Genomic DNA, 57671 nt, shown 5'->3' with positions numbered 1-57671 from the left:
GCTTATCTGCGCGGAGCATTCATGGCCGGCGGTTCGGTCAACAACCCGGAGGGGTCCTCTTACCATCTGGAGATTGCTTCAATGTATGAGGAGCACTGCAAGGCGCTGGTGGATCTTGCAGGTGAATTTCACCTGAATGCTCGCTGCATTGAGCGTAAGAAGGGCTTCATTCTGTACATCAAGGAAGGCGAGAAAATCATCGAATTCCTTAGCTTGATTGGGGCGCACCAAGCTTTGTTCAAATTCGAGGATGTGCGGATTATGCGCGACATGCGTAATTCGGTCAACCGGATCGTGAACTGCGAGACGGCTAATTTGAACAAAACCATTAGTGCCGCCGTGCGGCAGATTGAGAATATCAAGCTGCTGCAGCGGGAAGTTGGGCTGCAGAGCCTGCCGGATAAGCTGCGTGAAGTAGCAGAAATACGGCTGGCGCATCCGGATATCAACCTCAAGGAGGTTGGTGAGATGCTGAAGGGAACGGTCAGCAAATCGGGCGTAAACCACCGATTACGGAAGATTGATGAGCTGGCTGATAAGGTAAGAGGCGGCTAGGTATTTTTTTTCTAGTGCGGAATAAGTAATAATGATATAATATTATAAAATTTAATGTGAAATTTTTGGGCAGATCTCAATTAGGGGGTAAGTGTTTCATGACAAAGCACCCGGTAGTTGTACGGCTGAAGACGGGTCTCCATGCTCGGCCGGCAGCATTGTTCGTGCAAGAAGCCAACAAGTTTTCGTCGGAGATTTTCGTGGAAAAAGACGATAAAAAAGTAAACGCTAAGAGTATTATGGGTATCATGAGTCTGGCGATCAGTTCCGGCACGGAGATTTATATTAGCGCAGATGGCGCTGATGCGGATCAAGCTGTAACCGCTTTGACCAGTTTGGTGAGCAAGGAAGAGCTCGAGAACCAATAATTGTAAGGCCTTACTTTATATCCGCAGGACCAAAAGCCCCCTTGTGGGCTTTTTTTCATACTTAAAACTATAAATTTAAATTTATTAAACTATCTATAATGGGGTGCAAAGTTATGGCGAAGAATGTAAGGTTGGTATCGCCTAATTCTGAGTATCAAGGGGCCTATCTGGAGTTTTACCAGGAATGGGTGGATAGTGGGGAAGATATCGTTCCTTGGGTTGTAGAGAAGGACCCTAACGATTTTGCAGCGATGCTGCTCTTTCTGGAAGAGAACCGATTAGGCCTAGGTCTACCGGAAGGATGGGTGGCGAATTCAACGTTCTGGCTCGTGACCGAGGAGGGACAAGTTGTTGGCGCCGTTAATATTAGGCATACTTTAACTGAACAGGGTCTGCTTGTGAGTGGGCATATCGGCTATGGGATCAGACCTACGGCCAGACGCAAGGGATATGCAACAGAGTTGCTAAAGCAGGCATTGGTGAAAGCCCAGGAACTTGGCATTGATAAAGCATTGGTGCTTTGTGATGCAGTAAATACAGGATCGGCGAAGACGATTGCAAATAACGACGGTGCGGAAGATGAGCCATACACTGAAGAAGATGGGAATGTCGTCCGTCGCTTCTGGATTCAGACCTAAGGATTATTATGCATGAAGTCTGGAACAACCAATAAATATTTTTGTGCTCAGGCATAAAACGATGCAACATTTGCCAACCCGTCCCGTCTAAAGGGTACCAACTAATCAAGAAGGCTGAAAGGGGATAGCAAACATGAATAAATTAGCTAAATCATTTGGAACAGTAATGCTGGCAGGGAGTTTGTTGATTGGAGGTAGTGCGTTGAGCGCTGTATTCCAGGGGACTGCCACGGCTTATGCGGATGAAGTACAGAAGAATGTCGTGAATGTAGTCGGCAAAGGGGAATTGTCTATCAAGCCGGATATCGTCTATCTGTCCATCGCTGTAGACACCTCAGCAGCAACAGCGCAGGAAGCACAGAAAACAAACGCAGCCAAGATCCAAAAAATCACTACACTGCTGAAGGGCACTTGGAAGATTGCGGATAAGGACATTCAAAGCACCCAGTTCTATGTACAGCCAAATTACACTTACAGTGAGAAAGAAGGACAGCAGGTAAAGGGCTACAACGCTAATCATACATTGGTGGTTGCCTATCGTGATCTGGCAAAAGTAGGAGAGTTGTTGGATGCTGCTTCCGCTGCAGGCGCTAACAATATCGGCAATGCACGTTTTGCAGTAGAGGACAGCGCTGCTTTTGAAGCACAGGTTATTGAAAAAGCAATGGCTAACGCCGATGTTAAAGCTGGTGCGATTGCCAAGGCCTCTAAGCGCAGCCTGGGTCAGGTGATCAGTGTTAGCCAAAACGACCTTGGTAGCCAGCCAGTGTTCTTCGATCAAACTTTAAAAGCGATGGCCGCTTCGGCAGATGCCTCTGGCAACACATCCGTGCAGCCGGGAGAAGTTAAAGTGACTACTCAGCTTAATGTAACCTATGAATTGAAATAAATCAGCAGTCCCGTAATGAATAACGACAGTCTGTAATCAATGAAGGGGCCATCTCCTACCGCGTGAGCGAAGGAGGTGGCCTCTTTTTGCTGCGGATATTCCGGATACTCAATAGAAAAGGTGCGAAATCTCTCATTTTGTTTAATGAAATGTAATAACACTCACTATAATGCTGCTAATTTACTAAGGAATTGTAAAGAGAATTGTAACGACTGGATCTGGCGGGTTCTCTATAATTAGAGGAGTGGAAATGACTCGGAGGACGATGCTTCTCTCTTGGTAATGTTCCAAAGGATACATCATGATCTTGGAGGGAGAAATGACAATGAGTAAAATAGCGATGAAAAATGGTCGAAAATGGGGCGTGGGCCTGCTGGCGGCGGGGCTGCTGCTGAGCGGAGGCGTGCTGCCAGTACATACTAGCTTTGCTGCACCTGCGGTGAAGAATCCGAGTAAAGCGGACACGGTGGCTGTTCTGAAATGGAATGGTGTCCTTACACAGCAGACAGGGATCGTTCGATCTGGCGAGGTCTTTGTACCAGTAACTTTTCTGCGTGATGTCGTGAAGCTTCCGGTGAGCTACAGTCAGACGGACAGTGCCTATACGATTGGAAAAGGCAGTGCACAGACGAAGCTTCTGGTCTCCTCGTATGGGGTCTCCATCACGGTGAATAACTTTTTTATTAGGGAGTATGAAGGTCTAAACGTCAATAACCGGCTTTATGTTCCACTGGGTCTCCTGACTGACTATATGGGTTATAAAGGCGATTGGAACGCTCCTTCCGGCCGCCTAAACCTTATGGTCAGCCCGCAGAATGCGTTAAAAATCACCTCAGCGAACTATGCCAAGGGTAGTGAGGATGAAGGGGCAGTCATCAACCTCGATTACCCGCAAATAAGTGGGCTGGCTAATGCTGATGCGCAACAGAAAATTAATGCTGCACTCAAGCAGTCGACCATGAGATTTGCGGCTGGGGCCGAAGCGGACATTGCAGACAGGGACGAAGAGAGTCGTCCTTATGAATATGATGCAGGATATGTTGTGACCTACAATCAGAACGGCGTACTGAGCTTGCTGTTGAACCAGTACGGCTATACTGGAGGTGCGCATGGCATGTCTTATCGTCAGGCCTTTACCTTCTCCTTGAAGGATGGGAAACAGCTGCTCCTGCGTGATCTGTTCGGCGCTAATCCCAATTACAAGAAAGACCTGAATACCAAGCTGAGCCAGCGATTCAAAGCAGATGAAGGTTATTTTGGCGGGTTCACAGGCCTGAATACTGAGCAAAGTTACTATTTGAAAGACGGCAAGGTCGTTATCTTTTTCCAACTTTATGAATACACTCCATACGCTGCCGGATTCCCTGAATTCACCTTCACTTTTAAGGAATTGTTGCCAAATGGGAGTAGCCCGTTTTCCGCTTTAAAATAACCTCGGGACATCTTCCAGTTACCTAATCTATGTGAGACTCATATGCTGAATAGAGGTCTAGCACAGAGCGGGGAGGGAGAGTTATGGGTTTTCAGTATACGGCGATAGGCGATTCTCTGACGACGGGTTTTGGCGCGTTGCCGGGCAATGGATTCGTGCCAGTATACCGCAGAACGGCGGAATCCCGGCTAGGCGCCTTCGTGGCTTCGTCCAATCTGGGTGTCAATGGAATGACTACGGCCGACCTGGAGCAGCAGCTTCGCAGAAGCAACGGATTTCGTCAGTCGGTGCGGGAAGCGGACATTATTACAATGTCCATCGGCGGGAATGATTTGATCCATGCCGCGAAATCTGGAGGAGGTCCCTCGGGGATTTCACCCCGGGTTTTGCAAAAATCACTGCAGGAATGCCGGGAGAACTTTGCCGGAATTATGTCTTCGCTTAGACAATTGAAGGCGGGTACACGGGAGCCTTATATTATAAGAATAGTGGGATTGTATAATCCCTACCCTCAGATAGCGGAGGCGACAGCGTGGGTACGCCAGTTCAACCAGTATGCTTCTGGCTATAGCAGTCGGGTGGTTGGATTTGCTTCGATCTATGGTGATTTTGCTGGTAACGAGCGGAGCCTACTATCCATTGACCATCTCCATCCCAATGGACGGGGATACCGGGTGATTGCGAACAAGCTGGATGGGCTGCGGTACGGGATGCTGTACTGAGTAACTGGTGCAGGTGTTGTTAAAGGTTGTTTACTTAAAACGATGAGTTCCAAGCGTGTAAAGTTCGATACGTTAAAAAAAGCCCCTGAATCTGCATCGCGGATCCAGGGGCTTTTGCATGCTCGGAGAATTAAACTCCAGGTACCAGTGTCTTCTCAATCACCTTATCGACAATACCGTATTCGGCAGCATCAGCAGCGCTCATGAAGTAGTCACGATCTGTATCTTTCTCGATACGCTCCAGCGGCTGGCCAGTACGCTCAGACAGAATACGGTTCAGCTTGTCACGCAGCTTCAGGATGCGGCGGGCGCGGATTTCGATATCCGTTGCCTGTCCCTGAGCTCCGCCCAGCGGCTGGTGAATCATGATCTCGCTGTTCGGAAGCGCAAAACGCTTGCCCTTGGCGCCAGCGTTGAGCAGGAACGCTCCCATGGAAGCAGCCATGCCCACACAAATGGTGGAAACGTCAGGCTTAATGTATTGCATTGTATCAAATATAGCCATACCAGCAGTGATTGATCCGCCAGGACTGTTCACATAGAGGTGAATATCCTTCTCCGGGTCCTCAGCTGCTAGGAACAGCATTTGGGCGATGATGGAATTGGCCACCACGTCATTAACCTCCGTTCCGAGGAAAATGATGCGGTCCTTCAGCAAGCGGGAATAGATGTCATAAGCGCGTTCACCGCGGTTGCTCTGTTCTACTACCATTGGGATATAACTCACGTGGAAAACCTCCTTGGTATTGGCTCTTCGAATGTGTTCATTTGTTACTCTTACCGTAATAACCACATGATAAACAAATTCAAACAAAAAGTCAAAGAAAGTCAAACTTAGTTGCAAAAAAAAGAGCCACATCATGGCACTTTGGTTAAAAACAATATAGAACTCACAATTGAAGCTATTAAAAATAGTGGCGCGCCCGCCAAGAATCGAACTTGGATCTCAGGCTTCGGAGGCCTACGTCATATCCATTGGACCACGGGCGCAACAGAAATTATTATAATACAAGAAGATTACAATTGCAATGTATTAATATCAAAGCGTTGAAATCTTTCTTTTAGCGGGTCTTATGAAAATCGTACAAGCCCGTCCACCCTGCGGATTATCCAGCAAAAGAGGGGGGTAAAGCCCTTACATCCCGTGATATATGTATAAGATGAAAAGAGGTTGTGAATTCTACTCTCGGAAGACTTGCGCTTCGCTCGAAATTTGGTTAGAATATGGGTGGGACTTAAAAAGTTAACCCGGGACGTTTTAAGACCATGAACGAGGGAATAGAGAAAGACGAAGTTGCAGGAGTGAAAGCATGCGTAATTTATTGGAAATCCAAAAGCAGCTTCTGCCTGATCTCATGGAAACCCTTAAGAGACGGTACACGATTCTTCATCAGATCATGTTGTCCGATATTATCGGGCGCAGAACGCTGGCCGCTTCCCTGGATATGACGGAGCGGGTGCTGCGAGCCGAGACGGATCTTCTGAAATCGCAAGGGCTCATCGAGATCGAGAGCGTAGGCATGCGCATTAGCGATGCCGGTCGCAGACTGCTTGACCTGCTGGAGCCGATCGCCAAGAGCCTGTTTGGCCTAGATGATCTGGAAGAGAAAATCCGCACAACCTATGGTCTTAGTAAAGTTATTATAGTACCGGGTGACTGCGAATCGTCACCTTTCACCAAACGTGAGCTTGGACGCGCTGGCGCCAAGGCGCTACTCGGTGTATTGCGTTCAGACGATACTATTGCCGTCACAGGCGGCTCAACGCTAGCCGAGATGGCCGATCAGTTGTCCCCCCCGCTATCCCATTCCTATAAGGACGCCTGGTTTGTACCGGCGCGTGGAGGGCTGGGAGAGAGTATGGAGATTCAGGCTAACACGATCGCATCTACGATGGCCAAACGGGTAGGCGCGAATTACCGGCTGCTGCATGTACCGGACCTGCTCAGCGAGGATGCTTTTCAGTCCCTTGCGCTGGACTCCAATATTGGAGAGATCGTTGGCATCATCCGCCGCTCACGGATCATCGTGCACGGTATCGGTGACGCCCTGGAGATGACCCGCCGCCGTAATCTGGATGAAGCCACAGTGGCCGAAATTCAGGGAGAAGGAGCGGTAGCCGAGTCTTTCGGTTATTACTTCAATGAAGAGGGCAAGGTGGTTCACACCATGCTCACCATGGGACTGCGTCTGGAGGATATCATGCGGACGGAAGTCGTCGTCGGAATTGCCGGCGGCAAACGTAAGGCCAAAGCCATCCATGCGATGCTTCGTTTCGGGCAAGAGGATATTCTGATTACCGATGAGGCCGCTGCGGTGGAGATTGGTAGAGAAATCGACAGTGAAATACAGCTTCCTTTATAGTTTTACAGAAAATGGGGAGCAACGTTAATTATTTTGCATTATACTTAATATTGTTGTCTTGACAAGCTTTACGGCTTGTCTTGAATAAATAAAAAGAAATCTAGGAGGAACTATTCAATGAGTGTAAAAGTAGGTATTAACGGTTTTGGACGTATTGGCCGCCTTGCTTTCCGCCGTATTCAAAATGTAGAAGGTATCGAAGTGGTAGCAATCAATGACTTGACTGACGCTAAGATGCTTGCTCATTTGCTTAAATATGATACAACTCAAGGCACTTTCAAAGGCGATGTTGAAGTGCATGATGGATTCTTCAAAGTAAACGGTAAAGAAGTTAAGGTTCTTGCGAACCGCAACCCAGAAGAATTGCCTTGGGGCGACCTTGGCGTTGACATCGTACTGGAGTGCACAGGCTTCTTCACAACTAAAGAAGCAGCTGAGAAGCACCTTAAAGGCGGAGCTAAGAAAGTAGTTATCTCTGCTCCAGCTACTGGCGACATGAAAACTGTCGTTTACAACGTTAACCATGACATCCTTGATGGTACTGAAACTGTTATCTCCGGTGCTTCTTGCACAACGAACTGCCTAGCTCCAATGGCTAAAGTTCTGAACGACAAGTTCGGTATCGTTGAAGGTTTGATGACTACTATCCACGCTTACACTGGCGACCAAAACACTTTGGATGCTCCACACTCCAAAGGTGACTTCAGACGCGCTCGTGCAGCAGCTGAGAACATCATCCCTAACACTACCGGTGCTGCTAAAGCAATCGGTCTGGTTATTCCAGAACTGAAAGGCAAACTTGACGGTGCGGCTCAACGCGTTCCAGTAGCTACAGGTTCCCTGACTGAGCTGGTAACTGTACTTGAGAAGAACGTAACTGTTGAAGAGCTGAACGCAGCAATGAAAGAAGCTTCCGATCCAGAAACTTACGGCTACACTGAAGATGAAATCGTATCTTCCGACATTAAGGGCATCACTTTCGGTTCCCTGTTCGATGCTACACAAACTAAAGTATTGACTGTTGGCGACAAACAACTGGTTAAAACTGTTGCTTGGTATGACAACGAAATGTCCTACACTGCTCAATTGGTTCGTACTTTGGAGCACTTCGCAAAAATCGCTAAGTAATATCACTTTTATATAAGCATTATCTATAGAGCGGAAACAGATGTTCCTTGTTTCCGCTCTTTCTAAATGCATTCCTTGTAATTCCTGTTCGGATAAACTATGGGTGTGGAGGAAACTGTCATGAACAAAAAAAGTGTACGTGATGTAGAAGTAAAGGGTAAACGCGTATTCGTGCGCGTCGATTTCAATGTTCCTGTAGAAGATGGTAAGATTACAGATGATACTCGTATCCGTGAAACGCTACCTACGATTAAATACTTGATCGAGAACGGTGCAAAGGTCATTCTGGCCAGCCATATGGGCCGTCCTAAAGGTCAATTCGTAGATTCCATGCGTTTGACAGTTGCTGCTGAGCGTCTGTCCGAGCTGCTCGGCAAACCAGTGGCAAAAGCAGATGAAGCGATTGGTGAAGCTGTTAAAGCTAAAATCGCTGAGCTTGGCGAAGGCGATGTTCTCGTTCTTGAGAACGTTCGTTTCTACCCTGGTGAAGAGAAGAACGATCCTGAACTGGCGAAGCAGTTCGCAGAACTGGCTGACCTGTTCGTGAATGACGCTTTCGGCGCGGCTCACCGTGCACATGCATCCACAGAAGGTATCGCTCACTTCCTGCCAGCGGTATCGGGTCTACTTATGGAGAAAGAATTGTCCGTACTTGGTAAAGCATTGTCCAATCCGGAACGTCCTTTCACTGCCATCATCGGCGGTTCCAAGGTAAAAGACAAAATCGACGTAATCGACAACCTGCTGACTCTGGCTGACAATGTCCTGATCGGTGGCGGCTTGTCCTACACCTTCACTAAAGCATTGGGCTATGAAATCGGTATTTCCCTGGTGGACAACGAGAAACTGGATGTTGCTCTTGGATTCATCGAGAAAGCAAAAGCACTTGGCAAGAACTTCTTGCTGCCAGTTGACGTTGTAGTAGCCGACAAATTCGGTGCTGATGCCAACACTAAGATTGTTCCTTTCAATGAAATTCCAGAAGGCTGGGAAGGTCTTGATATCGGACCGAAAACTCGTGAAATCTATGCAGATGTAATCAAAAACTCCAAGCTGGTTGTATGGAATGGTCCTATGGGCGTATTCGAAATCGACAAGTTTGCTGAAGGTACACTCGCAGTAGCTAATGCTTGCGCAACTACAGAAGGTTACACTGTAATCGGCGGTGGTGATTCCGCAGCGGCAGCAGAGAAATTCCATCTGGCTGACAAAATGGATCACATCTCCACTGGCGGTGGCGCATCCCTGGAGTTCATGGAAGGCAAGGCTCTTCCTGGCGTAGAAGCACTTAACGATAAGTAAGACGTAGAAGGAGGCAACCAAGCCATGAGAACACCTATTATCGCCGGCAACTGGAAAATGTTCAAAACTGTTCCGGAAGCGGAAAGCTTTATCGCAGACATCAAAGGCAAAGCAGAAGTAGAAGGCGTAGAGACTGTAATCTGCGCTCCATTCACTAACCTGCCTGCTTTGGTAGCAGCAGTAAAAGGTACTAACATCAAGATTGGCGCACAAAACCTGCACTTCGAAGATAACGGAGCTTACACAGGCGAGATCAGCGGCGTAATGCTTAGCGATCTTGGTGTGGATTATGTTATCATCGGCCACTCCGAGCGTCGTGCTTACTTTGGCGAGACAGACGAAATCGTGAACAAGAAGCTGCACGCAGCATTCCGTCACGGCATTACTCCAATCGTATGTGTAGGCGAAAAGCTCGAAGAGCGTGAAGCTGACCAAACCAAAGACGTTTGTAAAGTTCAAACTGAAGCTGCATTCCAAGGCCTTAGCGCTGAGCAAGCAGCTAAAGTGGTTATCGCTTATGAGCCAATCTGGGCGATTGGTACCGGTAAATCTTCAACTTCCCAGGACGCTAATGAAGTTATTGCCTACATCCGCAGCCTTGTAAAAGGTCTGTACGATGAAGCAACAGCTGATGCAGTTCGCATTCAATACGGCGGCAGTGTGAAGCCTGAGAATGTAACGGAGTACTTGGGTCAAAGCGACATCGACGGCGCACTCGTCGGCGGTGCCAGTCTGCAACCTGATTCCTTCGTGGCCCTGGTTGAGGGGGCGAAGTAATAATGTCAGCACCAAGACCTGTAGCGTTAATTATCATGGACGGTTTCGGTCTGCGCGGCACGGATGAAGGCAACGCTGTTGCCCAAGCCAACAAGCCGAACTACGACCGTTACCTGAAACAATATCCGAACACCACGCTAACCGCTTGCGGTGAAGCTGTGGGTCTGCCGGAAGGACAAATGGGTAACTCTGAAGTGGGTCACCTTAATATTGGTGCCGGCCGGATTGTATACCAGGATCTTACCCGTATTGACAAGTCGATTCGTGACGGAGAATTCTTCGATAACGAGACGCTTGTTGCGGCTGTAAGAAACGCCAAATCAACCGGTAAAAAGCTTCATCTGTACGCGCTTGTATCCGACGGAGGGGTACATAGCCATATTCAACACTTGTTCGCGATGCTTGATCTGGCGAAGAAGGAAGATATGCACGACGTGTACATCCATGCCTTCATGGATGGCCGCGACGTAGCGCCTGACAGTGGTAAGAAGTTCATTACGGACCTTCTGGCCAAGATCGAAGAAGTTGGTGTAGGCCATATCGCTACCGTATCCGGACGTTACTTCGCGATGGACCGCGACAAACGTTGGGAACGGGTAGAGAAGACTTACCGTGCCATGGTGTATGGTGAAGGTCCGAAATACACCGACGCACTGCAAGCGATCACCGCTTCCTACGAGAATTCCGTCTTTGACGAATTCGTAGAGCCAAGTGTAATCGTGGACAGCGAAGGCAAGCCTCTGACAACGGTAGAAAGTGGCGATTCCGTCGTATTCCTTAACTTCCGTCCAGACCGTGCTATTCAACTGTCGCAAGTATTCACCAATGCGGATTTCCGCGGCTTCGATCGGGGCCCGTTGTTCCCGCAAAACCTGCATTTCGTATGCCTAACGACATTCAGCGAAACGGTGCAAGGATACGTAGCCTACGCACCGAAGAACCTGGATAATACGCTAGGTGAAGTGCTGGTACAGAATAACAAGAAGCAATTGCGTATTGCAGAGACTGAAAAGTATCCGCACGTAACCTTCTTCTTCAGCGGCGGCCGCGATGAAGAGCTTCCTGGGGAGACCCGTATTCTGATTAACTCGCCGAAGGTAGCAACCTATGACTTGAAGCCGGAGATGAGCGCATACGAAGTGGCTGCAGCCTGCGTAGCGGAGATCGAAGCGGACAGACAAGATGCTATTATTCTGAACTTCGCCAATCCTGATATGGTTGGACACTCCGGTATGCTGGAGCCGACCATCAAGGCTGTTGAAGTAACAGATGAGTGCGTAGGTAAGGTAGTAGATGCGGTTGTTGCCAAGGGCGGCGTAGCGATTATTATCGCTGACCACGGTAATGCGGATATGGTGTTTGACGAGGAAGGTCGTCCGTTCACGGCACACACTACTAATCCTGTACCGTTCATCCTCACCGATGAAAATGTTGTATTGCGCGATTCCGGCATCTTGGCGGATGTAGCACCAACTATTCTGGATTTGATGGGCCTTCCGCAACCTGCGGAAATGACCGGACAATCCATGATTGCCAGCCGTAAGTAAGCTTCATTCGGCGCTGGAACGTTTAATAAAGCAAGATTAAGACTATACCAACGATAAAAGGAGATTAACTAACATGACTATTATTTCTGACGTATATGCTCGCGAAGTCCTTGACTCCCGTGGTAACCCTACTGTTGAGGTTGACGTTTACCTTGAATCCGGCGCTAAAGGCCGCGCTATCGTTCCTTCCGGTGCTTCCACTGGTGCACACGAAGCTGTAGAACTTCGTGATGGCGACAAATCCCGTTTCCTCGGCAAAGGTGTTCTGAAAGCTGTTGAGAACGTAAATGAAATCATCGCTCCAGAAGTTATCGGTATGGACGCTCTTGACCAACTGGGTATCGACAAATTGATGATCGCCCTTGATGGTACTCCTAACAAAGGTAAACTCGGCGCTAACGCTATCTTGGCAGTATCCATGGCTGTAGCTCGCGCAGCTGCTGATGCTTTGGATGTACCTTTGTATGTATACCTTGGCGGATTCAACGCTAAAGCTCTTCCAGTACCAATGATGAACATCATCAACGGTGGTGAGCATGCTGACAACAACATCGACGTTCAAGAGTTCATGGTTCTTCCTGTAGGCGCTCCAAGCTTCAAAGAAGCTCTTCGCGTTGGTGCAGAAATCTTCCACAACCTGAAATCCGTACTTAGCTCCAAAGGTCTGAACACAGCTGTTGGTGACGAAGGTGGTTTCGCGCCGAACCTTGGTTCGAACGAAGAAGCAATCACTACAATCATCGAAGCGATCGAAAAAGCAGGTTACAAACCAGGTGTTGACGTATTCCTGGGTATGGACGTTGCTTCCACTGAGTTCTACAAAGACGGTAAATACACACTTGCTGGCGAAGGTAAATCTTACACTTCCGCTGAGTATGTTGACCTTCTTGCTTCTTGGGTTGATAAATACCCAATCATCACCATCGAAGACGGTATGTCCGAAGACGACTGGGATGGTTGGAAATTGCTTACTGAAAAATTGGGCGACAAAGTTCAATTGGTTGGTGACGACTTGTTCGTTACAAACACTGAGCGTCTTGCAACAGGTATCGAAAAAGGTATCGGTAACTCCATCTTGGTTAAGGTTAACCAAATTGGTACATTGACTGAAACTTTCGATGCTATCGAAATGGCTAAACGCGCTGGTTACACAGCAGTTATCTCTCACCGTTCCGGTGAATCCGAAGATAGCACCATCGCTGATATCGCAGTTGCGACTAACGCTGGCCAAATCAAAACAGGTGCTCCTTCCCGTACAGACCGTGTTGCTAAATACAACCAATTGCTTCGCATCGAAGATGAGTTGGGTGAATTGGCTCAATACAACGGCCTGAAATCCTTCTACAACCTTAAAAGATAATTCACTTCTCTTGTAGAGGTGTACAGTAGACCTGCCGCTTTCGGCAGGTCTTTTTTTCGTTAGAGAGTGGTCATAGGACGTTAGTGCGAAGTCATTTTCCATAGACGTGGCTGTGTAGGGAAAATGTCTCTGACGCTTCACACGTTAACTTGCTGCAAATCGCCGGATTTCCAAGGAACTTATGGTCTTACTGGTTGTATTACCCCGGTTGTTATGATAAAATAAAAATGCTGTTTAAGATTCGTGAGTCCTAAATGCCTATAGATTATGGATGCTTAGACGTAGGAGGTGGAAGTGAATGGATATCTTTTTGAAAGTATTGCTCCTTGTTTTTTCGATCGGTCTGATTGCGGTCGTTCTTCTGCAAAAGGGGAAAAGCGCAGGTCTTTCCGGTGCCATCTCCGGCGGTGCTGAGCATCTTTTCGGTAAAACAAAGGCACGTGGTATGGAACTCGTACTGCAACGTGTAACAGTTGGTCTGGCAGCTGGATTCTTCATCATGGCAATCCTTGTTGCTGTGTTTGTTGACTAGACTTCTTATAATGTAAATGCAAAGCCTTGGCTCTCTTCTGAATGGAACAGAGCGAAGGCTTTTTTGTTGTATATTTGAATTTTTTGTCCCGACTTAACGTCCAGATTACAGTTCTAGGGATGCCGAGGATTGATTTCGTGTATACTAGGGTATGAAGTAGGTAAAGGTAAATTTTACTTGCGGCATATTTATCCTAAGGGACAAGCCATACATATATGCCAGCGGCTACGGAGCCGCGGAGGGCCGAGGTGAAGGAACAGATGATAACACAGGAAATACTACTTGATTTTATGCGTGAAACAGCCTACAAACCGATGACTTACGACGAACTGGTGAGCCATTTCGCTCTGGAAGATAGCAACGAGTTCAAAGCGTTCGAGGAGCTGCTGATTGCCCTGGAACAGGACGGCCGGATGGTGCTGACCCGCCATGGCCGCTACGGCGTGCCGGAGCGGATGGATCTGTTGCGCGGACGACTGCAAGCACATGCCAAGGGCTTTGCTTTTCTCATCCCCGATGATCGGGAACATCCTGACGTATATATTCATGCGAACGATCTTAAGGGAGCCATGAACGGCGACATCGTACTGGTGCGCGTTAGCTCCAAGAGTCCGTCCGGTGGACGGATGGAAGGTGAGGTTGTACGGATTGTCAGAAGAGGTGTGCTACAGACTGTAGGTGTATTTCAAAGTCTGGATGCCTATGGTTTCGTGCTGCCTGATGATAAACGGATTAACCGGGATATTTTTATTCCCAGGGAGTCCTTCAATGGGGCGGTGGACGGCGAGAAAGTCGTTGTACGCATTGTGAATTATCCAGAGGGCCGTTCGGCAGCAGAAGGGGAAATTATCGAAATTCTCGGGCATAAGGATGATCCGGGCATCGATATTTTGTCCGTTATCCGGAAGCATCAATTGCCAGAGGCTTTCCCGGAGGAGGTTATGGCGGAAGCAAACGCTGCTCCAGATGCCATTACCGAAGAAGAGATCATTCAGCAAGGACGGCGCGATCTGCGGGGTCTGAACATCGTTACCATTGACGGTGAGGATGCGAAGGACCTTGATGACGCAGTCAACGTAGAGCGGCTCCCGAACGGAAACTATAAGCTGGGCGTACACATTGCGGACGTCGGCTACTATGTACGTGAGAGCTCAGAGCTAGATAAAGAAGCGTATGACCGCGGATGCAGCGTGTATTTGGTGGATCGGGTCATTCCAATGCTCCCGCACCGACTGTCGAACGGGATTTGCAGCTTGAATCCGCAGGTGGATCGTCTGACGATGTCCTGTGAGATGGAGTTCAACGAGCATATGAAGGTTGTGAAGCATGATGTCTTCACGAGCGTTATTCGTACTAAAGAGCGGATGACTTATAAAAATGTTCGCAGAATTCTGGAAGAGGAAGATCCTGAGCTGCTGGAGCGTTACAGTCCGCTGATTGAAGACTTCCGCCTCATGAAAGAGCTAGCCATGAAGCTGCGTGATGCACGGATGCGGCGCGGGGCAGTGGACTTCGACTTTGAAGAGAGCAAGATCATTGTTGATGAGAACGGCAAGGCTGTAGATATTGTAAAACGGGAACGTTCTGTCGCCGAGCAAATTATCGAAGAATTCATGCTGGCAGCCAATGAGACGGTGGCTGAGCATTTCCACTGGCTGAAGGTTCCTTTCCTGTACCGGATTCACGAAGATCCGGACCCGGAGAAGCTGCAGAACTTTATGGCTTTTGCAGCCAACTTCGGTCATCATGTCAAAGGTCGGGGCAACTCTGTTCACCCGCGTGCGCTGCAGAACCTCCTGGAGGAGATTCGCGGTACGAAAGAACAGACGGTCATTAGCACGATGATGCTTCGTTCGATGAAGCAGGCCAAATATGATGCAGAAAGTACAGGTCACTTCGGCCTTGCCGCGGAATACTACTCCCACTTCACCTCGCCAATTCGCCGTTATCCCGATCTGGTCATTCACCGGGTGATGCGTGAGGTGATTGAAGGCGGCGGTGTGCTGACTCCGAAGAGACAGGAATACCTAGCTACCCGGATGCCAGACATTGCTCAGCAGTCTTCTGAGCGTGAACGCGTTGCTGTAGAGGCCGAGCGGGATACGGAGCAGCTTAAGAAAGCTGAGTACATGCAGGATAAGGTGGGCGAGGAATTCGACGCCATGATCAGCAGTGTGACCAGCTTCGGGATGTTCATCGAGCTGGAAAATACCGTCGAAGGTCTCATTCGCCTCAGTGCGCTGACGGATGATTATTACCACTTCGACGAAGCCCATATGGCGCTCATCGGTGAGCGCACCTCCAAGGTGTTCCGTATCGGCGATGAGGTGAAGATTCGGGTCGCCCGTGTGAACATGGACGACCACACGATCGACTTCGAGCTCGTCGATATGAAGCCGCGCGCGGCAGGCGAGCGCCGCAGCGGTGGTTTTAGCGGTGGCCGCGGCGGCAAGGGCGGCCGCCCAGGCGGGTTCAACAAGCCGGGCAGCGGTAAGGCCGGCGGTGGTAAGGGCCGTGGCGGCAAAGGCAAGCCCGGCTCAGGTGCCGATGCTGGCAGAGCTGGCAAAGGCAAGGGCGCGGGTGTTACGGCCGATGCTGGCAAGGCCGGAAAAGGGAAGACAGGCGCGGCGGGTGCACGCGCCTGGGAAATGCCGCGCGGTGCTGAAAGCGGCGCGGCTGGCGGTGGCCGCGGCAAGCGCAAACGCGGCGGCCGAGGGGCCGGCGAGGATGCGAGCCGGGCAGCAGCGGTGCTCGCTCCCGGCGTGAGCGCGGGTGCAGAGCGCAGCGACGGCGCCGAGCGCACCGCTGGCGGCGCGAAGGAGCAGGGCCGAAGTGGAGGCATCAACTTCAGCTTCGGCTCCGGCAAGGGCGGCTACAGCGCGCCAGGCAGCGGCCATGATCGCAACGGCCGCAGCGATTTCCGCGGCGTGGACAGCAGCACGAAGTTCCGCAGCCGGGAGGATCGCGGCGCAAGTGCAGGTTCCGAAGGCAAAGGACGCCGCAAGAAAAAAAACAAGGGCGGCGTGTTCATCGGACAAGCCGTGACCCCGGGCAACGTGGAAACCTCGGAGCTGGCAGCCTCTAAACGTAGCGGTAAAGATGGCGCGAGCAAGAGCCGGAAGAAGAAAAAGAAATAGATCGCAGCGCAATAAGCTGCTGAATAGGTATTTATTAAGACGCTGTTCTCTGTTTGCAGGGAACGGCGTTCTTTTTTCAGTAGCAGAAACGCAGTTGGTTATCTGAAGGGTCTTGGCGCAGTAATGAAGCTCGATATCATGCTCCTAAGTCACAAAGATAGGTAAATTCCAAAATGCAAAGACTCGTAAAAAATAGATTAGAGACTCCCTGCCAACTTCCTTGCGTTCCGTGGATTCCATTTGTTACAATATAATTCTGATATTCTGATAATCGTGCTTTTGAACAAGAAAGCGATAGCGGTTATTTTAAACTTATGAAATATGATTCAAGGAGTGATTCTCATGGGTAAAAAGGCAGACGGGAAAGTGCTCGCCCAGAACAAAAAAGCATCCCATGATTATTTTATCGAGGACACCTTTGAGGCTGGAATGGTGCTGACGGGAACAGAGATCAAATCGCTTCGTAACGGCCGCGCCAATATTGGGGATGCTTTCGCTACGATTCGTAACGGTGAGATTCACATTCACAATATGCATATCAGCCCTTTTGAACAGGGCAACCGTTCCAATCCTGATGATCCTACCCGTACACGTAAGCTATTGATGCATAAAGCACAGATTCACAAGCTGCTTGGTCTGTCGAAGCAAGATGGCTACTCCATCGTGCCGCTGAAGATCTATGTGCGCAATGGCTATGCGAAGCTGTTAATTGGCCTTGGTAAAGGTAAGAAGCAATTTGACAAGCGTGATTCTGCAGCTAAAAGAGATGCACAACGCGATATTCAACGTGCACTGCGTGAGAAGCAGAAGATTGCCAGATAGTCTCGTTGGTACGTTGTTTGCAGCAGTTCCAGTTTAAACCTTCAATTCCTTTAACCTACGTGTTAAAGTGTTGATAAATGTGATATACTGTGTAAGTAAAGTAATTGATTCGCTTCTAAACAGTCTTCTGATAAAGAAGCTGTGGATTGGATCTCTCTTGCTGAATGATCCGCTTAATCCGAAGCGCCCTTTTTAATGAGGGGCCGTTCTTGGATTCGACGGGGGTAGTTCGAGCATGAGCAGCGAGTAGTGGGGACGCGTCCGCTTCATCAACGCTAAAGCCTATTAAACGGCAAACAACAAAACAACTACGCTTTCGCAGCTTAATAACCTGTGTGCGTGCTTCTACCCTGCATCGCCCATGTGACAGGGATAGGGGCTAACTAGTAGTGGGATACGCCGCTTGGTCTCCGCCTGGGGTCAACGGAAGAAGATAATCAGGCTGACCCAACGTATAGCCGGTTACGGGGCGATACTCGGGTGACATCAAAACTGTGACTACACTCGTAGAAACTTATGTGCCGTTATCTTCGGACAGGGGTTCGACTCCCCTCGGCTCCATATGGAGTATTAGAAAAAGCGACCCACTAAGGTCGCTTTTTTATTTTCGCGTATTCTACAGAAAACTCTCTGGAAGTCAATCTTATTGGTTGGCATAGTATCTGCGTTCTTCACATATCTATCATTCCGAATCTGAATCTCAGCATATCTGTTTTGTTCATCTAGATCATACAATGCTCTCGCCTTTGATCACACTCGTTTATTAATCTTTAAGTTTATTGATTAAAGCTAGCATTCGGTTATTCTTTGTTTCTTCCTTTTTAGCAAGCTCAATATAATTTATCTGCTCTCGCTTAATATAATCAGGCTGCTTTAGGAATGTATTCAAAATGTGGTACTCTTCGAGGTTTTTAGTAATGTAATCAGGCACAACAAGTTTACGGTTTCCCTCACATTTCTTAAGTCTTACATGGAGTCTATCACCTAACTCTTTTTGTACTGCTCTTCGAATAAATTCATTATACACAAAATAATGCCCATTCTTAGATGGTAACAGCGTATGGTCAAACTCGTGCCCGTCAACGAAGATTTGAATAGGTACTTTACCATTAGTATTAAATAGTTCGCTTACGGAAAATGGGAAATAAACGACCTTCCATTTCATTTTACCTTCCAGTAGCTTTATCTCACTATCAAATTCATAATCCATATTAGACAACACTCCTCATTGTAAAAGGCTACTTTCAATTTTTCCCGTTATCATAGCCGCTTCACTGCTTCTGGGTGTTTTGAATTCAACATGTTGAATTTGCATTAGGATTATATCAGTTTTAGTTATTTCTTCGTATAGTACGCATGGTTCCAATACTCAGCCGTCATTGATTTCATCAAAACTTTCGAACCACTCAATATCTTCTACGTACCTTTTCTAGGTCTTTACTTGGCACCCATCCAAAAATATTTAGGCCTTACTTCGATGAGATACTTCAACATTCTACTTTCAAATCAAGCTGTCTTCTTAAGATGGTACCAACTTGTCACTCATGCTCATCAACTCATTTCACTAAATTTAGAATCTTAACTTTATTCTTGTTCTCAACTACCCAAACCTTCCTTTTTTCAGCAAATATTATGGAAAAATTATGAAATAACTGTCCATGTGACAAGGATAGGAGCTAACAAATAGTGGGATATGCTGTCTGGTTTCCGCCTAGGGTCAACGAAAGAAGATTAGGCTGGTTTAACGTGTAGCCGGTTACGGGGCGATTCTCGGGTGACGTCAAAACTGTGACTACACTCGTAGAAACTTATGTGCTGTTACCTTCGGTCAGGGGTTCGACTATCCTCCGCTCCACCATGAAAACCATCTGCATGAGGATGGTAATTTTGCTGCTTTTAATATGCAGTCCCTTTTACAAAGTTCCTTTGTTATAATGAATTATGTAAATCCCTTGAAGGAGAAGTATGACCAAAAGCATTTGGCTTTTTTATTACCTGTAAATAGGCTGGTGAATCTGAATGAGAGAAAAATTTTGGTTAGTGGTACAGTATCCTTTGAAAAGTGCAAAAGGAAGTCAACGTGACCACTGGTTAAGAGATAAAGTAATGGAATACTTGGAGATATCGCTAGCAGATGCTAATTTAGGCTATGTTGATGGTTTTGATATGGGCAAATGCATTTCCGACCCGAAAAAGTATGCCCTTAATATATTTTGTATCATTACGGAAGAAGAACAGAGTATAGCCTTGGTAAAAAGAGTTTTAAGAGACAGCAGGCTTGATTATACTCATATAAAAATTGCTACAATGCCCTACGGAAAAGAAGAAAGATATACTTTGAAATATGCCTATAAAAAGGGTGTTACCGATTTTTCACTATAGCATGGTTTTGTGTTATTTGTGATTGAAGTGCAGCTACACTCATAGAGACTTATGTGCCGTTACATTTGTATAGAGACGCGACTCCACTCGGCCATTCTAAAAAACCAAACACCACAGCCTTATGAACTGCACCCCATTTGTTAGACACCATCTAACATTGGAGGTGCAGTTTTTCTGTGACTAAGTTTAGTATAGATGAAAAATTACAAGCAATAATGCGTTATAAAAATGGATCGGAAAGCTTGAAAATCATTGCCCAATCCATAGAAGTCCACCATTCTGTTTTTTCAAACTGGATTAGGCAGTATGAGCATCATGGTGAAGAAGCTTTTATAAAGGGCTATACATCATATAGCGCACAAGATAAACTAGACGTACTTCATTATATGAACGAATATGGGACGTCTGTTAGAGAAACGGCTGCGGTATTTAATATTGCGAGTCATAGTACCATTTTAAGCTGGCAAAGAAGCTTAGAAATACATGGAATAGACGCTCTACAATCAAAGAAAAAGGGGCGTCCCTCCATGAAAAAGAGTTCAAATGAACAAAAGAATCAACCGTTAGTAGAAGGGTCTGTAGAGGCCTTACAGGCAGAGGTAGAACGCTTGCGTATGGAGAATGCGTATTTAAAAAAGTTGAATGCCTTAGTTCAAAACAAGGAAAAATCACCAAACAAGACAAAGCGCAAGTAGTCTATGAACTAAGGAACGACTTCTCGGTGAAAGCACTCCTGCAGCTAGCGGTTATCCCTCGTAGCACGTATTATTACGCGGTAAAAACGTTCGGTAGGCCAGACAAAGATGTCGAGTTAACAGAATTGATTCAAGCGATTTATAAGGAGCACCAAGGGCGCTACGGTTATCGCCGAATTCGAGATGAGTTAGTCAATCGTGGGCACCGTGTGAATCATAAGAAGGTGCAACGTTTGATGAAAGCATTAGGATTAAAGAGTCTTGTACGCATGAAGAAATACCGTTCGTATAAAGGCACAGTTGGCAAGATTGCACCGAATATATTAGAACGTGACTTTCACGCTGAAAAGCCGAACGAGAAGTGGGTTACGGATATAACAGAGTTTAAATTATTTGGAGAAAACTATATTTATCTCCCATGCTCGATCTATATAATGGCGAAATTATTACATATACGATTGGATCAAGACCGGTCTATTCCCTGGTCTCCACGATGTTAGATCAAGCATTCGAGCGATTAACTGATGAACATAAACTCCTGATTCATTCTGACCAAGGCTGGCATTATCAGATGAAACCCTATCGTCATGCCCTAAAAGAACATGGTATCAAGCAAAGTATGTCACGCAAAGGTAACTGTTACGATAACGCCGTCATTGAAAGCTTCTTTGGCACCATGAAATCTGAATTTCTGTATTTAAAGGAATTTGAAAGCATCGCACATTTTAAACAAGAGCTATCAAAATACATGGATTATTACAATCACAAGCGAATTAAGGCAAAACTAAAAGGCATGAGTCCGGTACAGTACCGAACTCATGCCCAACGAATCGCCTAATCATATAACCTGTCTAACTTTATGGGGTCACTTCACTTATGGCTGTGGTGTTTTAACTAGTGTTGATTATTGAACAGAGGCTCCGTCCTGAGTAAATAGTTACCCCTTACCTCCGCAGCCCAATTCGCAAAGACCTCTCTCCATTGAATGCTGTTAAAGAAATCGTCTATGGACTGGCTGCCGGAATCCCAATCAACGAATATGTTGAGAGGTGTGATTCCTCCAGCCCATATTCCATTGTTTACGTCGGTCCCTTCTCTCTAACTAATAAAATTGGAATTCCGAATTGAAAAGCCATGGCAAGCTCGATTTGAGAAAAAGTAGATCCTTCCCAGAACGGGGTGGTCTTTGGCGGTTGTCCCACATTGGATTGGAGAATTTCGACGTAAAATTTGTGGAAGTTGATCGCGAGCAAACCATAGCTTGAAAAAACTAAACGTCGTATATTCGTCAGGATGTTCTCCGGATATTGTTCGCTTACGGGCAATGTGCGGGGAAAGAGCAATGCCTCTTCAATTTCAGTAATAAGCCGGTCTAAAAACTGTCCTTGCAGGTCATTTACCGTATTTGTTGTACTCAAAAATATAGGAATTCGAAAAGCTCGATCTACGCATGCATCGATAGCTGATGATGTGCACTTTTTATGATCTGTGGGCGTAGGATTCGAGGAGGAGGTCCTTACAATATCACGGACAGGGGGGAGTTCCCTTACAATGCTAACGTGAGAAAGCTTTTTCATAGGAATTTGTTGAGCTTTATCCTTAGTTTTTGTATTACTCAATTCTCACATCTCCAATGCAAAAGAATCTGGTTTATATTCAAGCCCAGTCTATGCACATTAGCCCATTTGTGTTACTGGATCGTCACGAGGTGCACAATCCGTAGATGTTGTATCCATTAATCAGCAAGTTTGCATCGCAGGTGCGAGTGATGAGGAGGACACAGCAAGTACACATCACGGTGCAATTTGCACATACGGAGGGGTTCTATATGTGAAGCATGTCGTGACTAAATTGTAGTCCGGACTGAATGCGAAACAGCTGAAAATTCTTTGACAGTGAGTTCTTGGTATGGGAATATAAGTTTGTTACATTCCAATATCTTGAAGGGATTGTTGAGAGTGCTAATAGGACTTGAGGACTTCTCTATTAACCAAGTATTTATAGATAGCTTGACGAATGATTCACTCTCAGGGCTGCAAGTCATACCGAAAAGCGATTTGCACAACCACGCTGGACGTGGAGGGTCGATTCGATATATTAGTGAGTGGGCCAACGTCAATATTCAACCGCCGATTGAGCCATTTCAATCGTTACATGGAATGCAGAGCTGGTTTGTTGAAAATGTGAAACGCCATTGCCCTGGTATCCAAGGTTATTTGAAACGCCTCGAAGCTTCCTTTGTACAGGCAGCCGAGGATCATATCGAAAAATTGGCGTTAAGCTTTGGGATTGACGAGATTGATTCCTTGGGAGGGATGGAGCCATTTGTACAGATCATGGATGATTTTCATCGCCGGTTTGCTCCTAAAACGAGGTTTCTCCCGGAGCTGGCTTTGGATCGTGGCTGTAAGATAGATGAAGTGTATGAACGACTAGATGCTATATTCGCTTGCCGTTGGTTTCGGTCGATAGATATTTGCGGTGATGAATTTGCTCAGACCATTACCTGCTTCAAGTCCATCTACAGGGCGGCAAATGTTGCGGGATTGGTTCTTAAAGCGCATGTGGGAGAGTTCGGGACCGCTGATGATGTTTTGGAGGCGGCCGAGGAGTTGGAGCTTCAGGAGGTCCATCATGGGATTGCGGCAGCCCGCTCGCCTCAGATCATGAGGTGGCTATCCGATCATCATATTCAATTGAATGTCTGTCCAACAAGCAATATTATGCTAGGTGTTGTGGAGAATTACGGCAGCCACCCCATTCGTAAGCTTTGTGATTATGGAGTTCCGGTGACCCTTAATACCGATGATTTGTTGATTTTTAATCAAAGCGTATCACAGGAGTATATGAACCTGTACAAATCGGGATTAATGACACCGGGGGAGCTAAACGAAATTCGTCTGACAGGCCTGAGAGAGTAACTGCTGGTTAAGAGAAGATGACTACACTCGCAGAAACTCACGTGCCGTTTTTTTCGGACAGTCGTTGGATTCCCCTCGGCTTCATATGAAGTATCAGATAAGCGATCTTAACTGGGTCGCTTTTTTATTACGCTTTTCCAACTTGGTTCCGCTGATTTTTATGAGAAGTCATACCATCATTGTTCTGTGTTTATCAAAGGGAGTTCTAATTATTGCGTGCATTGTAACTGCTCCTACCTGTAATTGTTTGATTTAATTTGTTTTTCGATTAAGTGTCTCTATTCTGTATAATACAGGAGGAAAATTGGGGAATATGGAGAATATTGAAATAATATAGTATGGTTCCAACGTATTGAAGTAGCAGATGGAGGGGTACTGTGAAAGGAAAACGTATCAATGTAGGATATGCAGAGGAGCATTGGAATGTAGCGGGTACTAGAATTATTAAATATTCTATTGAAATGTTCGACGAAGGGTTAAAAGAACACAAGATTATATCCGCTCCTGATCTGGCCATTCTTCAGAATAAAGTAGATCTGCAGATTGAAAAGTGGAATGAAAAGTGGGAGAAAATCGATTTAAGACAACGGATATTAGAAGAAAAGGAAGCAAGTATTGACGAGGCGGCTAAAAGGACAGAGGAAGCAGTTGAAGCAATTAGAGCTATTGATAGTCTTCTGATACACACATTGACTATTGATGATGCTATTAATTGGAATTCTCTAAAAAGATACGATAAATATGCTGAAGAATATCCATCTCAACCATCTCCAAAGATGAAGAAGGAATACTTGCAAGAACCCATAAAAGAGACACCTATTTTTACTCTATTAGAGAAAATACTTAAATCAAAAAAAGAACAAAAAATAAAAGATTATGACAACAAGCACGTTATGGCACTAGCTCATTGGGAGAGACAAAAGTCAGAGACGGATAACTATAATAATTTATTGGATCAAGAGTACGAATTGGAAACTCAACAATGGCAGGAGAAGGCCAAAGAATGGGAAGGTAGGAAAGAAGTATTTGAGAGGGAACAAGAAGTTTTCAACAATAAAATAGAAGAGATGAAGAGTTCCTACTTTGAGCAAAACGAAGCCTCAATTATTGAATATTGTGAAATGGTGCTTGAAAACTCCCAATATCCAGAGACTTTTCCGAAGAGCTATGAGTTGGAGTACAATCCTGAGAATAAAATTCTTATTGTTGAATATCAATTGCCTTCGGTCGATTGTTTCCCTTTGTTGAAAGAAGTTAAATATATTGCAACGAGGAAAGAACTTAAAGAAGCTTATCATTCAGAAAACCAGATTCAGAAGATGTTTGATGAGTCAATGTATAAAATAAGTTTACGAACTTTGCATGAACTGTTCGAAGCGGATAAGGCGGAAGCGATTGACGCAATTTCATTCAACGGGTGGGTCACAGCCATTAATAAAGCTACTGGAAAAGAAGAAAACAATTGTATACTAACAATCCAAGTAAAAAAAGAAGAGTTTAGAGTTATTGATTTGGCAAACGTTGATCCGAAAATGTGTTTTAGGAGCTTAAAAGGTGTTGCTGGTAGTAAACTTAGTGCACTTAGCCCCGTCAACCCAATACTCCAAATCAGTAAAACGGATAAGCGATTTGTTGAGAGTTACAATGTAGCAAATCATTTGGATGAAACAACGAATTTGGCTGCAATGGATTGGGAAGATTTTGAACATCTAATCAGGGAATTGTTTGAAAAGGAGTTCCAAACTAATGGCGGTGAGGTTAAAGTTACGCAAGCAAGCAGAGATGGTGGAGTTGATGCGGTTGCGTTTGATCCTGACCCGATTAGAGGCGGGAAAATCGTAATTCAAGCAAAAAGATATACAAATACAGTGGGACTTTCTGCGGTTCGTGATTTATATGGAACTGTAGTTAATGAAGGTGCGACAAAAGGAATTCTTGTTTCTACTGCTGATTACGGCCCAGATGCATATGAATTTGCCAAAGGAAAGCCACTTACATTATTAAATGGTTCAAATTTATTACACCTCCTAGAGAAGCATGGGCATCGAGCAAGGATCGATCTTCGGGAAGCCAAACGGATATTGGCAGATAAGTAAAAAGGGCATAGAACCTTTTATCATTAGGAAGCTTATAATTAAATGGGCATGTTACTCTTTCGAAATTCTGTGACGGGAAGTTCCTAGGTGACATAAAAATTGCCACTACACTCGCAGAAACTTATGTGCCGTTATTTTCGGGCAGGGGTTGAACTCTCTCAGCTCCATATAAAGTGCCAGTAAAAGACACCTCAAAGGGTGTCTTTTTCGTTCTTTAATTTTATAAATGCCTCTACAGAATCAGCCATAAACACAAAAAGCTCCGTTCCTACTGGAACGGAGCTTTCCTCGAGTTCTTTTAGAAACACGTAAACGATTGGATCAAATTCAAATCAAATCCGGTGTACACCCAGAACCTTCCGTTCCACTGAAATCCTGCAACCGAGGTGCGTCCTACGAAAACGGGGAAAAACCAGAATTGGTTTCTATTCACAAGCCAAATGTACGTATTCCGAAATAAACAACCAGCAATCGCTCCGGGGTCGACAGCAAAGGGGGTAATTGCAGGTTGCTGAGGGATGAATCCCGGGGGAGGGGAGCTGGGTCCCGCGGACCCCGGCTGCCCCGGCTGTCCTGGGAATCCTGGTTGCCCTGCGAATCCTGGCTGTCCAGGCTGCCCTGGAAATCCTGGGGTACTTGGCGGTGTTAAAAATGACATGATCTCGTCACTCCTTAATGGATGGGCTAACACATTGTATGTAGGAGCGGAGATAAGTGAATGGGCGCACGCCATATTTCTTTATGCATTCTGCAGAGGATAGAACGTTTAGCATAAATTTATAGCATTTGAAGGTGTGTGATATAGCGTCATTGCTGTCAAAAGCTCATCCTACCAGGACTAGTCCTAGCCTAAAGTCTAGGCACAAACACCCCCTAAGACGGTTATGTTAGGTTAATGAGACGGCTATAATTAATTTATTGCGAAGAACGTGACTAATGAAGCAAAGGAGTGTTTGAATATGAACGCAACAGAAGCGACTGCAAAGGAGCCAACAGGTAAGGTGAATTGGGTGCTTTTTAACCCGAAAACTTATGCAACAATCCTCTATTTTTTAATATCTCTTCCGTTAGGGATTATCTATCTTACAGTAGCGATAACGGGAGTTGTACTATCCATCGGTTTAACTCCATTATTTATCGGGATCCCGTTGTTTTTTGGAGTAGCTAAGTTGTTAGATGGGATTGTAAAATTTGAACAAAGTATGATTAGACAAATTTTAGGCTTGCCGATTCAGCCTGTTTCGTATAATAACAACCAACAGTCTGACGCTGGACAGAACTGGTTGAAGCGAATGGTAAAAGGGTTTGACGGCGGGTTATTCATTCGAAATTTGCTGCTCGTATTCCTAAGATTTGTTACAGGCATTGTATTCTTTGTGATTATGGTAACGGTGATTTCATTAGGACTAGGCTTTATTGCTCTTCCAGCCGTGCATATTATTTTGATGAATGAAATGCAACTGGATATTTTAGAGCATGGCTTGTTTAATTACTTCCACATAGATTGGACCTACAATCAGCAATATCTGTTGTACGTAGGTGTTGGTCTTGTACTTTTTTGGATTGCGCTTCGCATCGTGAATGGCCTCATGCAAATTCAGCGCAGAATCATGTATGTGGATGAGGCATACCAGCAGCCATCAGTCCAAGTAGAAGCGCCAATGTATGATTCCGTTCAGTCGCAATATTATGATTACCAAGGACCAGTCCACTCAAGGGTTGATGCAGCCAGCCTATAGAGAGCTTTAGAATATGGAGTTTTTATAGATATTAGGAAAACCCCTATGTTTCCAACTGTCAGTACAATAGACCTAACCTTACGATCCCCGCAATGGGGGTCTTTTTTTTGGAAGGAGGGGATGCGCTGTTTTGGAACTGTAGGAGCGAAGCGCCTGCTACTGCAAAATGCTTTTAGAATACGTGTATTACAGCTTGTTGGTTAGATTCTTGTCCGGCTGGATATTATGTTCAATGGAAAGCTTCTTATGTGGCGTTTTTTATTTTTTGACAAACTAACCGGCAGTTTATTTACTAAATTAAGCGATCTTTTTAATTGTTATGTTACTTAATATATGTTAGCCTTAAATTAAGTAACATTATCGGAGGGGTTTTTAGTGCAATTTGTTAATCCGATTCGGGACGTGAAAACCATACAAGCGATGAAAGAGGAGCTCCGAAAACACTCTGTAAGGGATCTGTTGCTCTTCGTATTGGGAATTAACACCGGGATTAGTCTTCTTGATTTGCTTAATCTTACTGTACAGGACGTTTGGGATGGCCAGAATGCTAAACAGTTTCTTTACATTAAGGATGAGAAGACAGGAGAAGAAAAGGCTTATTACTTAAACAGCAAGGTCGGGGAGATACTAAGCGAGTATTTATCTAACGTCGATTGCAAATCAGAGGATTATTTGTTCAAATCCAAAAAGGATTGTCGTCCGATTACCCGTCAACAGGCGTATCGAATTATTAACCACTCAGCAAAGGAGGTAGGAATATCTGAGAAGATTGGGACCCATACACTGAGAAAGACGTTTGGTTACCATGCATATTATAGAGGAGTTGCCATCTCCATCTTAAAGTCGATTTTGCATCACCATTCTACGGCAGAGACGCTAAAGTATCTGGGAATCGACAGGGCTGAGAAGCGGCCCATTAAAGTGGATGTTAATTTATAAATGCTCTGTGTTTTGAAAAAATAAAAAATCTCCGTATGGAACATACGGAGAGGGTAGTTGTTTATTCGCTTTTATTTAACATCGTCCAGACCCAATGCTGTATTGATATCTACGTTAGTTAGTTCAGTTACAATCCCGTCAGTTACGAGAACATGCAAAGTTGAAGCATCCTTCATAAAACGGAAAATTCCGTTATCGAAATCTGTATCAATTTCTTTGAAGAAAAGGCCTTCATATTCAGTTTCTTTATCGTGACTGAAGGTTAGCTGGTATTGCTCCCCATCTTTAATCAAATAAGCACGAATGCCCTTTTGATAATTGCCTTCTTCATCCCGAATATAACGGGCAACGGAAACGATATGCAGATCGACAAAGGGAATCTCGCGTACCAAAGAATTAATGATTGATCCCTTCGTGATTTGTTCCCATCGGCTGCTTGCTGTCTGGCCAAGAATGATCTGTGTAATGTTGTTATCTCTAGCTACTTCTGCAATGACTTTATAGACAGGGCGGCTTTCGTTATCCTTCATGATAAATTGGGCCGTTGTATGAGCGTGGGCATATTCTTTCCATTGTTCGATATAGAGTAATTTCTCGGCATCCAGTTCGTCGAATGGCTTCGGGTCAATCGTCAAAATGTACAGCGGAGCTTTCATGATATTAGCGATTGCACAGCCACGTTTGATTAGTCTTTCGCTATTGGGACCATAATAAACGCAAACAAGAATACTCTCATTAAATACGTTAATCATTTTAAGTATTTCACCTCAATGCTAGTAGTAGGACTCGTTTAAACTATGTAAGACTATAGTTGAAGTTAACAAAAGAGTCAATATGTAGATACGGAAGCAGAAGTCATGAATAAGGAGGAGTACGCTTGACTATGTTCTATACCTATATTTTTCTCCCGTTGATCAGTGCAATACTTGTTCCCTTCCTTTATAAGTATTTCAATCGCCTAGTACATACGGGATGGTTCGTTTTACTTGTACCTTTATCTATTTTTATCTATTTAGTACAGTATATACCTGGCGTTGCGGCTGGTGACACCTATAAGTACACATTATCCTGGATTCCGTCCCTTGATGTGAATATGATCTCCTATGTGGATGGGCTCAGTCTGTTATTTGGTCTGCTCATCAGCGGTGTGGGTAGCTTGGTCATTATTTATTCTATATTTTATATGTCTAAGGTTCGAGAGGCTCTCCATAACTTCTATATTTATTTGCTCATGTTCATGGGCGCAATGCTGGGGGTCGTATTCTCAGATAACCTCCTAGTCCTGTACGGATTCTGGGAGTTAACCAGCGTGTCTTCCTTCTTATTAATCTCCTATTGGTACGAGCGCAAGAGCTCCCGCCAAGGTGCCTTAAAGGCGTTATTGATTACTGTTCTTGGCGGATTCGGCATGTTAGCCGGGTTCATTATGCTGATCATGATGGCGGATACTTACAGCATTCGAGAAATGATTGCGAACCTGGAAGTCATACAAAGCCATGTCTTGTTTATTCCTGCAATGCTATGTATTTTGCTCGGGGCATTTACGAAATCCGCGCAATTTCCGTTCGGGATTTGGTTACCAGATGCGATGGAGGCTCCAACTCCGGTGAGCAGTTATCTCCACTCGGCTACGATGGTCAAGGCTGGCATTTATTTAGTGGCTCGTATGACTCCGATCTTCGGAGGGAGCTCCGTGTGGTTCTGGCTTGTGGCTGGAATTGGTCTCATTACCCTGCTTTATGGTTCTTTGACAGCGCTGAGGCAGACCGATCTAAAGGCGATGTTAGCATATTCTACAATCAGTCAATTGGGATTGATTATGTGTCTGCTTGGAGTCGGCTCTTTAGCTGTCTATTTCGGACCTGGTGAGAGTGGCACGATCTTTACGGTAGCTACATTTGCCGCCCTATTCCATCTGTTTAATCATTCGACCTTTAAAGGAAGTCTGTTTATGGTTGTCGGTATTATTGACCATGAGACAGGCCGGCGGGATATTCGCTATTTCGGCGGTTTGATGCAAGTTATGCCGATTACGTTCACGATCGCTTTGATTGGCGGTTTATCTATGGCGGGATTACCGCCGTTTAACGGTTTTTTGAGTAAGGAAATGTTCTTTGCAGCGGTGAATGAGGTATCCCAGGCCGGTATTTTCGGTTTAGGCAGCATTGGTCTCATATTCCCGATCATCGCCTGGATAGCCAGTATCTTTACCTTTGTTTACTGTATGATTTTTGTATTCAAGACCTTTGGAGGACAATATCGTCCTGAGAAATTGACACGAAAAGTGCATGAAGCGCCTTGGGGAATGCTGTTTTCACCCGCCGTTTTGGCATTACTCGTTATACTCATTTTCTTCTTCCCCAATGTATTGGGTAAGTATATTCTCACCCCGGCGTTAACCTCGATTTTGCCGATGATGCCTTTGTCTCCATACGACCTGAAAATCAGTGCTTGGCATGGGATTAATACGGAGCTCGTGATGACGTTCGGTGTCATTGTTGTCGGTCTCCTTCTCTTCAAAGCATCGAAGCGTTGGATACAGGTCATGCGAAATTACCCGCAGGGCTTAACATTGAATCATTGGTACAATAAGGGCTTGGCAGGTACAGAGAGGCTCTCGGCATCTCTAACGAATCGGTATATGACAGGCTCACTGAGACAGTATCTGATCTACATTTTTTCTTTCTTTGTCATTGTATTGATAAGTTCGCTTCTGCTGCTCCATGGTCTTCAGTTCGATTTCTCAAGTGATGCAGCTATCAGTATTTTTGATGTCGGACTTGTGCTGGGGATGATCATCTCCGCATGTACGGTGTTATTTGCCGGCAATCGAATCGTGGCTATTGTTGCACTTGGAGCGTTAGGCTATATGGTTTCGATGTTCTTTGTAATCTTTAGGGCGCCTGACTTGGCATTGACGCAAATGGTAGTGGAGACGGTGACAACGGTTCTGTTCCTACTGTGCTTCTATCATCTACCGAAGCTTACGAAAAGCATTCAGCGGATTCCGTTCAAACTGACGAATCTGGTCATCTCGATTGCGATGGGCTTAACGGTGACCGTGCTCGCATTGTCCGCGAATGGGCACAAGTTATTTGAACCAATTACATCCTTTTTTGAAAATGCCTTTGAGCTCGCGGGTGCCAAAAATATTGTCAACGCTATATTAGTGGACTTCCGCGGATTTGATACGATGCTGGAAATATCCGTGTTAACCATTGCCGGGCTAGGGGTCTATATCTTCGTTCACCAGCGTTCCAAAAGGAGGGAACAACATGAAACCGAATGATGTGATATTGAAAAGTGTCACCCGAGTTGCTGCCGTAATCATATTGACCTTTTCGATCTATTTGTTTATGAACGGTCACCATCATCCAGGAGGAGGATTCATTGGGGGACTGAGTATGGCATCATCGATTGTCCTGCTGTATCTCTCTTTTGGAGTCGAGAAGGTAAGGGAAAACATTCGGGTGGATTTCAAAAAGCTTTCTGCGGTGGGAGTATTGATTGCCGTTGCGACCGGAACAGTGAGCGTAGTTTTTGGTAAGCCTTTTTTAACCCAGACCTTCGGTCATTTTGATTTACCGATCTTTGGGGATACGGAGCTCGCATCTGCTTTGATTTTTGATACCGGAGTCGCTTTGGCTGTCATAGGCACCGCAGTCAATATTATTCTTAGCATAAGTGAGGATCGTTAATATGGAGACACTAATGGTCATACTGGTCGGTATTTTAATATCCATTGGAACCTATTTGATTCTATCTAAGCAATTGCTGCGGATTGTGCTTGGGTCATCCATTGTGGGCCATGCGGTTAATTTGTTGCTCATCACTTCTGGTGGGCTGAAGACGGGGAGTGCCCCTCTGCTGGGAGAGAAAGTCGCGAACTTTACGGATGCTATTCCTCAAGCATTAATTTTAACTGCGATTGTCATTAATTTTGCCGTGACAGCGCTAGTACTAGTGTTATGTTACCGGGCCTATCAAAGCTTCGGGACGGATGACATGGAGCAATTAAGGGGGAATGAGCATGAATAATTTGTTGATCACGCCGGTGATCATTCCTCTGTTAATGGGGATGGTCCTCATTATATTCCAGAAAAATATAAAGCTGCAGCGGATTCTTAGTCTGGCTGCCTTGTTAGCTACCAGTGTCATTGCTGTTCTATTGATGAATGGGATCAGAGAGGGCGGTATTCAAACCTTACAGTTGGGTGGCTGGGAAGCGCCTTACGGCATTAGTTTCGTGGGCGACATGTTCAGTGCTTTGCTGCTGTTGGCTACCTCGATTGTTGCGGTATGCTGCTTGATTTATTCTTTTTCATCGATTGGCCGAAAACAAGAAAAATTGTATTTTTATCCTCTATTTTTATTTTTGATTACAGGTGTCAATGGTTCGTTCTTAACAGGGGATTTATTTAACTTATATGTCTTCTTTGAATTGTTTCTGGTTGCTTCCTATGTACTGATCACAATGGGGGGAGGCAAGCGGCAGCTTGGCGAGTCACTCAAATATATTTTTACGAACATTATTGCATCTGCGTTCTTCTTGATCGGGGTTGCCTACTTATATTCTATTACGGGCACTTTGAACCTCGCCCATTTATCGATGCGGATTGCAGAGGTTGGTCAGGACGGATTAATTACTACCGTCGCCTTATTATTCCTGATTGTTTTCGCCATGAAAGCTGGACTATTACTCTTCTTCTGGCTACCTGGATCTTATAGCGTGCCGCCAACGGCAATCGCTGCTATTTTCGCTGCGTTACTCACTAAGGTAGGGATATACGCCATCTTCAGAATGTTCACGCTCATCTTTTATCATGAACCGCAGATAACCCATCTGTTTATCGGGATCTTAGCGGCTATTACGATGATATTAGGCGGAATCGGCGCTATAGGTTTTTGGGATTTGCGGAAAATATTAACCTACAATGTAGTCATCAGCGTCGGATTTATTATGGCTGGACTCGTCTCCTTTACATCTACCGGTATAACCGGTTCTATTTATTATTTGATTCACGACATGCTGATTAAAGGGCTTGTATTTATGATTGGGGGAACGATTGTTCATCTCACGGGGACAAGTGATTTGAAGAAAATTAGCGGATTGATTCGCCTGCACCCCCAGTTAGGCTGGATGTTCTTCATCGCGGCGTTGTCTATGGTTGGTATTCCTCCGCTTAGCGGATTTCTTGGCAAAGTGTTCACGACGCAAGGCGTCTTTGAAGCCGGCTATTACTGGCTGGGAGGAATCGGACTGCTGGCGAGCTTGTTCATTCTGTATTCGATGATCAAATTGTTTATGAATGCTTTCTGGGGTGAAACGATTCTAAGTATAGACGAAGAGAAAGGAACAACGAAAGGCTTGTTGCTTCCAATCGCTCTATTGACGCTGGCTAGTGTTGCTATGGGAATCGGCGCTGAGGCGATTACGGGTTATGTAGCCCAAGCTGCCGAGGAATTGCTCAATCCAAGTTTATATATTCAGGCTGTGTTTGATTAAAGGGGGGAAACAGTCATGCCCGTTCAGGTGCTACTCAACATATTCATTGCCTACTTGTGGATGTTTCTGCAAGAGGATATGAGCATATTAAACTTTATCAGCGGTTACTTCGTTGGTCTGTTTATTTTAATGTGCATCCGCCGTTTCTTTAAAAAGCCGTTTTATCTATTCACGTTAGCCGCAATTGGTAAGCTGTTCATTCTCTTTATCCATGAGCTGAATACTTCTGCGATGATGGTTATGAAGCATGTACTCCGTCCCAAAATCGATGTGAAACCAGGGATTTTCAAGGTGGAAACCGATTTGGAGGGGGATTTGGAAATTACGCTCCTATCCTTATTAATTTGCTTAACACCAGGCTCAGTCATCATGGAGGTAACCCCTGATTCCAAGGTGCTATACATCCACGGTCTGAACATGCCTGAATCCAGGGATTCTGTATTGAAATCAAAATCTGTGTTTGAAAAAGCGATAAAGGATGTGACGAGAAAATGATATTTGAGACGGTGTTGATCACTGCATTATGTCTATTAATGCTGGCTATACTGGCCAATTTGTATCGGATTGTAAAAGGGCCCTCCAGTGCAGACCGCGTGCAAGCTTTGGATTCCATTGGTATTAATCTGATTGCCAGTACCGCCGTGTTCTCTGTGCTGCTGCACACACATGCCTTTTTTGATCTTATCTTACTGATCGGGATCCTTTCGTTTATTGGAACAGTTGCCTTCGCCAGATTTATTGAAAGAGGTGTTGTCATTGAGCGTAAGCGGTGAAATCATCGGGGCCGTCCTCATTCTCATTGGAGCCATTTTCAGCTTAATCAGCGCGATCGGGAATGTGCGTTTGCCCGATGTGTACACAAGGTCTCATGCTGCCTCTAAAAGTTCTACACTTGGCGTACTGTGTGCGCTTGTTGGAACATTGCTGTACTTCTTAATTTCTGACGGTTTCTTCAGCATCCGCCTCATCTTGGGTATCTTCTTTGTATTTTTGACAGCTCCAGTGGCCGCCCATGTGATCTGCCGGGCCGCTTACCGTAGCCAGGTGCCGTTAGCCGAGCAGAGCGTCCAAGATGAATTGAAGGACTATTATAAGGAGAATGACATCGAAATCGCCCGGGTAGAAGATAAGGTTGAATTGGTTTATGATCAGGGGAAATAAAAAAGCGGTCCATCCTCCGTTGAGGGTGGGCTGCTTTTTACATTACGATCTCTGTAGCAGGAATAAGTGGATGAGATTCCGATAGACCGTTTGGAAGTACCTTAAGTTTAATATATAGTTAAATGAGACAATATAGTTAAAGTCCGCCATGTGGTCTGTCAGTCACGGATGATTCTTTTACAAGCAGGTGCAAAATAATGAGCGAGGCTTCAAAGGTTCCGATACACAAGCAGATTACTGATATCTTTCGGATGCTTGCGTTTTCCTACCGGGAAATATTAATTTTCGAACTCCTGTATAAGTTGCTGACGTTATTTATCTTTATTCCGGCTATCTCATCCATATTTCGTGGATTTCTCCGCTTAGGCGGGTTTGCCGGAGCCACCAATTACGAACTGTTGCAATTTGCGATGAGTAGGTATGGCTTGTTATGCATGCTGGTTCTGATTCCTATCGCCACAATGCTGATTTTTATAGAGTTATCGGTTCTAATTATCCTCTCGTATTATGGTCAAAAAAGGCAGCGAATCGGACTTATTCCGGCGTTTTTACAGTCGCTTTCCTATCTCCCGTCCCTGTTCAAAATAGGATTTCTAGGATTGGTGATCTATCTGTTGCTGTTTCTTCCGCTCGGTGCGGGGGTAGGTACTTCGCTAATTCCTTCTTTGGAAATTCCGAATTTTATCTCGGGCGAGCTTATAAAAACAGGCGGAGGAACTTTGCTGCTTATTGGTGTACTGGGGGTCATGTTATTCTTCAATATTCGCTGGACCTTTTTGCTCCATATTGTGGTGATCGAGGGGGCGGCAAGCTTTCGGAAGGCGGCGAAGAAAAGTGCTGCACTCCTTAAAAAGAGATATATCCGCATATCAGTGGTTATGCTGTCAGTATTCTTACTGTATCTGCTCGTTGTCATTCTGCTGATTGTATTTTTTGTGGGAGCTGTTGGTCTTCTATACTTCCTGTGGGAGCAGCAGACGATATTTGCCAGCGTTGTGCGGATCGTCGCTTTAAAGAGCGTTGTACTATCCTTTTATATGGCGACACTTTTTTTAATGCCGCTGTATATTACCACGACTACGCGTTTATACATGGTAAAAGCGGACCCGAATCATGCTATGCTGCAGCTTCCTGAGCCGAAGAGTAAGGAAGACCGTTCTGTTCAGAATCAAGGACTGTTGCAGAAACATAAGAGAAAGCTGATCGTCCTTGGTTCAGTTACTGTTTTTGCAGCGGGACTTGCACTCCTGCCAGCCATTGATGGAATGCAGATGGAGGATCAAAAAGCTGAGATTATGGCCCATAGAGGATACGTTTCGAAAGGGCCGGAGAATACGATTGAAGCAATACAGGGTGCGATTGAGGCACATGCGGATTATGCAGAAATCGACGTCTTGGAAACGAAGGACGGGGATCTTGCCGTCATACACGATACTAATTTGAAGCGTCTAACAGGTACCCATGCACAGGTATATGATCTGACAATGGATGAATTACGAGAGCTACAAGTGAAACAAGGGAGTTTCACAGGACGAATCAGTAGCCTGGCAGAAGTGATGAATGTGGCCAGAGGCAAAATAAAGCTAAACATTGAAATCAAAACACACGGCAAGGAAAAAAATCTGGTGGAGACATTTATCCGGATTATGCGCGAAAATCATTTTGAGAATGAAAGTGTTGTACAGTCGCTGAATTATGAAATCGTGCAGCAAGTCAAAGCCGCGGCCCCGGATCTTCAGGTGGGGTATATTATGTTCGCAGGTGTCCCGGATATGGGGCGGATTGCCGCTGATTTTGTCGTGATGGAAGAATATATGGTCAAAGAATCGGTCATCGCTTCAGCCAAACGGTATCACAAGCCTATCTATGTCTGGACAGTTAATGACAAAGACAGCATGAGACGATTCTTCAGTATGGGTGTCGATGGGATCATAACAGATTACCCTGAGGATGCGATTTCCATTGAAAAAGAAATTAGAACGGGGCCGCTGTCGGCGTTGACCCAGTGGCTTAATAATTTGAATTTTTGATACCTAATTGAGAGCCCCGCAAACTCTGCATGTGCAGCAGGTTGCGGGGCTTTGGCGTTCATCAGTCGCGGTCTTTGAACAAATGTTAATAATAATATGATTTAGAAAAAGGTGTTAACCCATATCAAGCGGAATTATTCTCTGATGTGACTAACTGGATTGAAGATAAATGCTTTATTGAGGAGAGTGACCATGCTTATCTTAATGGAAGGATTACCTGGGGCTGGGAAGTCAACGAACTCGGGTTTATTATTTCGTCAGTTTGAGCGACATGGCTTTAAAACAAGATGGGTACATGAGCTTGATCGGCCGCATCCTGTGTTATTTTTTCAAGAATCTCACTTGAAGACGAAAGAATATCTCAATTGGAAGACCCGCCATAACCTTTCAACTTCGCTCCTAGAAAAATTTGTTACAATCCGTGAGGAGTCTGTTGGCTTCGATTTGCTCGAGTTGTCGTGGAATTATAAAGAAGCATTATCCGAAATGGCCTTCAATGAAATTCAAGAAAGAGATGTGTGGAAATTCTCACTGGATGAATATATAGAGGCTGCGCTGGAAAAGTGGAGGTTCTTTGCGAAGGAAGTGGCAGGTGATCCCGAGCAGGTAGTCATTTTAGACAGTTGTATTTTCCAATACCAAATCTTTAGTTTTCAATTGGCTAACGCTCCGCAACAACAGTTAGATTATTTTATCGAAGCTTTATGGGAGTGTCTGACACCGCTCAGTCCTAAATTGGTTTATCTCTATCGCAATTCTATAACTGATGCAATTAGTCATCTTAGACAGGTACGGGGAGAGTCGTTTTTTCTAAACATCTGGGAAAGGGATCGCTTAAGGCCTTACTACAAAGCTCGTCCGGACAAGGTGGAAACGTATTTCGAGTTTTTAGCCGATTATCATGCAATTGCCCAACAACTGTATAACAAGGCGAAGTGCCCGAAGCTTTCCATTGAGGTTACAAGTGGAGAATGGAATGAGTTCGAAGAGCGCATGCTTGCTTTCTTTGGACTGACACGGCTCCCTGATATAGATGCTGGCATTTATGAAGGAGATTATTTGAACAACGATCTGGGGTTATTGCTTAAGATCAAGCAAGATAACGATGAATATTTCTTAATCGATCCTAATGGGAGTAAACATAAATTGATTGCGCGCACCTCTACCGAGTTTTATATAAATGATCTGCCTGTCATTTTAAATATCTCCAGAGAAGGCGAGATTGTAATTGACGGTTCTAGCTTAACAAGCCGTTGGACGGAAAAAGGGTTGGTATTTCTTAGAGAATAAAATAGATAGCTGAATGATATAATAGTATCTATTAATACTATGGATTCAATTCGAGTTATTCTATTTGTGGGAGGTTGAACATGAAAAATTTTAAATCGTATATTTCTCCTCCGCTCGAGTTTGAGGTGCTAGAACATGATCGGGTAATTGCGAAAGTTAAACTGGACTACATGAATCAGAACGTTGATGTTTGGCAAGATGAAGAGGTGTTGCCCGTCTTTTTACCTTTTCCCGGTAAGCAAAAAGTGCTAGTTGGCGATGTACTAGACTATTTCGAGTCTCGGTGTCTACCGCGTACCCGGCATCATATTGAAAAAGTACTGCATGCTCTAGATCTTCAAGATTATGTACCAACCGATATAGTAAAACAAACACATGGTGTACTATATGATGATTACGTGTGGATTCGATTCTCTGGTGAGGAGTTGACGTGCGCTGATGTCCATCCCCGTTTTGCAAGTGAGCAAGGACTTTCGGCAGACATTTGTAAGCAGCAGTAAGGGTGATCAGCTGAAATGGAAAATGGGAAACGTATGGGGAAAAGCTAATAAATTTGGCTACGAAGGTTTGGCAGAATGGGTAGCATACGAAATGATCAAACTTTCAAATATTTCTCCCCAGCTGGTAGTTCCTTATAGTCAGTGTATATTGAGAGAAAACGACAGTATTGATTATCAAGGATGCTACTCTGAAGATTTCCTCCTACCAGGGGAGAGTCTCGAAGATCCTGAGATTGCAAATACGCAAATATGAGTATTTATTTGTTTGAAGATGTTTAATTGGAGGTATTAGATTCTAACGTTAATTATCTTTGGCTTTAAGGAATAGGGTGCTGTCCGTTGTTTTAAATCTAGCAAATAAAAAAAGGAGCTCGGGATGAAAGCTCCTTTTTAGCCTTATCGTTAGTTTCCCCTACCCTCCAATATTTTCTCGGCTAACTCATCTCCACAGTACTCCAGATCCATGATGGAATGAAATAAATCGGCTTGCAGCTGTCGTTGCTCCTTCGTCCAAGCTTGTTTGGGGGAGCTGAAGGCTGCCAGTTCTTTTGGGTCGATTAGGCTGTTCTGGAAATTATGCAGCTGAGTATACATCTCGTTGTAGACATTCGTCATTAGATCTAAATATTTGTTCATTGAAGACGTTGTTCCCATAGTTAAAAGGCAATGATTCAAATATACTGCCGCACTTCTTCTAGCATCGGTCAGAGCCATCATACAAAAGTGATTAACACCTAGCCTTCTGGCAAAATCCTGATCGTTCGCATGTTGATACCATTGTTCATCGAGCAAGCCTTCCTGCCATTCCTTCAGGGCTTGGTATCCTAGCTTATATCCTCTATTATCTGGAGCCTTCATGGAGTCCAGTTTGGCCTGGAGTGAAGAGTAAAGATTCTCTAGAGCGGATGGCTTAGCCAATTGGCTGCTAAAACGAATGATGACGAATGGCCAGTGGTCCACATTAAGATATCCCTTTGTGGTTTTCATGTACTCCTGAAATTCCGGATCATCTTTTAGATCTTCAAAAGTCTCTTGGTCAAAATAGCTACGGCAAAGTAATGTTCTCCCGCCATCCAGGTAGCCGGTGATAATTCCCCACTCGTGAGCTACACGGAGGTTAATGGCTATCGGCAATTCATGTTTTTTGATGCTGGCCATAATCATCTGCTTCTCCAGTTTACGTTCCTCGGATGTGATGCGATCGGCCCAGCTAGCCTGAAGTCCATAAGCTTTGAATGCCAGGCTGGCATAGTCGTAACCCACCAGTCCATCAGCAGAGCTGTAATCCCAAACGGGGTTAAAAGCGATCCTCCAGCATGCTCCCGAAACACCCATCACCGTTTCATAGGTTGTTTCTTGTCCCATAGTCTTCAATGAAAGATAAAGCGCACCTGCCCAGGAGCAATCCATTCCTTGACCAAAACCAAGCTGGTCCACATTCTCTACAATATAATAATCATTCTGGGAGTCACTTCTAAATAGGCGAGAACGGTCCGGTGCATAATGAATTCTATTGCCTTCGGGACAGCTAATTGCATGAATACCTGTGGCGTTAACATATACAAGTAATAGGAAATCGTCTCCGTTATTGTCGATCAGGCTGGGGAACAGTTCGTGATTTGCGATAAAATGCTCCCATTTAAAATACTCATAGTGTTCCATCTTGGCTAAGACATTTTGATTTGCCTGTTCATTACCATAGGTAGCAAGCACAATATTCAGTCCCTTTGGCTGCAATGGATAACCTTCAGTATTAAGATCAAGCACTAATTGGTTATTCTGCTGAACATAAGTAGCATAGGTCCCGGAAGGTGTCTGATATTTGATCAGCAGCAGCTTGGTCCGGTTACTATTAATACGACTGGGAAAAGTCTGCTCATTTACGGTCAATGTGAGATGATTGCCGACAACGAACTGGTTAACGAAATGAGTAACATCATGACTTTCATGGCCATCGGTGTATGCTGCATAGAGAACAACCAATTGCTGAGGCATCAAAATACTGTCAATCGAGTGGCCCAGTGCAGTGGAGAGCAGAGGCAAGGTGGACGTTTCGGGCAAAGATTTTCCCGTCTCCCATTTAGAAACTGCCTGGGCACTAACGTTTAATTGCTCAGCCAGTTGTTCTTGCGATAATTGTTTTTCTTTACGGAGCATTGAGATTCTGTTCCCGACCTTTTCGTTGCTCAACATATTTACATCTCCCAAAAAAGTGTATTACGACGTCGTTACCTTTTATTATAAGAATTTGAAATGGGAAATCCATTTATTTCAAGATGAGTGGATGTGTTATTGTTCAACTGTGGGTTGAGTTTGAAAGGTACCAGGAGATTGCACGGTGCATTATACTAGTTCAAGATTGAGAAGATCGTCCGGGTTAGGGTGTGTGCTTACGTTGCCGATTCATTGTACACAACGGATTTTTAAGTTAGTATAAACATGGAGCTCTTGTAGACAATATGTCTATATTGTAAATTGCTAAATCTTTAGCTTTTATATAAATTGGAGGCATCATATGAGTACATTCAATGTGATTACAACAGACCGATTATTAATCAGAACACTGGAAATGAAAGATAAAGAGGATTTTTTCAGATATCGTGCTATGCCTGAGGTATATAAATATCAATCATGGAAACCAGCGAATATTAATGAGGTTGAGAAGTTTATCTCGGACAATCTGACTGTCGTACCGAATACCAGCGATTCATGGCTTCAAGTGGCTATTTCTCTGAAGGACGGGCAGCTTATCGGTGATGTCGGCATTCATTTTTTGTATGATGGTTTTCAGGCCGAACTAGGATATACGCTTTCTCCTGAATTCCAAGGCAAAGGCTATGCCTCCGAGGCGGTTCGGGCCGTAATTGATTATTTGTTCACCGGGCTAGGTAAGCATAGAATTACAGGATCAGTGGACCCTGACAATTTGAAGTCGATAAAGCTGCTGGAGAATTTGGGATTTAGAAAAGAAGCACATTTTATCAAAAGCTACCGGATGAATGATGCTTGGTATGATGATTGCGTCTATGCTATTTTGGCAGATGAGTGGAAATGAATTTTATAGATAGTATCAGTGAAGGCCACCCTTGAAGGTGGTCTTTCTGCGTGTTGTCAGTTTTTCGTGGGGCAAGTCCCTCCTATATGATAAAAGTTTTGAGATTTTTTAGGGATTGTACTATGATAAGAATAAATTCCAATATTTGTTATATTGGCGTTGTGGATAGTGCCTCGTACTCTTATTCAGTTTAGAGAATAATAACCCTAAGGAGTGGTAAAAATGGCGCGTGTTTTATTTATTAACGGTGGATCTGAGGGACATATCAATCCAACACTTGGCGTAGTACAAGAGCTTATCACGCGTGGGGAAGAGGTAGTTTACTTTTCTATAGAAGCTTATAGGGAGCGGATTGAGCAGACGGGGGCTACCGTACGAACCTTTGACGGTCAAAAGTTTATTAATGCTTTTATCTCAGGTGGAAAAGATTATGTGCTCGAAAGAATCAACGGTCTCTTACTTACGGCAGATATAGTGATACCAACCGTTCTTGAACAGATCGCAGGAGAGCATTTTGATTACATCATCCATGACTCCATGTTTGGTTGTGGACGTTTACTTGCGCAAATTCTTAAGCTTCCTGCCATCAGCTCTTGTACTACTTTTGCGCAAACCAAAGAAGTATTCGATAGAACATTGGAGCAGTCTTTTACAGGGGTACCTGCAGAAATAGCCACACCTATATATGATAAATTTCAAGAACTGACGGACATGGTGAAGGAAAAATATAATGTGGAGATCACTTCTCCTTATGATGTATTTTGTAATCCTGCACCACTTACAATCGTGTATACAACGAGGGAGTTTCAACCTTATGAAGAAGCAATCGACCAAACCTATAAATTTGTAGGCCCATCTATTTCTTCACGATTAACGCAAGAAAACTTCGACCTTACGGCAATTAAGGGGAAAAGCCCAATATACATTTCGTTGGGGACTATCTTCAACCAAGCCATTGATTTCTATAAGCTTTGTTTTGCGGCACTGGGGGACACGGAGCATACGATAGTCATGTCTATTGGGAGTAGGGTTCAAATCGCTGATTTAGGTGAGATTCCTGATCACTTCATCGTAAAAAATTATGTGCCACAAACGGAACTACTGAAGTACACTAAATTATTTATTACACATGGTGGAATGAACAGCACGAATGAAGGCCTCTACTACGGGGTTCCGCTAATCGTAATCCCACAGAGCGCGGATCAGCCGGTCATTGCCGGACGAGTGGCTAATATAGGAGCAGGAGTTAAATTACAAATGGAAAGCCTGACTGCCAAGCAACTACGTGAAGCCGTAGATCATGTGTTAAGTGACCCATCCTTCAAGGAAGCTGTTGCTGCTATTAGAGAACCCTTTCTAAAAGCAGGCGGGTCTCACCAAGCTGTCGATGAGATTTTCAAATTTGTTAGTCAGAATCGTATCTAGGTCAGGAAGGGGATAACATTTGCAAAAGAGTGATAGTCTGTTACACGTCAGTATTGGGGGAGCCGTTTTATTTGGAGGCCTATTTCTGGCTAGATACTTAATAAATAAAGAGTTTGGCGTAATAGAATTGTTTGCAGCATGCTTTTTCCTCGTTGGAATTATATTTTTAATCTTTTGGAAAAGAAAAAAATAATGAATCGAACTAAGAGCTCTCTTTTCCAAAAAAATGGTCGGTTAATGGTTGAGAAGAATCTATAATTCCATCGTTTTATATATCTAAAATAAGCAGGAGCGAGAGCCTTTGGCCTATAACAAGGTCTTAGCTCCCGCTCCTGTGAATTGTTACTTCAACTCATACTTAGCAACAGTGGTACATATCAAGTTAACAGATCTTTGCGTTCACTAATCCAGTAGCTTAAATCAAGTTAAGCACTGATCGGATTGCGAACAATTTTAACCTCGTGGAAGGAAATGGCGTTAGACAGAATATATTCCGGCGTCTCGCGGTGGGAATGCGATTCACGGAAGGCGTCGCTGCGAGTCCAGCCCTGGAAAGCTTCTTTGGATACCCAGCGCGTGCTGATGGTTACTTCATCGTATTCCGCCGGTTTCTCATTCAGAAGTACCTCAAGGCCGAGAAAGCCTTCCATCTCTTCAACTTTGCCGACCTTATCGAACCGGTTAATCAGCAGCGAAGCCTGACCTTTCTTAATTTGCGAAGTATTGTTCACGATAATCATGTTACGTTCCTCCAATTTATAATAGGTTTTTGGAATAATTACAGGGTAATTCTCCACATAACTCACTGAAGCCTCAAGATCATATACTTTCTGTAAAAAGACATCGTCCAGTAATCCCCGCGGACTTCCCGTGGCTACAACAGATCCGCGCCGCATCGCCACCATATGATGACTGAAAGCAACGGCCTGCGGCAGATCATGCAGTACCATCACTATTGTGATTCCGGTCTCGCGGTTGATGGCTGCAAGCATGTTCAGAACATCGAACTGATGGGTAATATCCAGAAAAGTAGTCGGTTCATCAAGAAGTAGAATGTCCGTATTTTGAGCCAGGGTCATGGCGATTCTGGCTTTTTGCTGTTCACCCCCGGATAAAGTATGAAACATACGGTCTGCATACCTGGCAGTTCCCGTTAGCTGCAACGCATGGTCGATCCATTGGTGGTCCTCGGCGCTTGCCGAGTAGTTCCAGGGACTTTGGTAGGGAGAACGACCGTAGGCTACCAGTTCGCGAACGGTTAAATTTTCTGGCACTTGCTTGGACTGAGGGAGCATCGCAAGGGTGCGGGCTAATTTTCGACGCGGAAGCTTATGAAGCTCCTCGCCAAGAATCCGTACCTCTCCCGACTCCGGAGCGACAAGGCCTGCCAAGATACGCAGTAGTGTGGATTTACCGGAGCCATTGGGACCAACAATTGCAGTGAGCTGTCCTAACGGAATACTAAGCTCAATATCTTTCAATTTGAAGCCGCCGTGCGCATAATGCAACCGACGGCATTCAATGGCAGGGGCGACTGTGCTGTTGCCACTGGTGGTACTCATGGAGCTAGCCTCCTTCTGCGCAGTAGGTAGAGGAAGAAGGGCGCGCCCACTCCGGCTAATAGAATTCCGACCGGTAACTCGACCGGATCGAACCAGGTGCGGGCAGCCGTATCTGTGAAGACGACAAGCGCGCCGCCGCCCAGCATGGAGATCGGCAGCAGGAAACGATAATCCCCGCCGATTAACAGGCGAACCGCGTGCGGAACGACCAGTCCGACAAAGCCAACCAGCCCGGCCACGCTGACGGCAGTTCCGGCGAGCAGTGCGGCCAGTAGAATAATCAGGAGGCGGGATACTTCTGCTCGCAGTCCGAGCAGCCGCGCGGAATCGTCGCCGAGCAGCAGAAGATTTGCTGGTTTGATGGCCAGGAGCGACAAGACCAGTCCGACTAGGGCATACGGCGCAGCGAAGCCGAGATGATGCCAGCTACGTCCGTTCAGTCCACCGGACAACCAGGGCAGCACCGCCTGAACGCGGTCGCTAAAGATGACCATGAAGGCATTCATAGCAGCGCCGAGCAATGCATTGATCGCTACGCCCGCCAGCACAATTTTCATGGGCGAAGCACCTTTGTCCCAGGCCAGCAAGTAAATCATGATTGCGGCGAGAAACGAGCCGAGAAAAGCTCCGACAGGCAGTAGATAGCTGTACTGCGGTAGAACCACCATCGCAATGACGGCGGCCAAACCTCCGCCGGCAGAGACGCCGATAATGCCGGGATCGGCCAAGGGATTGGACATCACGCCTTGCAGCAGCGCGCCGGAAACGGCTAGGCAAGCGCCAACCAAGAGGCCGATCAGTACCCGGGGCAGCCTTAGGTCCATAATAATAAGCGACGATGTTTCCGGGCGGTCGCCCAGCAGAATGGCCCAGACTTCACCGGGAGAGATGGAGACGGAACCATAGGTCAGCCCATACAGGCAGGCCAGCAACAACAGGATAGGAGCAAGAATAAAAGCGAGAATTCTCCGGGTATTGCGTTGCTGCTTGTTCATTGCGCCTCCAATTCGGCAAACAGTGATACTAGCAGTTGCAAGGCTTCGCTCACTCGCGTTCCGGGATTCGTGCCGAATAGATCGGCGGGAAGTACGCGCACCCGGTTATGTACGACCGCATCAATGGAACTCCAAGCTGCATTCTGGCGCATTTCCTGTTCGAAGCCTTTTTGCACTTCCTCGCCGTTGCCATGCGTCATGATAAGGATAATCTGTGGATTAGCCTCCATGACCCTTTCCGTATTCAACGTGGCGTATTGCGGATAACTCTGTAGCGCGGGATAATCCGCGGCAATATTGGCTCCGCCCGCCAGCTCCAGTATATTTCCGCCAAGTGAATTCGGCAGTGCCGCCATATAGGTGCCAGGAGCGCCATATACCAGTAGTACTCGCGGTTTCTCACCTGTACGAGTGGCTGCTGCAGCCTTTATCCCGGCCTCAATATCCGCGCTTAATTGCTGCGCTTCTGGGACCTTGTTCAGCATTTGGCCGAAAAGGGTGATCTGTTTTGTAATATCCGCCACCGAGTTGGCCTGGGTTAGCACCATCTTGGCCCCGATGCTCTCGATAGCCGGAATATCCTTGGCATTCATCTGCGTATTGCCAAGCACCGCATCTGCCTTGAGATAGGCGAGCTTCTCCAAATCTACTTCATGCGCCGTGCCGATCTGCATAATGTCCTCGGTTCCCTTAGGCGTGGTGCCGCCACTTGAAGTCGGTTTACCAACCAAGGCTCCCCCTAGGGCGATAATAATATCTGCTTCTCCATTACCAAGCGCCACAATATGCTGTGGTACAGTGGGGAAGCTGACTTGCCTTTCTGCAAAATCAGTCAGGGTCAGCGCGGGTAAAGCTGCATTGGCCCCAGCGACTTCACTCCGCCCTGCCGACCCGCAGGCTGTGAGTAGGAGGGCACACAAGGTTAGAAGGAGAAGAGGTGTATGCCATTGTTTGACCATGGATAGCCTCCTGTGAGATTGTAGTTTCCCCATAATGATTTTTCGGAGGTGCACCGAAAGAGGGTGAAAGTCTGGAAGATAATAGTTCTTCCCGTCAAATGATAATGAATCTCATTATCGTTGTCAAACAATATTCACATTTACAAGGCGAAATATTGATATCAAGCCTTGGAATTTAGGAAAGAAACCTTATTGGAAAGCGCTAAATGCGGAGTTAAGCCGCTAAAATTGCATTCAATTTTTTTTGAAAACAGAGTAATTTCAAAAAAGAAGATCATAGAAAAGGGTTGACAAAGCTTGAAAAATCACATTATTATCATGTCAGCGTCTAACTTCTACATGTTTTACTGGAACATTACAAGAAATATTGGCAAATACAAGAAAAAGGGGAGCAGGGGTTGCTTTTTTTTTGCTGATAAATTGATAATGATTATCAATGATAAATGCATGATTTTGGAAGGGGTGCAGTCGATATCGTGTTGATTCGAAGAAAATTTGGACTGGTATTCATGCTCTTACTGATGTTTGCCTACACTGTGCAGCCGTTGCTTCATGCTTCCGCGGCTCCGGCCGACGGAACCTATAGCGTCGATTATGTCATCAAAAAGGCTGAAGATGAATCCGTTTCCATGGCGAATGATTATTTTGAGAAGCCGGCGCAGCTGACAGTTTCAGGGGGAACGGTTAAAGTCCGCTTGCAGCTGAATCATAGCGAGTGGATTACCGAGTTCCAAGTTCCAGGCGGTAATGCCAAAGTCGTGAGCAGCAATAAGGCGGCAGATACTCGGGTAGTGGAATTTGAAATCAAGGATGTCGAAAAACCGGTGATTGCGAAGATTCATGTCACTGTGCCGTCTATTGATTACGATCATGACTATACGATCCGGTTTGTGTTTGAGGCCGGGAAGCTAAAGGCGATATCACCAGTAGCGACGAAGAAGCCAGCAGCCACACCAGTACCGGCGAAGAAGCCAGCAGCCACACCAGTACCGGCGAAGAAGCCAGCAGCCACGCCAGTACCGACGAAGAAGCCAGCGGCCACGCCAGTACCGGCGAAGAAGCCAGCAGCCACGCCAGTACCGACGAAGAAGCCAGCGGCCACGCCAGTACCGGCGAAGAAGCCAGCGGCCACGCCAGCACCTGCGAAGAAGCCAGCAGCAACACCAGCGCCGGTGAAGAAGCCAGCAGCTACGCCAGTACCGGCGAAGAAGTCGGCAGCTACGCCAGCGCCGACAAAGAAGCCGACGGCAGCAGCAAATCCCACGCCAGCACCCGTTATAGTAGCGGAACAGCAGGCGGGACCGAAGCTTATCCCAGCGTTGAGTAGTGGAGCGGCTGTGCTGGTTACGGCGGTAGGTTATGCAGTTTTTAAAGCCAGAAAAAAATAAGTTTAAAGGGGAATGATTCTGTTGAATAAAGCAAGATTCAGTTTTGTACTAAGGATTATGGCATTCATTTTACTTATAGGGTCAGTGATCCAGCCGCTTGGCGGAGCGTACGCTGAAAGCGCACGTTACAAGGACGGCCAGTATGAGCTTCCGTATTCCATCTTGAAGGATGGCACTACCAGCCCTTCTGTAATGGAGGGATTTGTCCTTAAGCCCGCTGCATTGGAAGTTAAAGATGGCAAGAACTACGTCTCTATTACAGTTACTCAGGACAAGGAAATTACCGGGCTGAAGCTAACAGCCGTAGACGGAACATTATCCGAAGGAACAGTAACGAATAAAAATGCATCTAACAACCAAAGAACAGTTAAATTCGAGTTAGGTGATTTGAACTCCACGATTAAGGGATGGGTTAAGATTGAGTGGCCTGAAATCAACTATTTCAACGTGTACGACGTTGATTTCAAGTTTGATCCAAGCCAGATTCCGGCCGCGGAGCCCCAGCCGGAAACACCTTCCGACCCGGTATTGAACGATGGACAGTATACTATTGCCTATTCAGTGCTTCAGGCAACCGGGGACACCGAGTCCTCGATGAATAAGTATTTCAGCACTCCAGCAGTACTGACGGTGGACAAAGGACAGAAGAGCATCTCGTTTAGCGTAATTAAAGACAGCTCTACCATTCATGAAATCCAAGTCGCCGGCGATGGAACAAATCTTGTGCCGGTAACGACAGTAAGTGAGGATACGGCTGCTAATACGCGTGTGATTTCTTTTCCTGTGGAGCGGTTATCCGCTATTCTTCCCGGAACAGTCCGTGTTGTCGTAGCTTCCGCAAATTATGACAAATCGCATGCGGTGCGTTATAAATTTAATCTGGACTCCATCACAGCTGTAAGTGGCGGCGGAGAAGAGACGCCAACATCTACTCCAACGCCAACCCCGACGCCTACACCTACACCAACAACAGGTACTGACGTTGGCGGAGGTGAGGGCGGGGGAACAGCACCAGTCACTTCACCAAGTCCATCGCCAACTACAACTCCGGGATCTTCCATCGCAGATGGTTATTACAGCATCGACTACAGTATTCTCAAGGATGGCAGCAACGAGGTATCCATGATGGATACGTATGTACAGCACCCAGGTACGTTGGTTGTATCCGGTGGGCAGAAATATTTGGCGATTACACTAACGCAGAACAAGGAAATCACTGGATTCACCGTAGGACAGCAGTCGGTCTCTGTAATCGCTTCGGATAACGCAGCCAACACTCGTACCGTGCAGTTCCCCATTAGCAACACCGGGGTCAGACTTAAAGCATGGGTCAAGATTGACTGGCCTGAATTCAACTACTTCCACACCTATAATGTGGATATCAAAGTAGGCAATACGGTAGGAGGTCAGACAAGCAACCCGGCTGGCCGAATTGATTCGGGTACATCAGCGCCAGCAGCTACACCAACACCATCGGCAACAGCAATCCCATCGGCTACACCAGCCGTGTCCGCTACTCCGACATCAGCGCCAGCAGTTAATACTGGATCGACTGCAACAGGGAGCGATAGCTCCGTCAATCTGACAGATGTGAGCGGCCACTGGGCACAAGCTGCTATTGAGCAGGCAATCAAGTCCGGACTTGTCAAAGGATACGATGACAACAGCTTCCGTCCGAACAATCCGATAAACCGTGCTGAGTTTGCTGTTTTGCTGAGCCGGGCGCTGAAGCTTGAAGGCGAAGCTACGAACAGCCGTGGTTTCAGCGATGCAAGCAGCATTCCCGCTTGGGCAGCAGACGGTGTAGCACAGGTAGCTGCTCGCAAAATCATCAGTGGCTATGAAGATGGTAGCTTCCGCGCCGACCGCAAAATCACCCGCGCCGAGCTCGCGGTGATCATTGTTCGTGCGCAAGGACTGACGGTTGATCCCAATGCAATACCAACGTTCAGTGATGCAGCCGATATTGCTGCTTGGGCACGCCCTTACATTGCAGCTGCGGAGCAAGCTGGGCTAATCAGTGGTAAAGGTGGAAATCGTTATGCACCGGGTGATTATGCAACTCGTGCAGAGGCAGTAACCCTACTCGTGAAATTGCTGGAGCAATAAGGATCTACTACACATAAGCACAGACTACCGGAGGATGCCGAATTTATGGCGTCCTTCGCAGTTTTGCAGGAAGAAAGGAGCGGACGTTCCTGTTATGAAAAGAATGATAGGATGGATGGCCGTCTTATGCTGGGTTGTCTTGATCGTGGGTTGTGCTGCAAATACGGACAGCGCAAAGAAAAAGAGTCCGGCGTCCACCCCGGCAGCCACGCAGCAGCAAGCAGCGGAAGTCACACCTGAGCCCACACCCAAGGAGGAGCCGCGTATTATAGCAACTACTGTGTCGGCAACTGAGATTATGGACTTGCTCGATCTGAATCTGGTGGGTATACCGACCAGTGCGAAGAAGCTGCCGGAACGTTATGCGAATGTGGAGAAGGTCGGCAACCCCATGGGTCCAGATATGGAAAAAGTAAAATCACTCAAGCCGACCGAGGTTCTGTCGGTCACCACACTGAAATATGATCTGGAGCCGCTGTTCCAGAGCGCCGGGATCGAAGCGAACTTCCTCAACCTGACCAGCCTTGCGAAGCTGGAGGAGTCGGTGGTTCAGCTTGGGGAGAAGTATGATCGCAAGGCGCAGGCCGATAGCGTAATTACCCGTTATGAAGATAAAATCGCCGAAATCAAAGCGGCTATAGCTGGGAAACCCTCGCCAAAAGTGCTTATCTTGCTTGGGGTACCGGGCAGCTATTTGGTGGCGACCGAACATTCTTACATCGGTGATCTGGTGCGTATCGCCGGAGGAGTCAATATCGTCCAAGGGGAGTCGGTCGAGTATTTGGCCTCCAATACGGAATATTTGCAGCAGGGCAATCCCGATGTGATTCTGCGCGCGGCGCACGGGATGCCGGAAGAAGTGATTAAGATGTTCAACGAGGATTTTATTAAAAATGATATCTGGAAGCACTTCAATGCGGTTAAGAACAAACGTGTATACGATCTCCCCGAGGAGCTATTCGGCACCACGGCGAACCTTGCAGCCGATGCGGCGCTTAGCGATTTGCTGCCGATGCTTTACCCGGAGCTTAAGCAGTAGAGTCGGTGTGTATTTTAACAACAGACAGAGGATGAAGAGAACATGAAGAAATTACTGTGGAGCTTTGCCGCTGTCTTGGTGTTGCTGCTGGCAGCAGTGCTTTGGTCGGTGCTTAGCGGCAGCTTGCAGGTCAGTTTGCTTGAACTGTTGCAGGGCTTGTTTACAGGTACCAATGAAAATGTAGCGATCATTCGCGATTTACGCTTGCCACGCGTCATTGTGGCATTGTTCTGCGGAGCCGCGCTGGCTGTTTCCGGCGTGCTGCTTCAATCCGTGATGCGTAGTCCATTAGCTGATGCCGGAGTGATCGGTATTTCCTCAGGCGCGGGCTTTGTTTCGCTGACGATGGTTACGATTTTTCCGACAATGTTTTTTTGGATGCCGGTATTCTCTTTTGTCGGAGGAGCCATTGCCTGCCTACTGGTCTTCACCTTGTCCTGGAAGTCAGGACTTCAGCCGCTGAGGCTAGTTCTAGTCGGGATTGCTGTGAACGCGACATTCACTGGGCTGGGGCAGTCTTTTAACTACAGGGGTAGCTATGCAGTCACGATGGTGAATATGGCGACGACTTCGATTTTTAACCTGAAAACCTGGGAAGATGTGCGAATCATCGTGCTATATGGCGCGCTTGGTCTGATTCTGGCCTTACTGATTAGCCCCTGGTGCAATGTGCTGGTGCTTCAAGACAAGACGGCCCGTAATCTCGGTATGCATGTAAGTCGCGTACGGATTGCAGTGTCGGCGGTGGCGGTGTTGCTGGCGGCAACGGCGACGGCGATTGGCGGATTGATCGCTTTTGTCGGTCTGCTGGTGCCACATATTGCACGTCAGCTCATTGGCTCGGACCATAGGGTGCTGATCCCCTTCTCGGCACTGGCCGGTGCGTTGCTAATCCTGGTGGCTGATACGCTTGGGCGCACAGTGCTTGCACCTGTGGAGATTCCGGCTTCGATTATCATGACGGTGATCGGCGGTCCGTTTCTAATCTTCCTGCTGCGTAAAGGAGAGGTGAACCATGGAGATTAAAGAACTGTCCTTCTCATATCACCGTAACAAAAAGCTGCTGGAGGAGCTGAATCTGACAATTCCTATGGGCTGCACCACGGCAATTATCGGTCCCAATGGCAGCGGCAAGTCCACTTTACTAAGCGTGCTGGCTGCCAACTATACACCTTCCTCCGGTTCCGTCATTCTGGACGGGCAGGAGCTGGCCCGTCTTAAGCCGCGGGAGATCGCCCGCAAGCTGGCGGTGGTGCATCAACAGAATACTGCGCCAGGCGATCTGACCGTGGAGAAGCTGGCGTCTTTCGGACGTCTTCCGCACCGTTCGCTGTTGGTGCCGGAGCGAGAAGTGGACCGAGAGGCGGTGGATTGGGCGCTATCCTGCACGGATATGCAGGACAAGCGGCAGAAGCCGCTAGCCGAATTGTCGGGTGGAGAACGGCAGCGCGTTTGGCTGGCGTTGGCTTTGGCTCAGCGGACACCGATTCTTTTTTTGGACGAGCCAACGACGTACCTGGATATTTTCTATCAGTATGAAATGCTTGATCTGATCCGGCGGCTGGGCAGGGAACATGGCCTGACCGTCGTGATGGTGCTGCATGACATGAACCAGGCGATTCATTACAGCGATCATTTGATTGCGATGAAGGCAGGTCAGGTGGTACTGGAAGGTCCACCAGAGGAGGTTATCACTGCGGACTCGGTCAAGGCTGTGTATGGGGTAGAGGTCGTGGTAAAAAGGGAGCCGGAGACTGGGCTGTACATCGTTCCGAAAAGGAAGGGCTTGAACTAATTTAATATTAATTATTCAAATTTTATACAAAAAAGGATTGACAAGGACTGGGATAAACAGGTAAGATCAACTCAATTAATTGATATTGATAATCATTATCAATTAAGAGGGGCAATGAAATTACGGAAAGGCGGGATGATCTTAAGGGTACAGGTAGAAGCTCAGCACATAATGAAGCGGCACAGCCGCTTTTGCCTAGGGAAGGTTGTTGTTCGTCGTAAAGTCCAGAGAACCAAGCAGTTAAAGCGTAAGCTCTAATATCAAATCATAGGGAGTGTGTTGCATAATGGTAAAAGCGAAGAAGACAGTATCCTTGTTGATGATGGTTGTACTTACACTGATGTTGGCCGTTCCGGCATTTGCAGCAAGCAAATCCTATCAATTCTACTACGGAGGATCCTACGATTCTCACTCCAGCAGGTTTATTAGCGGGCCGGCTGAAGTGAACGGCAACGAAGTTACTATTAAGCTTAAAGGCGATTATTTCCCTTACCTGAGTGCAGAGAGTTCTACTTATTACGGTTCTTACGATGCTAGTACCGACTTGACCACCTTTACTTTCACCGCTACCAACCCAAATTCGGACATTAGTATTCAATTATACGTTTCCACCGTGTTCCACAGTCAACTGTACGATCTGGACATTCACTGGAATTAACAAGCAGTAGGCCAAGGGGCCGAGTTCTTAAAGACTGCATAAGGAAGAGAAGCGGGGCTCCGTTTCTTCTTCCTTCTTTTATATCAGGCACAAGAAAGGCACACTGAGAAGAGGAGAATGGGATGAAATGATGAAGTTTAAAAAATACGCAGCGTTGCTGCTGGCATTGCTGCTCCTGGTAACTCCGTTCGATGGGGGCGCAAAGACAGCCGCGGCAGCAGGGGGGCAGAACGGTACATACGGCAATATTTTTTACCGTTATCTGATGGATAACACTTCTTCTGACTCCGCAGCGAATGTGTTCCTGTATGTAGAGAATTCGGGAAAATTGACCGTGCAGAATGGCCAGGCGGTCTTCGAGCATGAGATCAAAGCAGAGAATGCGGCGCTGATTCCTTATATCGCCTTTCGTAAGCCGGGTGCGGCAAAAGCTGTGATTACCGGCAGTCATGTACAAGGGATGGAGGGATATCAGGAATACCAAGTGACACGCGGCAGCGGTTCAGCAGGAAAGACTGTCATGTCCGTGCCGATTGCAGACATTCAGAAGCCCACAGATGTCCTGATGCATGTCATCATCAAGAACAATCCGACCTATCCAGGTCTGGATTATGATTACTGGTACAATGTGCAGCTTTGGCTGGATCCTTCCGGATTACCTGTGAATCCTGGAGAAGGTGGAGAGCCGGGGGGCGGCGAAGGACCATCTGCAATTACGCTTGTACAACTGCAGGAACTCGTAACGGTATCCCGTTCCGTGTACGACACAACAGTGGAAGGGACGGCGTTTGGTCAATACCCAATTGGATCGCGGAGTGTGCTCTATACGCATATTGTTCATGCGGAGGAAGTCGCAGCGCAGCCAGCTCCGTCTCCAGATGATATTAAGTCTGCTTACCACGCACTCAATGATGGGCTTGCAGCTTATAAGACTTCGGTATACACGGCTAATAAGACAGCACTGCGATATATTATCGCTAAGGTGGAAGATCTGTTGGCTGATCTGAAAGAGTTGGGAACGGCTGAGGGCAAGCCAGGGTATAATTTTGCGCCAGCCTCGGCAGGAGAGTATGTAAAAGGGGTCTCAACGTCTCTAAATAGTGATGTTTTGCGGACTGCTGTATCGGTAATGGGGAATGACAGCGCCACGCAGACTGCGGTGGACGCTTCGGTCCAAGCGCTCACAACCCGGTATAACAATAATAAGGACAGATATTATATTGCGACTGCACCTGTTCCTGTCCATGTAATTGATACACTTACGGAAACGGCGACGCTGTCCGTATATGAAGCCGATTTTGGCCGTACAGCGGTTCTACTTAAGCTCGCTTCAGGTGAATATGGCGATAAGGCGTACGCGAACTTTACGGTTGTGCCTCAGGCCAAAGAAATGGTGCAGTCTATACCGAACTTTAGAGGAGGATTCTCTATTGACGGACTGGATTATTCACAGGAGGCCTACCGGGCAATCCCACTGAAGAATGGGGTGGCAGAAAAGGAGCAAGCGGTTCAGGTTACCATCCGCAGTGCTATGGGAACGGAGACGGCTGGAGCGAATTGGTTGGGCCTCTCTTATGTCCGCTATAAGGTAGGAGATGAAATCAGAGGCGTGTATATCAGCTATAATACACAGCTTTTGAAGGACTTGAACAACTCGGTAGCTGCCGCTAAGCGATTATTAGAGACAGCGTCAGCGCCGTCCGGCGCGGAAGAAGTATTCATCGCTGCCAAACAGCAGGCCGAGCAAGCGGTGCAAACCGCTGCTAAGACTGGAGCCAATCTGGCGGCTACGCAGCCGCAAATAAAGGCTGCCGCACAGGCTTTGCAAGCGGCGCTGAATGTATTCAAAAAGAATGCGGTATATGCCGTGAACGTCTCAGTTGCCGCTGCTGATAAAGACGAGTTCTCTCCGGCGGGGGGCTACATTCATAGCCCCGCACGGATTGCAACGGTGGCGGGGGATACCTACGCCATCGTAACGGTGGATTCGGCTGTCGATGAGCTTCAGGTGAGTGGTGGCACAGCCACGGCTGCACCTGATGAAGAGACAGCGCCGGGTGCGCGCGTGGTGTACATCAAGCCGGTTAACCCGGCGATGTTGAATGACGCGCAGCTGCGGGTGGGCGGCACCGTGTACGCGGTGCGGCTGAACTTTGGCGCAGCGGATAACAGCCGCCTGTCGGCGGCGATTACAGCTGCGCAGCAGGTCCACGACGCAGCCGAGGTTGGCACGGCTGCGGGGCAGTACCCGGCAGCGGCCAAGGCAACGCTGGCCGCGGCGATTGCAGATGCACACCGCGTAGCGGTGCATCTGGGCGGTACCCAGCAGCGATCGGATGAGCTGCTGCTTGCACTGACGGAAGCCGTGGCGCAGCTGAAGGCTTCCGTGGTGAAGGACCCGGGTACCGGAACGAACCCGGGAACTGGAACGAACCCGGGAACTGGAACGGACCCGGGAACTGGAACGAACCCGGGGACAGGCACGGACCCGGGAACTGGAACGAACCCGGGTACCGGCACGGACCCGGGAACTGGAACGAACCCGGGAACTGGAACGAACCCGGGGACAGGAACGGACCCTGGTACCGGCACGAACCCGGGGACAGGAACGAACCCTGGTACCGGCACGAACCCGGGGACAGGAACGAACCCTGGTACCGGCACGAACCCGGGTTCGTTAGGGACGCCAAGCCCTAGTCTGGGCGGCGCTGCTTCTAGCGGTGCAGTAACAGGGACCATCGTGGGTGCAGAAAGCGGCGAGGGCAGCTCTGCTGGAGCATCGCCCGCTGAGCCGACAGCGGAGCCGGTGAGCTTCCGCGATGTGCAGGGCCACTGGGCACAGGATGCCATCCGTCAGGCGACCGCGCTCGGAATTGCGCGCGGCTTCGAGGATGGCAGCTTCCGGCCAGATGATATCGTGACCCGGGGTGAGTTCGCCGTGTTCCTGAGCCGTGCCTTGGAACTTGGCTCGGCAGCGGCTTCAGCGCCAGCTTTCAAGGATCAGGCCAAAATTCCGGCCTGGGCTACTGAAGGGGTAACGGCACTTAGTCGTGCAGGCTTACTGAACGGTTATGCCGATGGCACGTTCAGAGCAAGTGGGAATATTACTCGTACAGAGATCGCGGTCATCGCCGCCCGCGCGGCGCAGCTCGCGGCAGAAGAACACCCGCAGCTGACCTTCGTTGATGCAGCCAGCATTCCGGCTTGGGCGAGGGGCGAATTGGCCGCCGCTGTTAAGGCAGGGCTAGTGCAAGGTAAGGACGGTAACCGCTATGATCCGCTGGCACATGCCACGCGGGCCGAAGCATTAACACTGATCCTGCGATTGCTGAATAATAAGTAGATATTATAAGTTTACTCAATCAATAGCTAACAGTTGTGTAAATTGAAAAGCGGCCTCAAGCGACCTAGCGAGGTCGCTTTTTCTCACTCTCTCTGTTCACTCTCTCGCTTCTATTTTGAATGGTTGCGGAGCTGGAGAAATACAGATACGTTTATGGTTCAACGTCATAATCAGTGCTGGACACAAGACTTTGGTCAAACATGCTTGATGAAAGCATTCCATACTGTAGGTTGAAGCTCATTTATAGGAGCTAACGGACTCTATAGTAGTTATTTGCCAAATGAAGTTGTTCTGAACTTGGAGCGGATTCAGATGACGTTATTCCCTCTAAACAGTGGAATATTAGCAGGATTTCTGTTTATAGCGTCTCTGGAGTCTAATCTTGTATCACTATATTTCCAATTAAAGGTAAACAATTTCAGAGTACCCGAGAGCCAACAGATGTTTTATGATGAGAACACCAACGTATAAAGGCTAGGTGAATCTCATGTCTACGCAAAAAAACACATCCT

48 protein-coding genes, 1 tRNA gene, 1 other RNA gene and 2 pseudogenes (1 of these 52 running past the window's edge) are annotated in these 57671 nt (G+C 46.6%); 42 read left to right on the top strand and 10 right to left on the bottom strand.

Annotated elements, in window-relative coordinates:
- The 6 genes from whiA to ACFORK_RS26835 form a co-directional block, all read left to right on the top strand.
- Window positions 1-555, top strand: partial view of a DNA-binding protein WhiA gene (gene whiA, locus ACFORK_RS26860; protein ID WP_175369961.1) — the 3' portion only. Its footprint begins 375 nt before the window's first position; only the last 555 of its 930 coding nucleotides appear in the window; its start codon lies off the left edge, out of view; the stop codon is at window positions 553-555.
- Window positions 556-653: 98 nt separating this feature from the next.
- A complete protein-coding gene (locus ACFORK_RS26855; RefSeq protein WP_019914358.1) occupies window positions 654-923 on the top strand; it encodes an HPr family phosphocarrier protein in 270 nt (89 codons plus the stop codon).
- A gap of 113 nt (window positions 924-1036) precedes the next feature.
- Window positions 1037-1561, top strand: coding sequence for a GNAT family N-acetyltransferase (locus ACFORK_RS26850; RefSeq protein ID WP_379204933.1), 525 nt, complete (start codon window positions 1037-1039; stop codon window positions 1559-1561).
- A gap of 133 nt (window positions 1562-1694) precedes the next feature.
- Window positions 1695-2450 carry an SIMPL domain-containing protein gene (locus tag ACFORK_RS26845; RefSeq protein ID WP_379204930.1) on the top strand — a complete coding sequence of 252 codons (756 nt, stop codon included), beginning with the start codon at window positions 1695-1697 and terminating at the stop codon, window positions 2448-2450.
- A 325-nt stretch (window positions 2451-2775) separates the two neighbouring features.
- Complete coding sequence (locus ACFORK_RS26840) at window positions 2776-3882, top strand: PdaC/SigV domain-containing protein (protein WP_379204928.1); 1107 nt, start codon at window positions 2776-2778, stop codon at window positions 3880-3882.
- 83 nt (window positions 3883-3965) lie between these two features.
- The gene (locus ACFORK_RS26835; protein ID WP_379204926.1) at window positions 3966-4604 is read left to right on the top strand and encodes a GDSL-type esterase/lipase family protein; all 639 of its coding nucleotides are present in this window, start codon (window positions 3966-3968) and stop codon (window positions 4602-4604) included.
- Window positions 4605-4734: 130 nt separating this feature from the next.
- Here the strand turns inward: ACFORK_RS26835 and clpP are convergent, their stop codons facing one another.
- Window positions 4735-5331: an ATP-dependent Clp endopeptidase proteolytic subunit ClpP gene (gene clpP / locus ACFORK_RS26830; RefSeq protein ID WP_175369966.1), complete on the bottom strand. Its 597-nt coding sequence runs from the start codon at window positions 5329-5331 to the stop codon at window positions 4735-4737.
- 188 nt (window positions 5332-5519) lie between these two features.
- A tRNA-Arg gene (locus tag ACFORK_RS26825) sits at window positions 5520-5594 on the bottom strand.
- A gap of 320 nt (window positions 5595-5914) precedes the next feature.
- On the opposite strand from ACFORK_RS26825, the gene ACFORK_RS26820 reads away from it, so the two are divergent.
- The 10 genes from ACFORK_RS26820 (at window position 5915) to ssrA (ending at window position 18136) form a co-directional block, all read left to right on the top strand.
- Window positions 5915-6967 (top strand): sugar-binding transcriptional regulator, encoded by a 1053-nt coding sequence (locus ACFORK_RS26820; RefSeq protein WP_379204923.1) that lies wholly within the window; start codon window positions 5915-5917, stop codon window positions 6965-6967.
- 117 nt (window positions 6968-7084) lie between these two features.
- Window positions 7085-8095, top strand: coding sequence for a type I glyceraldehyde-3-phosphate dehydrogenase (gene gap, locus ACFORK_RS26815; RefSeq protein ID WP_379204921.1), 1011 nt, complete (start codon window positions 7085-7087; stop codon window positions 8093-8095).
- A 120-nt stretch (window positions 8096-8215) separates the two neighbouring features.
- A complete protein-coding gene (locus tag ACFORK_RS26810) occupies window positions 8216-9397 on the top strand; it encodes a phosphoglycerate kinase (protein ID WP_379204919.1) in 1182 nt (393 codons plus the stop codon).
- A gap of 24 nt (window positions 9398-9421) precedes the next feature.
- A complete protein-coding gene (gene tpiA, locus ACFORK_RS26805; protein ID WP_379204917.1) occupies window positions 9422-10174 on the top strand; it encodes a triose-phosphate isomerase in 753 nt (250 codons plus the stop codon).
- A 2-nt stretch (window positions 10175-10176) separates the two neighbouring features.
- Window positions 10177-11721 carry a 2,3-bisphosphoglycerate-independent phosphoglycerate mutase gene (gene gpmI, locus ACFORK_RS26800; protein ID WP_379204915.1) on the top strand — a complete coding sequence of 515 codons (1545 nt, stop codon included), beginning with the start codon at window positions 10177-10179 and terminating at the stop codon, window positions 11719-11721.
- Between the two features lie 73 nt (window positions 11722-11794).
- The gene (eno, locus tag ACFORK_RS26795) at window positions 11795-13081 is read left to right on the top strand and encodes a phosphopyruvate hydratase (protein WP_379204912.1); all 1287 of its coding nucleotides are present in this window, start codon (window positions 11795-11797) and stop codon (window positions 13079-13081) included.
- A 298-nt stretch (window positions 13082-13379) separates the two neighbouring features.
- The gene (gene secG / locus ACFORK_RS26790; protein WP_066375641.1) at window positions 13380-13613 is read left to right on the top strand and encodes a preprotein translocase subunit SecG; all 234 of its coding nucleotides are present in this window, start codon (window positions 13380-13382) and stop codon (window positions 13611-13613) included.
- Between the two features lie 260 nt (window positions 13614-13873).
- Window positions 13874-16750, top strand: a complete 2877-nt coding sequence (gene rnr / locus ACFORK_RS26785; protein ID WP_379204909.1) for a ribonuclease R — start codon at window positions 13874-13876, stop codon at window positions 16748-16750.
- A gap of 342 nt (window positions 16751-17092) precedes the next feature.
- Window positions 17093-17572, top strand: coding sequence for an SsrA-binding protein SmpB (smpB, locus tag ACFORK_RS26780; RefSeq protein WP_379204906.1), 480 nt, complete (start codon window positions 17093-17095; stop codon window positions 17570-17572).
- Between the two features lie 199 nt (window positions 17573-17771).
- Window positions 17772-18136: a transfer-messenger RNA gene (gene ssrA, locus ACFORK_RS26775) on the top strand.
- A 199-nt stretch (window positions 18137-18335) separates the two neighbouring features.
- Here the strand turns inward: ssrA and ACFORK_RS26770 are convergent.
- Window positions 18336-18782: a DUF1905 domain-containing protein gene (locus ACFORK_RS26770; RefSeq protein WP_379204904.1), complete on the bottom strand. Its 447-nt coding sequence runs from the start codon at window positions 18780-18782 to the stop codon at window positions 18336-18338.
- 809 nt (window positions 18783-19591) lie between these two features.
- Here ACFORK_RS26770 and ACFORK_RS26765 point away from each other — a divergent pair.
- Window positions 19592-19954 carry a hypothetical protein gene (locus ACFORK_RS26765; protein ID WP_379204902.1) on the top strand — a complete coding sequence of 121 codons (363 nt, stop codon included), beginning with the start codon at window positions 19592-19594 and terminating at the stop codon, window positions 19952-19954.
- A gap of 176 nt (window positions 19955-20130) precedes the next feature.
- Window positions 20131-21487: pseudogene (locus ACFORK_RS26760) on the top strand (IS3 family transposase).
- A gap of 241 nt (window positions 21488-21728) precedes the next feature.
- Here the strand turns inward: ACFORK_RS26760 and ACFORK_RS26755 are convergent.
- Window positions 21729-22268 (bottom strand): hypothetical protein, encoded by a 540-nt coding sequence (locus ACFORK_RS26755; RefSeq protein WP_379204900.1) that lies wholly within the window; start codon window positions 22266-22268, stop codon window positions 21729-21731.
- 321 nt (window positions 22269-22589) lie between these two features.
- Between ACFORK_RS26755 and ACFORK_RS26750 the strand changes: the two genes are divergently transcribed.
- Both ACFORK_RS26750 and ACFORK_RS26745 read left to right on the top strand, forming a co-directional pair.
- A complete protein-coding gene (locus ACFORK_RS26750; protein WP_379204898.1) occupies window positions 22590-23570 on the top strand; it encodes an amidohydrolase family protein in 981 nt (326 codons plus the stop codon).
- A 377-nt stretch (window positions 23571-23947) separates the two neighbouring features.
- Complete coding sequence (locus ACFORK_RS26745) at window positions 23948-25666, top strand: restriction endonuclease (protein ID WP_379204896.1); 1719 nt, start codon at window positions 23948-23950, stop codon at window positions 25664-25666.
- Between the two features lie 298 nt (window positions 25667-25964).
- Here the strand turns inward: ACFORK_RS26745 and ACFORK_RS26740 are convergent, their stop codons facing one another.
- Entirely contained in the window at window positions 25965-26324 is a 360-nt protein-coding gene (locus tag ACFORK_RS26740; protein WP_379204893.1) for a collagen-like triple helix repeat-containing protein, read from the bottom strand.
- A gap of 301 nt (window positions 26325-26625) precedes the next feature.
- On the opposite strand from ACFORK_RS26740, the pseudogene ACFORK_RS26735 reads away from it, so the two are divergent.
- A pseudogene (locus tag ACFORK_RS26735) lies at window positions 26626-27415 on the top strand (sensor domain-containing protein).
- Window positions 27416-27780: 365 nt separating this feature from the next.
- Window positions 27781-28344: a tyrosine-type recombinase/integrase gene (locus ACFORK_RS26730; RefSeq protein ID WP_379204891.1), complete on the top strand. Its 564-nt coding sequence runs from the start codon at window positions 27781-27783 to the stop codon at window positions 28342-28344.
- A gap of 71 nt (window positions 28345-28415) precedes the next feature.
- Here ACFORK_RS26730 and ACFORK_RS26725 read toward each other — a convergent pair whose 3' ends face one another.
- A complete protein-coding gene (locus ACFORK_RS26725; RefSeq protein ID WP_379204889.1) occupies window positions 28416-29096 on the bottom strand; it encodes a universal stress protein in 681 nt (226 codons plus the stop codon).
- 131 nt (window positions 29097-29227) lie between these two features.
- Between ACFORK_RS26725 and ACFORK_RS26720 the strand changes: the two genes are divergently transcribed.
- From ACFORK_RS26720 to ACFORK_RS26670, 11 genes are all read left to right on the top strand, one after another.
- The gene (locus tag ACFORK_RS26720) at window positions 29228-31633 is read left to right on the top strand and encodes a Na+/H+ antiporter subunit A (RefSeq protein WP_379204988.1); all 2406 of its coding nucleotides are present in this window, start codon (window positions 29228-29230) and stop codon (window positions 31631-31633) included.
- Entirely contained in the window at window positions 31620-32042 is a 423-nt protein-coding gene (locus ACFORK_RS26715; RefSeq protein WP_066375562.1) for a Na(+)/H(+) antiporter subunit B, read from the top strand. The genes ACFORK_RS26720 and ACFORK_RS26715 overlap by 14 nt, the downstream gene beginning before the upstream one ends.
- A gap of 1 nt (window position 32043) precedes the next feature.
- Complete coding sequence (locus ACFORK_RS26710; protein ID WP_379204886.1) at window positions 32044-32382, top strand: Na(+)/H(+) antiporter subunit C; 339 nt, start codon at window positions 32044-32046, stop codon at window positions 32380-32382.
- On the top strand, window positions 32375-33850 hold the full coding sequence (locus ACFORK_RS26705) for a Na+/H+ antiporter subunit D (protein WP_379204884.1): 1476 nt from the start codon (window positions 32375-32377) through the stop codon (window positions 33848-33850). The genes ACFORK_RS26710 and ACFORK_RS26705 overlap by 8 nt, the downstream gene beginning before the upstream one ends.
- A 15-nt stretch (window positions 33851-33865) precedes the next feature.
- A complete protein-coding gene (locus ACFORK_RS26700) occupies window positions 33866-34345 on the top strand; it encodes a Na+/H+ antiporter subunit E (protein ID WP_066375557.1) in 480 nt (159 codons plus the stop codon).
- Window positions 34342-34623, top strand: coding sequence for a Na(+)/H(+) antiporter subunit F1 (locus tag ACFORK_RS26695; RefSeq protein ID WP_379204881.1), 282 nt, complete (start codon window positions 34342-34344; stop codon window positions 34621-34623). Before ACFORK_RS26700 ends, ACFORK_RS26695 begins: the two co-directional genes overlap by 4 nt.
- Window positions 34607-35011, top strand: a complete 405-nt coding sequence (locus ACFORK_RS26690; RefSeq protein ID WP_379204878.1) for a Na+/H+ antiporter subunit G — start codon at window positions 34607-34609, stop codon at window positions 35009-35011. Before ACFORK_RS26695 ends, ACFORK_RS26690 begins: the two co-directional genes overlap by 17 nt.
- Window positions 35012-35208: 197 nt before the next feature.
- Window positions 35209-37041, top strand: a complete 1833-nt coding sequence (locus tag ACFORK_RS26685; RefSeq protein WP_379204876.1) for a glycerophosphoryl diester phosphodiesterase membrane domain-containing protein — start codon at window positions 35209-35211, stop codon at window positions 37039-37041.
- Window positions 37042-37233: 192 nt separating this feature from the next.
- Window positions 37234-38331: a P-loop NTPase family protein gene (locus tag ACFORK_RS26680; protein ID WP_379204874.1), complete on the top strand. Its 1098-nt coding sequence runs from the start codon at window positions 37234-37236 to the stop codon at window positions 38329-38331.
- An 80-nt stretch (window positions 38332-38411) separates the two neighbouring features.
- On the top strand, window positions 38412-38831 hold the full coding sequence (locus ACFORK_RS26675; protein WP_379204872.1) for a hypothetical protein: 420 nt from the start codon (window positions 38412-38414) through the stop codon (window positions 38829-38831).
- A 22-nt stretch (window positions 38832-38853) separates the two neighbouring features.
- On the top strand, window positions 38854-39084 hold the full coding sequence (locus tag ACFORK_RS26670; RefSeq protein WP_379204870.1) for a hypothetical protein: 231 nt from the start codon (window positions 38854-38856) through the stop codon (window positions 39082-39084).
- Between the two features lie 149 nt (window positions 39085-39233).
- Here ACFORK_RS26670 and ACFORK_RS26665 read toward each other — a convergent pair whose 3' ends face one another.
- Window positions 39234-41024: a helix-turn-helix domain-containing protein gene (locus ACFORK_RS26665; RefSeq protein ID WP_379204868.1), complete on the bottom strand. Its 1791-nt coding sequence runs from the start codon at window positions 41022-41024 to the stop codon at window positions 39234-39236.
- 322 nt (window positions 41025-41346) lie between these two features.
- Between ACFORK_RS26665 and ACFORK_RS26660 the strand changes: the two genes are divergently transcribed.
- Together ACFORK_RS26660 and ACFORK_RS26655 are read left to right on the top strand one after the other, a co-directional pair.
- Window positions 41347-41886, top strand: coding sequence for a GNAT family N-acetyltransferase (locus tag ACFORK_RS26660; protein ID WP_379204865.1), 540 nt, complete (start codon window positions 41347-41349; stop codon window positions 41884-41886).
- Window positions 41887-42108: 222 nt separating this feature from the next.
- Window positions 42109-43311 (top strand): macrolide family glycosyltransferase, encoded by a 1203-nt coding sequence (locus ACFORK_RS26655; protein ID WP_379204863.1) that lies wholly within the window; start codon window positions 42109-42111, stop codon window positions 43309-43311.
- Between the two features lie 425 nt (window positions 43312-43736).
- On the opposite strand, the gene isdG is transcribed toward ACFORK_RS26655, so the two are convergent.
- The 3 genes from isdG to ACFORK_RS26640 are packed head-to-tail and all read right to left on the bottom strand — an operon-like array spanning window position 43737 to window position 46827.
- Window positions 43737-44873 (bottom strand): heme oxygenase, encoded by a 1137-nt coding sequence (gene isdG, locus ACFORK_RS26650; protein ID WP_379204861.1) that lies wholly within the window; start codon window positions 44871-44873, stop codon window positions 43737-43739.
- Window positions 44870-45868 (bottom strand): FecCD family ABC transporter permease, encoded by a 999-nt coding sequence (locus tag ACFORK_RS26645; protein ID WP_379204859.1) that lies wholly within the window; start codon window positions 45866-45868, stop codon window positions 44870-44872. Before ACFORK_RS26645 ends, isdG begins: the two co-directional genes overlap by 4 nt.
- Window positions 45865-46827 carry an ABC transporter substrate-binding protein gene (locus ACFORK_RS26640; protein ID WP_379204857.1) on the bottom strand — a complete coding sequence of 321 codons (963 nt, stop codon included), beginning with the start codon at window positions 46825-46827 and terminating at the stop codon, window positions 45865-45867. Before ACFORK_RS26640 ends, ACFORK_RS26645 begins: the two co-directional genes overlap by 4 nt.
- A gap of 476 nt (window positions 46828-47303) precedes the next feature.
- On the opposite strand from ACFORK_RS26640, the gene isdC reads away from it, so the two are divergent.
- The 7 genes from isdC (at window position 47304) to ACFORK_RS26605 (ending at window position 57159) form a co-directional block, all read left to right on the top strand.
- Window positions 47304-48215 carry a heme uptake protein IsdC gene (gene isdC / locus ACFORK_RS26635; protein WP_379204855.1) on the top strand — a complete coding sequence of 304 codons (912 nt, stop codon included), beginning with the start codon at window positions 47304-47306 and terminating at the stop codon, window positions 48213-48215.
- A 21-nt stretch (window positions 48216-48236) separates the two neighbouring features.
- Window positions 48237-50324, top strand: a complete 2088-nt coding sequence (locus tag ACFORK_RS26630) for an NEAT domain-containing protein (RefSeq protein ID WP_379204852.1) — start codon at window positions 48237-48239, stop codon at window positions 50322-50324.
- A gap of 94 nt (window positions 50325-50418) precedes the next feature.
- The gene (gene isdE, locus ACFORK_RS26625; RefSeq protein WP_379204850.1) at window positions 50419-51363 is read left to right on the top strand and encodes a heme ABC transporter substrate-binding protein IsdE; all 945 of its coding nucleotides are present in this window, start codon (window positions 50419-50421) and stop codon (window positions 51361-51363) included.
- A gap of 42 nt (window positions 51364-51405) precedes the next feature.
- Window positions 51406-52389: a FecCD family ABC transporter permease gene (locus ACFORK_RS26620; protein WP_379204847.1), complete on the top strand. Its 984-nt coding sequence runs from the start codon at window positions 51406-51408 to the stop codon at window positions 52387-52389.
- Window positions 52379-53158 (top strand): ABC transporter ATP-binding protein, encoded by a 780-nt coding sequence (locus ACFORK_RS26615; RefSeq protein WP_379204845.1) that lies wholly within the window; start codon window positions 52379-52381, stop codon window positions 53156-53158. Before ACFORK_RS26620 ends, ACFORK_RS26615 begins: the two co-directional genes overlap by 11 nt.
- Window positions 53159-53444: 286 nt before the next feature.
- Window positions 53445-53816: a hypothetical protein gene (locus ACFORK_RS26610; RefSeq protein WP_379204842.1), complete on the top strand. Its 372-nt coding sequence runs from the start codon at window positions 53445-53447 to the stop codon at window positions 53814-53816.
- 127 nt (window positions 53817-53943) lie between these two features.
- The gene (locus ACFORK_RS26605; RefSeq protein WP_379204840.1) at window positions 53944-57159 is read left to right on the top strand and encodes an S-layer homology domain-containing protein; all 3216 of its coding nucleotides are present in this window, start codon (window positions 53944-53946) and stop codon (window positions 57157-57159) included.
- Window positions 57160-57671 lie beyond the last annotated feature (512 nt).

This window comes from Paenibacillus sp. GCM10012306 (assembly GCF_042649265.1).
Lineage (GTDB): Bacteria > Bacillota > Bacilli > Paenibacillales > Paenibacillaceae > Paenibacillus_AQ.
The sequence above is the reverse complement of the archived record's forward strand: the minus strand, read 5'-3'. Positions and strand labels throughout refer to the sequence as shown.

Coding starts and splice junctions, on each gene's coding strand:
- ACFORK_RS26855 (WP_019914358.1), top strand. CDS start 654: ATGACAAAGCACCCGGTAGTTGTACGGCTGAAGACGGGTCTCCATGCT.
- ACFORK_RS26850 (WP_379204933.1), top strand. CDS start 1,037: ATGGCGAAGAATGTAAGGTTGGTATCGCCTAATTCTGAGTATCAAGGG.
- ACFORK_RS26845 (WP_379204930.1), top strand. CDS start 1,695: ATGAATAAATTAGCTAAATCATTTGGAACAGTAATGCTGGCAGGGAGT.
- ACFORK_RS26840 (WP_379204928.1), top strand. CDS start 2,776: ATGAGTAAAATAGCGATGAAAAATGGTCGAAAATGGGGCGTGGGCCTG.
- ACFORK_RS26835 (WP_379204926.1), top strand. CDS start 3,966: ATGGGTTTTCAGTATACGGCGATAGGCGATTCTCTGACGACGGGTTTT.
- ACFORK_RS26820 (WP_379204923.1), top strand. CDS start 5,915: ATGCGTAATTTATTGGAAATCCAAAAGCAGCTTCTGCCTGATCTCATG.
- gap (WP_379204921.1), top strand. CDS start 7,085: ATGAGTGTAAAAGTAGGTATTAACGGTTTTGGACGTATTGGCCGCCTT.
- ACFORK_RS26810 (WP_379204919.1), top strand. CDS start 8,216: ATGAACAAAAAAAGTGTACGTGATGTAGAAGTAAAGGGTAAACGCGTA.
- tpiA (WP_379204917.1), top strand. CDS start 9,422: ATGAGAACACCTATTATCGCCGGCAACTGGAAAATGTTCAAAACTGTT.
- gpmI (WP_379204915.1), top strand. CDS start 10,177: ATGTCAGCACCAAGACCTGTAGCGTTAATTATCATGGACGGTTTCGGT.
- eno (WP_379204912.1), top strand. CDS start 11,795: ATGACTATTATTTCTGACGTATATGCTCGCGAAGTCCTTGACTCCCGT.
- secG (WP_066375641.1), top strand. CDS start 13,380: ATGGATATCTTTTTGAAAGTATTGCTCCTTGTTTTTTCGATCGGTCTG.
- rnr (WP_379204909.1), top strand. CDS start 13,874: ATGATAACACAGGAAATACTACTTGATTTTATGCGTGAAACAGCCTAC.
- smpB (WP_379204906.1), top strand. CDS start 17,093: ATGGGTAAAAAGGCAGACGGGAAAGTGCTCGCCCAGAACAAAAAAGCA.
- ACFORK_RS26770 (WP_379204904.1), bottom strand. CDS start 18,782: ATGGATTATGAATTTGATAGTGAGATAAAGCTACTGGAAGGTAAAATG.
- ACFORK_RS26765 (WP_379204902.1), top strand. CDS start 19,592: ATGAGAGAAAAATTTTGGTTAGTGGTACAGTATCCTTTGAAAAGTGCA.
- ACFORK_RS26740 (WP_379204893.1), bottom strand. CDS start 26,324: ATGTCATTTTTAACACCGCCAAGTACCCCAGGATTTCCAGGGCAGCCT.
- ACFORK_RS26725 (WP_379204889.1), bottom strand. CDS start 29,096: ATGATTAACGTATTTAATGAGAGTATTCTTGTTTGCGTTTATTATGGT.
- ACFORK_RS26720 (WP_379204988.1), top strand. CDS start 29,228: ATGTTCTATACCTATATTTTTCTCCCGTTGATCAGTGCAATACTTGTT.
- ACFORK_RS26715 (WP_066375562.1), top strand. CDS start 31,620: ATGAAACCGAATGATGTGATATTGAAAAGTGTCACCCGAGTTGCTGCC.
- ACFORK_RS26710 (WP_379204886.1), top strand. CDS start 32,044: ATGGAGACACTAATGGTCATACTGGTCGGTATTTTAATATCCATTGGA.
- ACFORK_RS26705 (WP_379204884.1), top strand. CDS start 32,375: ATGAATAATTTGTTGATCACGCCGGTGATCATTCCTCTGTTAATGGGG.
- ACFORK_RS26700 (WP_066375557.1), top strand. CDS start 33,866: ATGCCCGTTCAGGTGCTACTCAACATATTCATTGCCTACTTGTGGATG.
- ACFORK_RS26695 (WP_379204881.1), top strand. CDS start 34,342: ATGATATTTGAGACGGTGTTGATCACTGCATTATGTCTATTAATGCTG.
- ACFORK_RS26685 (WP_379204876.1), top strand. CDS start 35,209: ATGAGCGAGGCTTCAAAGGTTCCGATACACAAGCAGATTACTGATATC.
- ACFORK_RS26680 (WP_379204874.1), top strand. CDS start 37,234: ATGCTTATCTTAATGGAAGGATTACCTGGGGCTGGGAAGTCAACGAAC.
- ACFORK_RS26675 (WP_379204872.1), top strand. CDS start 38,412: ATGAAAAATTTTAAATCGTATATTTCTCCTCCGCTCGAGTTTGAGGTG.
- ACFORK_RS26670 (WP_379204870.1), top strand. CDS start 38,854: ATGGGAAACGTATGGGGAAAAGCTAATAAATTTGGCTACGAAGGTTTG.
- ACFORK_RS26665 (WP_379204868.1), bottom strand. CDS start 41,024: ATGTTGAGCAACGAAAAGGTCGGGAACAGAATCTCAATGCTCCGTAAA.
- ACFORK_RS26660 (WP_379204865.1), top strand. CDS start 41,347: ATGAGTACATTCAATGTGATTACAACAGACCGATTATTAATCAGAACA.
- ACFORK_RS26655 (WP_379204863.1), top strand. CDS start 42,109: ATGGCGCGTGTTTTATTTATTAACGGTGGATCTGAGGGACATATCAAT.
- isdG (WP_379204861.1), bottom strand. CDS start 44,873: ATGAGTACCACCAGTGGCAACAGCACAGTCGCCCCTGCCATTGAATGC.
- ACFORK_RS26645 (WP_379204859.1), bottom strand. CDS start 45,868: ATGAACAAGCAGCAACGCAATACCCGGAGAATTCTCGCTTTTATTCTT.
- ACFORK_RS26640 (WP_379204857.1), bottom strand. CDS start 46,827: ATGGTCAAACAATGGCATACACCTCTTCTCCTTCTAACCTTGTGTGCC.
- isdE (WP_379204850.1), top strand. CDS start 50,419: ATGAAAAGAATGATAGGATGGATGGCCGTCTTATGCTGGGTTGTCTTG.
- ACFORK_RS26620 (WP_379204847.1), top strand. CDS start 51,406: ATGAAGAAATTACTGTGGAGCTTTGCCGCTGTCTTGGTGTTGCTGCTG.
- ACFORK_RS26615 (WP_379204845.1), top strand. CDS start 52,379: ATGGAGATTAAAGAACTGTCCTTCTCATATCACCGTAACAAAAAGCTG.
- ACFORK_RS26610 (WP_379204842.1), top strand. CDS start 53,445: ATGGTAAAAGCGAAGAAGACAGTATCCTTGTTGATGATGGTTGTACTT.
- ACFORK_RS26605 (WP_379204840.1), top strand. CDS start 53,944: ATGATGAAGTTTAAAAAATACGCAGCGTTGCTGCTGGCATTGCTGCTC.